We start from the raw sequence: 57,671 nt of genomic DNA, 5'->3' as shown, positions 1-57,671 counted from the left end.
TATCGTCTTGGTTAACACGCAAGCCACCTACAACACGTAAGTCTTCACTAATTTGATAACGTAACTGCCCATACGCTGCGATAGATTTAGCCGTATGTGGGTCGTAATCTGGATTCCCCCACGAAGGCACAACAACAGAGTCTGAAACACCGTCTCCTGTTGTATCTGCATGCGATAACCAGCTCCAATCTGCTTCTTGGTCAAAGTAATAAAGTCCACCAATCCACGAAAAATCAGAATCATCATTATTTGACGCAAACTGTAACTCAGACGATAGAGTTTTTTGATCGTCCACTCGCCCAAAACCACCTACAAAATCAATACCGCCATCGCTATAGTCGTTGTCGTAGTATTGCTTGCCGTTAAGGGTTGAATAGTTAGTCGTCCACTTAATATCAGCAAAATCGGTATACCACTCAAGTGCTACCGTGGTCGAAAAGCTTTCTTGTTTATCAAGCGAAAAACTATTGCGATAAACATCATATGGGCCAAGATCTTCATGCTGTGCATCACTTGGCTGATAAATATGCCCAGCTGTAATTGTAGGGTTAGGATCAAATATACCGGAGCCTGGTGACGTTTCGCTTATTTGGTAACCCGCAATTTGCTGATAACCCCAAATAGCTTCTGAGTTTGAGTTTTTACGCGAGTAGTCAAAACGTACCGTTGCGTTAAACTTATCGTTTGGTTGCCACTTAGTGACATTACGCATATAAAACTGATTTTTTTCGCGTAAATCATCCGAAGGTCCTGGAATCACTAAATTATTGATATAGCCATCATGGCGATCAGAGGCCACTACAAAACGAGTCGCGATTGTATCGCTTACAGGAATATTTATAATACCCTCGTAAGCACTGCGGTTATAACTCCCTGTTTCAACTTTTATACTCCCCAGTAAATCGTCAAAAACAGGTTGATTAGTAATTATATTAATACTGCCAGCAAAGGTGTTACGCCCGTATAGAGTACCTTGTGGGCCACGCAGCACTTCTATGCGCTGCACATCCACCAATGCTCCTAAACCAGATGAGGTAGTAGGTACGTAAATGCCATCTTGGAATATGCCTACAATTTGCTCGGCAATACCGGTACCTGCTACACCCACTTCATTAGTACGTGCGCCGCGCATGGCAGGACGAACCTCACCACCAGATGACCCCATACGTAAACCCGGTACAACCTGCTCAAGACCCGTAACATCAATAATACCGGCACGGGCAATATCAGCCTCCCCGAGTGCAGTGATTGATGATGATACTTCCTGTAGATCTTGTGAGCGACGGTTTGCAGTAACGGCTATGCGCTCAATGGCTGGTTCTTTAATTTGCTGCTGAGTTTGTGTTGATGTTGCTTCTTCGGCGCTGTGAGCATTCATTGTGGTTGCTGCAATAGCAGTTGTTACAGCAAAATGAACGAGAGTCCGTGTAAATTTAGCTTTCATTATAATTATTCTCCCGAGTTTAAAACGTGTCTACTTCTCCCCAACTCTACATTTTCAATTATTACAGTAAACAAATTGTATCAATTGAAAATGCATTGATACAAAATAGACTTCGAAGTCAAAAAGATCAACAACTTTCTGCCCAATAATTAACCTTAATCATTAAAAACCAGAAATAACAATAACTTAAAATTTAAATATGTATGATTTCGAAATCTAAAAAACAAAAAGGCCAGCAATACAATATTACTGGCCTTTTAAATAATATCCAATTTTATTAATAACTTAACTTCAGGGCGTGTTGATCTTTGTGGATTGAAATTTGTTCAATCTAGGGGCGATTAAATCGCGGCGCGAGGTTTGTAACCTAGTGGGCTAAGTAAAAACCGAACAACAAAGAGTTAATCGTCCCTAGAAAGAATCCAAAGGGCAGCGCATGTTTGGTCTTTATGCTGCGTTATCGCCTATTCATGGGGAATAACCACACTACATAGGCTCCGCCTTGCCTAAAAACCAAACATACTGCTGCAAATTCACCCACCAAAGTTCAATACGCCCTAGCTGAGTATAAAGCAGTTAAAAACGATAACAGGCTTAAAAGTTGTAACCTATTCTTACACCATAAGTGCGAGGATTAGCATAGTCAGCAGCCGCTACGTTACCGCCAAAGCGAACCGTTCTAAGCAAAATAAGCTCATCACCTGCATTTTGAACATATGCGCGTATGGCCCACTCATTATCGGCCGAATACCATGCAATGCTGGCATCGTATTTTTGATAGCTATCTTGCGTACCAAACGAAAAAGGGAGATCGTTGGTCGTATACGAATCCGATAACTGAATACTGGTAGCAGGCACAATGCGGCCTTTATCACCTAAATCAAACTCGTAACTCGCCAATAGAGTAATGTTATATTTTGGGCTTAACTGCACTTCGTTACCGTCAAGTTGCAGTAAGTTATCTACGCCATTAATGGTCTCTCCGCCTTCTTCAAACACATTTGGCGTAACAAAGTCGCCATAAGTCGAGTCTGTAAACGCGGCACGTGCCCCTAGGCGCAATGCATCACTTGCCTGCCAATCAATTTCAAGCTCAAGACCAGCTGCATCAATTTCGCCCGCATTACCAAAAAACGATACCGCCGTACCGCCTACGTTTTGAAAACGAGTAGAAAGTAAGTCCTCGTATTGGTTGTAATATAAAGAAGCGTTAAATCTTAATGAATTATCAAGCAGCATGCTTTTAAAGCCAACCTCGTAAGCCGTTACTGTTTGCTCGTCGTAGCTATTTTCGCCATTAAAAGCGCCCTGTGCATTACCCGCTAAAAAGCCTGTAGAAACCGTAGCATAAAGCAATTGAGAATTTGTTAAGTCATGCTCTACGCCTAACTTCCACGTTATTTTACTCCAATCGCCATCTGCGTCTTTAACTTCTAATTCTGAAAAATCTAGCGTGCTTAAATCATTAGTATTTTGACCGTAAATATCCCACTCACGGCTATCATTTGTATACCTTATGCCGGCTATACCGCGTGTATCATCACTAAATGCGTAGTTACCTTGAAAGTAAGCCGCCGCTGATCGCGTTTCTAACTGAATTTGGTTTAACCAAGGTGCATATTGAAGCGCTTGAGGCTGCGTTGTATCGGGTGCATTATCAACCACGGCTCCATAGCTCGCATTTAAAAAAGCGTTATCTAGGTCCTCTGAAAATAAGTAAATACCAGCCACCCACTCAAAATCACTTTCGTATGTAGAGCTTACTTGTACTTCTAACGAGTTAGTCTTAGATTCAATTGCATTACCATCTACAGTGGCTGCATAAGTCGAAAAATCACCATCGGTAAGGCGCGTTTCTTCGTAATCCATTGAGGCTGCAATTATTTTTAAATCAACCGACTCAAGCGACCAGTTTAACTCGGCGCTAATACTTACATCGCTTACATCGCGTGATGGCTGATAATCAAACTGCTGAGTAAATGGGTCTGACGACACACCTTGTGCAGTATCAAGCCCTGGTGTTGCTGCATTATCTAAGCCTGCACCAAAGCGACCACAATTACTGCCACACACATCATCGCGGCCAATTCGCTCAGTTAATGGTGCCGACAAGCTTGTTTTACCTGTCGCTGGGTTTATAGGTACACCTAAAATATGATAGCCAAATGCACCGCCGCCATTTGATTCGTCCTGCCACGTTTCTACTTTTACATTTAAATTTACATCATCGTTAAACTCAGTAAATATTTGGCCACGTAAAAAATACATATCAGCATCTTTTAAGCCTGCTGATTCATTAAACGAATTCTCTACATATGGGTCGCGTATTTCTCGCACCCCAGTAAAGCGTACTGCGGTATCATCGGTTAAGGCGGCATTAAAAAAGCCTTCACCGCGTAAATGACCATAATTACCAAATGTTGTAGCCATACCGCCTTCAGTAATATCAAGCTCTGGCTTTTTAGCTATTACATCAATTGCACCACCAAATGAATTACGACCAAACAGCGTACCTTGAGGCCCGCGAAGTACTTCTACCCGCTCTAAATCTACAAAACCAGCAAGTGCTTGCCCATGACGAGGGCGGTAAACGCCATTAGAATAAAACGCAATGGCAACATCGTTAGCTTCTACTTGCTCTGTTCTGGCACCGCGCATGGCGGGGCGAGCATCACTGCCCGACACACCCGACTTTAAACCTGGCGCTAGGCTATCAAGGCTTAAAATATCGGTTATGCCATTTTCTAGTAAATCTTTAGCCGACACCGCTGTAACTGCCAAAGGCACCGACTGAATACTTTTAACCCGCTTAGTAGAGGTAACAGAAATAACCTCCAACTCTTTGTTAGGGTTTAACTTTGCTTCTTGTGACAATACAGATGCTGAGCCTAATAACGCCGTATTTACAGCAGCAAAAATAAGTGTTTTACGTAAAATATTCGTCGTCATGAGATAAATTCTCCACCTGTTGAAATGAATTTTATTAAGCATCTGTGGGCGCTATGCCCCACCATCACATTCTTATTATTTATAATTATTAAAAACGCGATATTTAAATGACTATTTTTTCGACTCATAAAAACTACCGCTTTTTGCATTCGAATGCAACAGCGATTAATGCAACTTTTACATGTAACTAACACGCGTTATAAAAACAAGAACATAAAACTCATTTAAGTAACTAATAATAAACAAAATTTAATTTTTACAGCTGATTTAAAGTTACTGGTTTGATCAGTTTAATATAGGGGATTTAAACAACGAAAGGAGGGAGAAATACAAACAAAGCGCACCATTTAGACTTCGAAGTCTAAGCGGTGTTAAAGACCTACTTTAAGTGTCAGCACATAATTAATTTTCAATTAAGTGCTGACTATTCATAGCATAACTAGCTAGTGGCTTTAGTTAATCTGAGGATCTATTCACTACTTTGGGATTGCTGAATAAGTAATAACAGCTCTGCAGTGGCGGTTGCATCGGCAAGTGCTCGGTGATGGCTGGTTAAATTTAAATTAAAGTGCGATGAAAGATTGCCCAGCGAATACGACTTTAAGCCTTTAAACGCTTTGCGCGACTCAACCACTGTGCACATTTTTGGCATTTTAAAAAAGTGCCCTGCCATCTCGCATTCTTTTTTAATAAAGCCGTAGTCAAAATTAACGTTATGGGCTACAAAAATACTGCCTGCAAGTTTATCTAACAATGGCTGTGCTATTTCGGCAAATACAGGGGCATTGCGCACCATGCTGTCGCTAATACCGGTTAATGACGTTATAAATCCGGGTATGTGCCGCTGTGGATTTACAAGTGTCGTCCAGGTGTCTATTACTTTGCCGTGCTGTACTTTTACAAGGCCAATTTCGGTAATGCGATTACCGCCTTTTAAGCCGCCTGTGGTTTCTATATCGACCACACTGTAAATACGGTTTGGATCTACAAACCATTTAACGGCGGCAATATGTACCTCAAAACCCACATTTTTTAAGTTATCAATGGTGGTTAATTGGTTGCGCCTAAGTTTGTCGCCCGGTGCTTTTACTTCTTCAAAATGTACTTTGCCATTATTGATAACCATTAAGTCGGGGTAGCCGTCTTTTAGTTGTAAATAATGCTTACTCATATTGGTTAAATGGGTAATTAATGCATCAAGTGGGCTATTTAAAATGAGTGCTTCTAACGGTTGTAGTAGCTCTTTATGCCATCTAAATAAACCATTAGGTTGCTCAAAGTATTGCGCTGCATTTTTACACACTAAATTAAGTAATACTTGAGGCGTTTGGCACTGCGCTAAGCGCTCATTTATTTGTGCTTGTTGCACTTCATAAAAATTACCAAGCCTTAATACTTGCGGATAAATATCAAACTCATTACATGGCGGGTAAGGCGACTCTACAAATAACTCGTGCCAAAATACTAAACCAAACAAACTTTGCCAAAGCGTGTTTTCGGTATTAAATACAGCCATACCTTGGCGAGTATAATAATCGTTTACGCCCTGCTCTACTTCACCTCGATACAGTTCATCTATTTCTAGCACGCACTGGGTATCGCTAAGCATGGCACTTAAACGCGACCGTGTTTTTTTATTAAACTTACGCATTAAAAAATCGTCAGCAAAATAAAGTAAATCATCAGTAAGCGGATTTTCAATAATCGCTTCTAATCGTGCTTTTACCCACTCTTTATTACCAAGCCTGTATTGCTCTCTTATTTGAATTTCTTGTGCTTCGCTATCATCCACGCACCCTTCAAGTAAGCTAAAAGCAAGTTCGCTATCAACTGCCTTTAGTTGCCTATAAAGCCTTACTAATAATTTGTTTTTTAACGCAACAGCAATGGCACCGTGCGCAGCTTGCATTAAAACCTGCGGCGCTAAAGCAATATAATCGCTCTCATCTGTTATATTTTTAAATGCTAACCGATAACGGTTTAATAAATAGTTCGATTGCGCTTCATCAAGTGTTTCAAAGCGCGACAAACTCTCGCTGTGCTCTTCGCGCGTAGCGGTTAAACCTAAATCTCGCATTACAAAACGATTTTGATGATTCACATCACCACTGCTTAATTTGCCTGCAAATAAAAACTCAAAATACTCGTAGTAATCACTGCGGTTATTAATTACATACTGGCTATAAAGTGGCGCAAGCTCGTGTGGGCATGTTTTAAAAAACTCACGGGCAATATCCACCAGCGCGCCTTTAGCGGCACTTTTTTTAAAGCTTATTTGCTCACTGTAATTACTTAGTAACTCCAGCAAAGCAGGTTTGGTTAAGTGAGCCAAAAGCTGTGAGTAATGCTGCTCGTTTGGCTCAAATAAAATACCGGCTTTTTTTAGCGTATAAATAGCCTGATGCGGCGAGGTTATTTCTTCATAATTAAGTGACTGCGCTTGCACCAAATAAGGCTTTCGCGAATACACACGCGCCAACATGCACTGGCTTTGCTCATCTAGCTGATTAATTTTACTAATAAATTCACTGTGTTTAGGCTCAAGTAAATGCATACATTTACTTGTTACAAACTCAATAAGCTCTCTAAAATGCGCTAAATAGTATTTTGCTGGTAATTCTTTTTTCATAATATCGCCACAACTGTATATAAAAACAGTATCTAGTATTTGCGCTTATTATTCAATCTTAAACTTGTAATCAATAATGGTTATATTAGGCATATATAAATAGTAGGCATTGCATTGGCTACCTTACGCAGAGGTAAAAATGAATGGATATACTGACGATATTCGTGCACTTACTTTTTAAAGTAAATATTTGTGGGATAGGTAGGGTTACCTTTGCGTTATTCATTTTGGGAAGAAGCGTATTATCGGCAGCAAGAAGCCAAAGGAAAATCCCATAACACCATTGGATAAGAATACTATTTAGGTGCTGGAAAACACATACGCCCTACGATGAATCAACTTACTTAACCGCATTGTAAAAGTAAGGGATCACCGCTTTTAAAATTTGCGGTGGAAAGTGAGCTTTAGTGCTTGCTGTCCACCTCAGGGCGTGTTGTTAAATTTCAATAACTACCAATCAGATCCATTTTCTTCAATATCGACTTCAATTCCAGAACTAGCCGCGGGGATATACAGTGAGTTCTGCTCAATATTATTCAATTCACCAGATACAAACTCATAATAAAGTTCTAACTCTACAGTAAATAATAACTCAACATTCTCCGTTCTTGTTGAATGTCCAAAGGTATATACATGCCCCTCTTCTCTGTCATACGTGCCATTATTAAAGTCAGGTCCTGTTACTGTAACCTCGATCTTCAAAGGTATTTCAAAAGTTAATGAACACTCTTCATCGTTAATTGATATTACAGAAGGATCTATTTCGCCAACTTCAAGTACACTGATACCATCTACTTCGGCATCTTCCCATGATGAGGAGTTATAAAAATCGCAGTCATCCATATATTCTGATATTTGCGTTTTCAATGCTTCAGACTGTTCAGCAATATACTCTTTAATCTTCACTGTTCTTACACTTGTATGCTCATTATATAAATCTAATAATTTTTCTAAGTTATCAATAGCAATGAGCCTATTATTACCTTCACAATAGGACTTCAAATCAACATCATCTGAAATAACATATAATTTATCATCTGGTTCGAGACAAGACTCAAGCGATAGTAATGATATTGCATCAGGAAACTCTGCCTTTTTCTTTCCTTCCCCAAACGGTGGCTTCATCTCAAAATAAAGCTCTAATAATTTCTCACTATCTATAGAGTCTGCTTCAACATATTCATAATTACAGGCTTGGTTATATGCATGAAACACATTACTAGCTTTTTCATACACTTCATCTTCAGCAACATCTGCAAATAGAGAGGAAAGTTGTTGATCTTCAATTGTTGAAAGTATGTTTGCTTTTCTCTTGAACTGCTTCAAGGAATTAAGAGAGTCCTTTATTGATAGTTTAATACGGTTATCTACTTCTCTCTCAACTACGCTCGTCAAATAATATTGAATTTCATTAGATTTACATAGCTTTTGTAATGACTTAAAAGATTGAGAGTGGAAATTAAAGTTTGATTTAACAAAATACTGAGTATCAATAAATATTTTTCGAGTTTCGAGCATACTGTGCCTTTTGAAATTTAATAAATTAGTCTACGACATTTGTCGCTTTATAAACCGACAAATGTACCTATATTCAATGTATTTACCTTAACCACCAAATAACCACATGTAAACAATTACTTAACTTCAGAACAGGTTATGTAATTGCAAAAAACACCAAGATGAGTGAGATCAGTAATGTTGGTAAACAGGCTCTGACCATAAAGTGCATATTATTTATTGAATATTCAGTCTGTGTTATTTAAAAGGCGGTTACTTAAATTAAAACCTTTAGAAAGGCTCAATTTATACCCGCTAAATCGTTATACCTGCACAAATGTATTCAGCCATAGCGCTTTACGATATTATGCTCCTTTATATTTAATTTAACTTTCAGGGCATATAATGACAACGCACACATCGCCTACTCACTCAGCCAACACAGCTGAAAACACCTCTCTTTTTTACGTAATATTTATATCGGCCGTGGCTGCTATTGGTGGCTTTTTATTTGGTTTTGACTCGGGCGTTATTAATGGCACGGTGTCGGCACTCGGTAATGCATTTAATTCAAGCAGTGTGGCAACAGGGTTTAACGTAGCGTCTGTGTTACTTGGCTGTGCCTTAGGTGCTCTTGCTGCGGGGCCGCTGGCTGATAAGTTTGGTCGCCGTGCAATTATGATCATCACTGCGATTATTTTTGCCATTAGTGCGTTTGGCTCAGGCATTAGCGAAAGCTCTGCAGAGTTTATTTTTTATCGTTTATTTGGTGGTTTAGGTATTGGTGCTGCATCGGTATTAGCGCCGGCGTACATTGCAGAAGTTGCGCCACCCGCACTACGTGGTCGTTTGGCGACATTACAACAACTCGCTATTGTACTGGGTTTGTTTGCGGCATTTTTAAGTAACTATTTAATTGCTGATGCAGCTGGCAGCGCGCAAAATATTTTAATGCTTGATATAGCCGCTTGGCGCTGGATGTTTTGGGCTGAGCTTGTGCCTGCTGTGTTGTTTTTAGTGGGTGTTTTATTTATACCGGAGTCACCTCGTTATTTAGTGGCGCAAGGTAAAGTAAACGATGCCAAAGCGGTATTTAGTAAAATATCAAACGACAATGCAGATAAGCAAATAAGCGATGTTAAACGCTCCTTGCATAGCGATACAAAACCAAGTATTCGCGATTTATTTATTGATGGCAGTAAAAAAGTACACCCAATTGTTTGGGTAGGTGTGGCGCTGAGTGTATTTCAGCAATTTGTAGGTATTAACGTAGTGTTTTATTACGGCTCTGAGCTTTGGCAAGCCGCTGGGTTTGATGAGTCGCAATCGTTATTTATAAATGTATTAGCGGGCACTACTAATATTGTATCGACCTTTATTGCCATTGCGTTAGTTGACAAAGTTGGCCGTAAACCACTGCTGCTTGTAGGCAGTATTGGTATGTTTATTAGCTTAAGCGCGCTTACTTATATATTTGGCAGCGCAGGCCTTGATGAAGCAGGCAAACTTGCCCTTAGCGATAACATGGGTACGTTTGCACTTATTATGGCTAACTTATTTGTGGTATTTTTTGGCTTAAGTTGGGGCCCAATTGTATGGGTGTTATTAGGCGAAATGTTTAATAACCGTATTCGTGGTGCAGCGCTTGCCGTTGCTGCCAGTGCCCAGTGGATTGCTAACTTTGCAATCACCATGACCTTCCCTATTATGCTTGCCAATATAGGCCTTGCCGGTGCTTATGGCTTTTATGCGTTATCAGCACTTATAAGCATCTTTTTTGTTGTTAAATACATTAAAGAAACACGCGGTAAAACGCTCGAATCTATGTGATTTTTTAAAAGCGGTGATATTAGTCGCCGCTTTGCCTTTTTATAAAGCAGCGTTATCTAGGGTCTTATATGGACTCCCTGTATAAATAACCTAAAAGTTAAATAGCAATCTTTGCTCATTTATTTTAACTTTATAGCCATTGCTCTATTACCTTTTATTATAACTAATCTATTTAAATTCCTTTTTAGAATATCAATAATTAGCTATTGTCCGCCCATTCCAACTTTATGTGTCTACTAAAATGAAAAAACAGTTAATATCAGGCTTAGCTTTAACGTGTGCGTTAGGTTCGTTCAGTGCATTTGCTACTAATGGGTATTTTACACACGGCTACGGCATGACCCACAAAGGCATGGCTGGCGCAGGTGTAGCGCTGTCAGAAGAGTTAATGTCTGGCGCTAATAATCCTGCTACTTTTTTGCCAAACGGAACACAGCTATCTCTGGGCTTAGAGCTTTTTTCACCTGAGCGAAAATACACTGCATCGAAAGTAGATACTTTTTACCCTGACGCTTTTTATCTTGAAGCAAAAACACAAAAAAGCGATAACTCCGTATTCGCAATTCCAGAATTTGCTATTGGCCACCAATTAAATGAAAAAGTAAATATTGGCTTATTAGTGTATGGCAATGGCGGTATGAATTCTGAGTACGGCGCAGAGTCAGCTCCTGAAGGAACCTTTTATGGTGGTACGGCAGGCGTTGATTTAAAGCAGCTCTTTATTAGCCCAACAGTAAGCTATAAGTTGAATGAACAAACACGCCTTGGTGTATCCCCTATTTACGTGGTGCAGCAGTTTGAAGCACAAGGGCTTGAAAACTTTGCTCCTTTTTCGCAATCACCAGAAGCGCTTACAAATAATGGCACCGATACAAGCACAGGCCTAGGCATTCAACTAGGTATTAGCCAAGATATAAATTCGTCATTAAGCTGGGGGGCAAGTTACCGCTCATCAGTGTCTATGCAAGAGTTTGATAGCTATAAAGGTTTGTTTGCAGAGCAAGGCGGATTTGATCTGCCAAGTTCGTTTCAAATTGGTGCAGCTTATAAACTTACACCTAGTAATCAGGTGGTATTTGATTGGCAAAAAATAAATTACAGCGAAGTAAAAAGTATTTCAAACCCAGTCGATAACTTGATGTCAGCGCCTTTAGGAGCTAACGCCGGCGCTGGATTTGGCTGGAACGATATGACTATTTATAAGCTTGGCTATCAGTGGCAGCGTACATCGCAACAAAAAATTCGTTTTGGGGTGTCTTACACCGAGCAACCTATTCCTTCGTCGCAAGTTATATTAAATATTTTAGCGCCGGGCGTTCAAGAGTGGCATTTTACAACGGGCTTTAGCCATTCTTTTACCAACAAGGTACAATTAAACGCTATGGCTTTTTATTCGCCAGCTAAAAAAGTAACGGGCGCTAACTACTTAGCGCCAAATCAACAACTATCAATCGAAATGAAACAAACCGGTTTAGGTGTTTCTATTGTTTGGGAAATTTAAAAAATGGTAACAGAATTCACCCCCGTATCGGCTGCAATAGGCGGTGCATTAATTGGTATAGCGTGTACGTTATTACTGGTTTTATACGGAAAAATTGCAGGCATATCGGGCATTGTTAAGTCTGTATTTGCTAAAGCAAATTCGGGCTCGCGTTGGCAGTTATACTTTATTTTAGGATTGTTGTTGGCAGGTGTAGCTGTAAGAGTATTTGCTCCTTCTTTATTAGAAGGCGAATTACAGTTGCCGCCTTGGCTTATTATTGTTGCGGGGCTTTTAGTTGGCGCTGGTACAACTTTAGCTAATGGGTGCACAAGTGGCCATGGTGTGTGCGGCATGTCGCGCTTTTCTACTCGCTCTTGGGTTGCAACATGCACATTTATGCTTGTCGCCTTCATTACAGCAAACCTTGTAGGATAAATAATGAAAGCAATTATGATGGTTGTTATAGGCTTTATATTTGGCTTAGGACTTATTATTAGCGGGATGACAAACCCCGCTAAAGTGATTAACTTTCTTACCTACGGGAACCAATGGGACGCAAGCTTAATTATAGTGATGGCTGTTGCCATGCTAATAATGATGCTTACATGGTTATGGGTTGCAAAAAAAGAGAAGCCACTTATTTCAGGCACATTTAATTTAAGTGATTTAAAAAAAGTTGATTCGCGCTTAATTATTGGCTCAGTACTTTTTGGTTTAGGATGGGGTTTAAGTGGCATATGCCCAGGCCCGGGCTTGGTTCAATTGGTATCTCTTAAAATGGAGTTTTTATTGTTTTTTGCAGCCGTGCTAGGCGGTATGTGGTTAGCCAAAAAAGTATAATATTTGCTGCCGACTAAACTCGGCAGCTACTTTACCCAAACAAAGGTACATAACTTGCTGCAATATATATAAAACTATATTGAACAGGTTTAAGTTATGCTAAATAAAGCGCTGGAATTTTCTAACAGCACACCTTGGTTAAGCGCAGCGTCCTCCCTTTTACTTATAGCTATACTACTGTTTTTAATTCGTTTTTTTGTAATGTACTGGCTAAAAAAATGGACTTCAAAAACCAAATTTATATTCGATACTTTACTAATAGAGTCAATATCTAAGCCGCTAACACTGTGCACAATTATTGTGCTACTCACCATTTTAGAGCACGACACCTTCATTATTAGTACTTCTATTTCTCAACAGATCCCTTTTAATAGCATTAATATTGTATTAGCGCTGCTTGCACTTATTATGTTTTTAGACCGCTTTATTATTGGCACTATTAATTACTATGGCGAACAATCTGCCGTGGTTTTTAATTCCAAAAGCATAATTAAAGGCGTGATACGCGTTACATTATCGTCAGTAGGATTACTGGTGTTAATGGGCACGTTAGGTATTTCTATTACGCCTATTATTGCCTCGTTAGGAATTACATCACTGGCTGTTGCCCTTGCTTTGCAACCTACCCTCGAAAACTTTTTTTCTGGCGTGCAGCTAGTAATAGATAAACCTATAAGGGTGGGTGATTTTATTGAGCTTGAATCTAAGGAGCAAGGCTTTGTTGATCATATAGGCTGGCGATCTACATGGGTTAAAATGCTACCCAACAATATGATTATTATACCTAATAGCCAATTATCTAAGTCGCGTATTATTAATTACTTTTACCCTGAAAAAGAGCTAAGCGTGCCTGTTGATATAAGCGTGCATTACGATTCAGATTTAGAATTTGTTGAGCAAGTAACACTTGAAGTGGCTCGTGAAATACTTATTTCACACGAATGGGGTGTTGATGATTACAATACCTTTGTGGTTTTTCATACCTTTGACAGATCAAGTATTAACTTTACGGTTATGCTGCGCGCAAAAGAATACTTTAATCGCTTTTGGGTTAAATCTGCTTTTATAAAAGCCCTGCATAAACGCTATAAAAAAGAAGGTATTGTAATCCCCTTCCCTATTACGGCTATTAACACGACTCAAGAAGCAGCTAAATTTAATAGTGATAAAAAGGTGCAAGGCAACACTTAAAAAAAGCGCGAGTAACTCTCGCGCTAATAAGTATTAAAACTTGTAAGTTATTTGCCCAATAATTTCACGAGGGCTGCCAGGAAAGTGGCCGTTCCGCTCACTAAACCCACTTACAGCATATTCTTTATCAAACAGATTATTAATATTTATACTCAATAACACGTTATCAAAGCGACTCGTCCAGCTCATATCAAATACGGTAAATGGTTTTACTTTTTGACCACTTGTACTAAGTTGCTCACTTACGTAATTTGCACCAAAGGCAATTGATGAATCAATCGAATCCAGTGCGTAGCGAGTCCATAAACCTGCCTGGTGGCGTGGTGCATTAGCAAAGCGCGAACCATCTCCAAATGTATTTGAAAGCGTATCACCCGTTACGCCGTCTACCACTTGCGTATCGTTGTACGCGTAGTTAGCCGTTACGGTCCAGTGCTGCGACAAATCGCCAACTAAAGTTGTTTCAAATCCTCGGCTTTCTACTTCACCTATATTTAAAAGTGCAGCAATGCCATCCCCCGCGCCAGTATCGTCAGGGTTGCTCATTACCACGTTTTCTTTATTAATTTGGTAAATTGCAAAGGTGCTCATTATTTTGCCGTCAAGCCATTGGTTTTTCATACCCAGTTCGGTTTGCTTGCCGGTTTCTGGTTCTAAATTACCTTCGCCCTCTACATCTTCTTGGTCGGCTGACGATGTAGGGTTAAAGCTCTCTGAGTAGTTAATATATACCGATGTGTTTTCTACTGGCTGATAAGTAACAGCAACGCGCGGCGTTATGTCGTTATCTGAGTAACTAAAACCAGTTTCTTGATTAAACTCTTTAAAATGGTCATAGCGCAAACCTGCAATAATTGTCCACTGCTCGCCTACGCTAATTACGTCTTGTGCATACACACCAAATCGGTCGGTATCAACGCCATCGCGGTTCATGTCGGTAAGGTTATAAGTGCTTGGGTCGGTTTCACCGTAGTTTAAATTAAAAATATTTAAATTAGCGACGCCATCGGCCTCATATCGGGCACGTAAGTAGTCATATTCGGTATCAACGGTGTGGTAATCACCACCAAATAAAAACTGATGGGTTAATTGTCCTTGTCCAAAGTTATAAACAAAGTCGGTGGTTAAGCTTGCTTCTTTATTGGCACGAAATTGCTTACGGTATTCTCGTTTGATGGTTTCGTCATCAATGTTTGCTTCGCCATCACCATTTACATCTACCCAGCTTTGCGACTCATGGTAGGCTTGGTCTCGCTCGTTATCCATGTAGCGAAACGTAGTACTTAAAGAAAAATCATCATTAAAATAATGGCTAAGTTCTGCTTGAAGCACCAAAGCTTCCATATTTTGATAATCAACCGCTTCATTAGCGTTATAACTTGGGTCAACTAAAAAGTTGCCGTTGTCATCTACCGGTACGCCCCGTAAGCGGTTACCGCCCAGGTCTTGTTTTATGTAGTCAACACTTGTGGTTAAGGTTGTTGAATCACTTAAATCAAATAACAATCCGCCTGTTAGCTCGGTATTAGCTGAGTCTGCATTGTTACGAAAGCTGTCTTGCTCTTCATAATAACCACCCAATCTATAAGCCATTGTATCGTTTAAACCACCCGTCATATCGAGTGATGCACCACGGGTGTTGTAATTACCCAAAGTAAGCTTTAATTCGCGTTTTTGTGTGTAGCTTGGCTTTTTAGTTACGTAATTAATCATCCCACCAGGTTCGCCACCGCCATACAAAGCAGAGGCAGGCCCTTTTAATACTTCAACACGTTCTACATTAAATAACTGCGGTACACCAAAGCCCGAATATGGGTCGCCACGCACACCATCGTAAAATACATTTGCGTCATCTCTAAAACCACGAAAAGTTACGCCTGAGTAGCTATATTCGCTCACTCCCGCAATAGATCGGTACAAATCGGTAATGTCACGCGCTGCTTGGTCAATAATAAGTTGCTCGGTTAATACCTGCGCAGATTGCGGAAGCTTAATAAGATCTAAATTAGTTTTAGTCCCAATTTTACTTTCGGTTTCTAGGTAAAATTGCTGGGCACGGCCAGTTACTTCAATAGTTTCAATGTCGTCGTTTTGTTGTGAAAAAGCTATATTAGAAAAAACAGATAAAGACGCAGCAATACTTAATGCCAAATAATTAGGGTTAAACATGATAATTCCTGGGAGAAGTGTAGATAGCTAACAACCTAAATGATAACTTTTATCATTTTCATAATCAACACAAGGGCGGGTTTAATACATCTAAATATTAGAACTAATATTACTTAAAACAGAGCGCTAGCCCTTTTATTGCAGTTAAAATAAAACCCCTACTGCACTAAATGCGGTAGGGGTTATTAAGTAGTTCTTAAATTAGTTTTAGCGTGTAATTTACCCAGCAATATTGCTAATTTGAATTACTGGAGACACGTTAGTAAAGTTAACTAAATCAGCGGCTATTGCCTCTTGATGAGGTGCAAAGGCTTGCTGAAAAGATTCTACCGATTCAAACACTAAATGCCCCATAGCAATATAAGTTGGCGCTTCGCCCGGTGCGCCACCTGCTAAACCTGCATCTGCACTACTTGATATAAGCGCTTTACCAACTAACTCTGCAACTAGGGGTAAATGTGTTTTACAGTAGTAGTCCATATCGAAAGTAGCACTTTCATTATTTGGGTATAATACGCTTACTTTAATCATTACATTCTCTCTTTTATTTACTAAAAAATTTAAAGCTGTGCTAATAAACAGCTTTACAAACTAGTGTTCAAAGCGTCTTTAAAATAGTATGAATCATACTTAAGTAAAAAGCGCATAAGTGAGCAGTCGCTCAATTATGTAGCATTCATGCTCATAGCGCCAGTAATTTGATTGCAGTGCTTATTTTAATTAAGGTGATACTTCGCTAATTTACTTAAGTGCGGGTCGTTTTTTAAAAGGTTTGGGCGGCAAAGACTCTACAAAGTTAACGCACGTATTTACCCAATATGCTAAATCAGAATCAGACTCAAAACCTTCAGGCAAAATATAAACCAAGCCCTTAACTGGTTTTACTGTAAGGTCGCTCTTCTAATCCTCTGTCAAACGCCATTTAGTGCCTATATTTTTAATAAGCACATTACACACTTAATAACGGTAATAGCACTTAAACCTAAGTGAATAAAATAATAAAAGGTGGTTGGGAAAGGTATACAAAGAGTAGGTATAAAATTATTTTGGACTTACAGTTTATATCAAACCGCACTAATCAAAGCTGATTGAGCTGACACTAGTGCGGTTCAAAAGTAAGTATAAAACTAACTAATTCAATTTTAATAAACCAAAATGCTTATGCAGACAGTTGCACTTGAGCATCTGCTGCAGATACTTTTTTCATGCTGCCTTGTTGTTCAAGACGAATATGCCAGCTAAACGCTTCTTCAAGTAAATGAGGGGTGTGCCCACCACGCTCACAAGCGCGATTGTAGTAATCTAACATATCGTCACGGTAATCTGGGTGCACGCAGTGCTTAATGACTTGTATTGCTCGCTCACGCGGCGCTAAACCGCGTAAATCAGCTAAGCCTTGCTCGGTTACTAAAATATCAACATCGTGTTCGTTATGATCAACATGACTGGCCATAGGCACTACGCTTGAAATAGCGCCATTTTTAGCAATCGATTTAGTCACAAATATTGCTAAATGAGCATTACGAGCAAAATCACCAGAGCCACCAATACCATTCATCATTCGTGTGCCACAAACATGTGTTGAATTTACGTTGCCATACATATCAAACTCAAGCGCGGTGTTTATTGCAATAATTCCCAAACGGCGCACTATTTCAGGATGGTTAGAAATTTCTTGAGGGCGTAACACTAGCTTGTCTTTGTATTGTTCTAAATTATTAAATACTTGCGCATTACAACGCTCCGATAAAACAATTGAGCTGCCCGATGCAAAACTAAGCTTACCTGCATCAATTAGGTCAAACGTCGAATCTTGTAGTACTTCAGAGTACATTGTTAGGTCTTTAAAGTCAGAATCGAGTAGTCCCATCATCACAGCATTTGCAATGTTACCAATGCCTGCTTGTAGCGGTCCTAAATTAGCTGGCAATTTATTTTGAGCCACTTCTTCTTTAAAAAAGTTAACTAAATGGCGCGCAATAGCGGCGGTGTCTTCATCAGGGTCGGTAACGGTAGAAAACGAGTCGCTTTGGTTAGTAAAAACAATACCAACAATTTTTGCAGGATCGATAGGAATTGCAGTGCTGCCAATTCTATCATCTACTTTAACTAACGGCATTGGTTGACGAGTAGGACGATACGAAGGAATATATATGTCATGCAAACCTTCAAGATTCGGGTTATGCAGCATATTAATTTCAATGATGACTTCTTTGGCAAAAATAGCAAAACTCGCTGAATTACCAACCGATGTAGTCGGCACAATATGCCCTTTTTCGGTAATGGCAACGGCTTCAATAACAGCCACATCAGGCATGGTTAATTGATGGTTACGTAAATGCTCAACTGTTTCAGATAAATGCTGATCAATAAACATTACTTCACCGTTATTAATCGCTTTACGTAAAGTGCTGTCTACTTGAAAAGGCATACGACGCGCTAAAATACCCGCTTCTGTTAATAGCTTGTCGAGATCATTACCGAGTGATGCGCCTGTCATTAAATTTATTTTGATTGGATTTTTTTTGACTTGCTCAATTAATGCTCTGGGTACTGCTTTAGCTTCTCCGGCGCGAGTGAAACCACTCATCCCTACAGTCATTCCATCTTTAATAAATTGGCTTGCTTGTTCTGCCGGCATCACCTTGTCGTGCAGGTTACTATTGCGAATACGTTCCAAGTGCATACTGAGCTCCTCTCTAAATTTGACATTATTCTAATCCTAACTTCGTACTACACAATCTAGACTTAAGTCGTATTTACGAACCGAGGATGAGCAACATGTTTAAAAGGGAGGCTAATTTACTTTTAATTAATACTATTATGTAGTTATTAGTAATATTTTTAACAAAAATGACATAACAATCTATAAAGTAATTTATAAAGTAATCTATAAAGTAATCTATAAATAAATAGTATTATTTAATTTGAGGAATTATTTTTGAGGAATCAAGTTTATTAGTTCAAACACCCAAATGAGGAATTTGGGTGGCAGTCTTACCAGCCACATCTCGGCACACACGTCACAAACTGTGGCTGCTCCCTTCCGGGCCTGACCAGGTTCGCCTGCTAGTGTTGCGAGAGGACCAATAAGACTACCATTGAGGGCCTTGGTTGGCGCGGGAGGGATTATCTCTACTTTTGCTCTGTTATTCAAGGGATAATCTAAAAAGAAAGTGCGATTGCATACTTCATATACAATCGCGGCGTATTTAGCTATTTTAGTGCGTATTAATTGTTCTCTAACTGCGCTTTTATATTACGTAATGCTGCTTTTACTTTTTTCATGTTTTCTGGACCCATACGTAAAAGCTGCTTTTGTGCATCTGGTAATTGCTCCCACTCCGAAAACGCATACTGGTAAGTTACTGAATCACGAAGTAACGGCAAGTCACCTTCAGGCTCTGGCGTATCAAGTAATAAATCGATTGCATCGGTTAGCGTTTGATTAAATTCGTCATCGCCGTAACCAATCTCACTGTATGCATTATTAATAAGTGGCTTGTACTCTTCGTACATGCGAACGGCTTGCGCTGCACTCATACTGGTAAATATTTTCACATACGGTGTATAACGCTCGTAGCTGTTAGGGTTAATAGTTAAGATATCACCTTCATTCACGCTAAATTTTTCTTCTGGCTGTACAACAGGCATGTGTTTTTTAGCTATTTTTCCTTTTGCTAAGTTATCTACATATACCACACCACGACGAATAACATCGTCGGTCACCATTAAGCTCATTACTGAGTCGCTTAGGTACTCGTCCATTTTAGCAACAACAACTGCATCACTTTCGTTAAGCGTTGGTAGTGGCTCTACTTCTGGCACAGGCTCACTTGGACTTTGTGCTGGTACTTCAAGCTCTGCTGGCTTTTCTGGATTTACAGACTGCGCATCTACCACGGGGTCGTTCTCGGGTTTAAGCTCCATCATAGGTTGTTCTTTAACTGTGGGCTCTACCTCAGTGCGTGTTGCTTGCTCGTCACTGGGTGTTAGCAATACGAAGGCGGCCGCACATGCTACGACTATTAAAATAATAACGGCGAAAAGAATATTGTTATTAGGTGGACGTTTTTGAACATCTGATGCTTCTGGTTTATCTGACATACGAACTCCATAAAAATTAAAATGCGATATCACTTAGAGTACGCTAAGTGGATTAAATTCATTCTTACACAAATACTATTACATTTTATAATACGGCAATTATAGCAAAGTAAGTTAAGTACTAAATTGGGTGATTAAACAATGTAATAAGTATTAGGGCAGTTATCCTTTGATTCTTCTAGCTTAAAGACTTACAGTTAATAAATAAAGTAAAGACGTAGAACAGTTTAACCACCAATATGAAAATCAAGCAAGTTGATCCACAAAAACCTAAAATTGCCTTATTACTCACAGGTGGTGGCGCACGTGCTGCTTATCAAGTGGGTGTCCTTAAAGCGCTAGCTCATAGTATGCCTCGTACTGCTCCATTGCCATTTAGAGTAATAAATGGCACCTCTGCTGGGGCTATTAACTCAGCTGCGTTAGCATGTTACGCCTCCTGTGCGCATTTGGCTGTACGAAAGCTTGAATCAGTTTGGAAAAACTTTTCAACCTCTATGGTCTATAAAAGTGATTTTTTAAGCGTATTTGGTCATATTGCGCGTAATATTTTAACGAGCTTTCAGTCAGAACATATTAACCATCCACCAGCGAGCTTGCTAAACAACCGCCCTCTGCGTGGTTTATTAAACGAAATTTTAGATTTACACCGCATTGAGCGCAATTTACATCGTAATTATTTAGATGCGCTGTCTATTACGGCCTCAAGTTATACAACGGGCGACTCTGTTGCATTTTTTCAATCAAATACACAAACACCATGGCAACGCGCTAAACGCGAAGGCCAAGCTACGCGCATTAATGTTGAACACTTAATGGCATCGAGTGCCATCCCTATGGTGTTTCCAAGTGTAAATATTTATAACCATTACTTTGGGGATGGCTCTATACATCAACTTTCTCCGCTGAGTCCGTCGATTCATTTAGGCGCTGAAAAAATATTTATTATTGGGGTCGACCAGCCTAAAGAGCTTCACCCACCGGGTTACTCCCCTCATTATCCTGGCTTATCGGCTGTTGCGGGACATTTACTCGATAGCGTATTTACCGACACAATGCAGTCGGATTTGGAGCGTTTGGAACGTGTAAATCGCACTTTAGGACTATTACCTGCACGCGATAAACACCAAGAGCTAAAACAAATAGATACCTTTGTTATTAACCCTTCGCAAAACTTTAATGCTATTGCTGCGCAGTATTACGACGATATGCCGTGGGCGATTAAAGTATTGCTGCGTACAATCGGTGTTAAAAAACATTCGCAATCGAGTTTAACCAGTTACCTATTGTTTGAAAAACGCTACACCCAGCATCTAATGCAAATTGGCTATGAAGATGGCATGGCGCAGTTACCTAAAATGCGTGAGTTTTTAGAGTTAGATTAAGCCCAAACAGGCACGTTATTCTATTCCGTCGAGCAGGTAGTGCTCTACCCGCTCTACTCGCCTTGGTTTACCTTGTAGTACTAAAACGTCGTTAGCTAACAAGGTTGTTTGCGCTGATGGCGTATCTATTTCGGCTCCTTCTCTGCGCAGTGCTTTTACGAGTACTCGACGTTTTTCTAAATTTAGATCTTCAATTGTTTTATTAACCGCATAAGCTTTGCTTGGCAGCGCAACTACATGTAAGTATTCTAATCGTTCACTTGAGGCATCTTCGCTATCTTTAAAATACCCTGCATAAAAGCTTTGCATTAATGGATAACGATTACGACGTTCTTTACTTACTCTACGCACAATACGCGTCATCGGTACGCCCGACATAGACAACACATGCGACACGAGCATTAAGCTCGCCTCTAACGACTCTGGCACTACTTCGGTTACGCCTAGCCCTTTTAAATAATCGAGCTGGCTATCGTCACGAGTTCTAATAAGTATTTTAACGTTAGGCGCTATTTGTTTTATAGCATCAATAACAACTTGTGCGTGATCAAGCTCTGTAAAAGTAATAATAACCAAGCGAGCTCGCTCTACTCCTGCGCACTTTAAAATATCTTTTTGTTTAACATAGCCAAATATAACAGGCTCACCTGCAGCTTTGCCTTCTTGAACAAGTATTGGATTGCTTTCAATGGCAACGTAGTCTATTGCTTCGGGCTTTAAAAAACGCGCTATAGTTTGCCCAACTCGCGAAAAACCACAAATAACAACATGGTCGCTATAAAGTGTACTACTTTGTGGCTCACTCTCCAGCGCTAAACTAGGGAGATCGAGTATACCCAAACGCTTTAAAATAAATGGCGTTTTATCAATCAAAAATGGTGTAAATGCCATTGATAACACACCAAGGGCAATTAAAAATGAAACTTGCTCTGAGTTTAATAACTGATGCTGGCCAGCAAGTGCGATAAGTACAAAACCAAACTCCCCCATTTGCCACAGCATAATGCCACAGGCGAGCGAGTCTTGGTTTCGCTCATGCATTAGCCGCGCACTAAGTGCGACTACTGTAATTTTTAATACGAGTAACCCAAGCAATGCGCCAATAATTATTACTATATGCGCCAGTACAAATAAAATATCCAACTGCATACCCACAGTTACAAAAAACAGCCCCATTAAAATATCGCGAAATGGACGTATATCGGCCTCTAACTGATGCCTGTAATTGCTCTCACCTAACATCATTCCCGCTAAAAAAGCGCCCAATGCCATAGACAAGCCAAACATATACGTTAAAAAGCCCGCAAATAAGGCGACTAATATAGTGGTAAGCACAAACAACTCATCGGTTCGTACTTGCGCTATTTCTTTAAACACAATGGGCAATACCCATTTACCAATTGCCCAAAGAAGCACGCATACAAATGCGCCCTTACTTAGGGCAAACGCTAAAGCCCAGCCAATACTTTGAGAGTCGCTTGATGCAAATAAAGGAAGTATTATTAATAGAGGAACAACAGCAATATCTTGAAAAAGCAGTACACCAACGGCCAATTGCCCACGGCGCTGATTAAGCTCACCCGTTTCTTTTAATAGCTTAACCACTACAGCCGTAGAAGAAAGCGCCATAATTGTACCAATGGTAAAACTGGTGAGCAGGGAAAAGTCTAAACAATATAAAATAATAATGAAGAGTAAGCTGGTTATACCTACTTGTAACGAGCCCAGCCCAAATACTAGGCTTCGCATTGCCATTAGCCGCGAAATAGAAAATTCTAACCCCAAACTAAATAACAAAAACACAATCCCAAGCTCTGCTACAAACTCTATTTCATGAGATTGCGCTAGCCAACCAATACCATGACTACCGGCTAAAACCCCCGTTGCTAGGTACGCCAAAATAGGCGGCAAGCCAATGCGTTTAAAAAACCACACAAAAAGAACTGCTGCCACTAGCAAGCCAAAAATTTGAACGTTAATACTCTGCAAATTCGGCCTCACGCGTCAATTAAACCAAGGGACTTACTTTAAATATAGCAACCTTCTGTTTTTCAGCCAGTTTTAAAATATGGCACAAAAATCGCTTAGTAATTGCAAAGTAACACCCTCGGGGGAGAATTTAATGGAAAACGTCCATATTTTGACGCAGCGTGTGTCTGGTCGCGGTGATTTTTTGCCGTTTTCGGCTGAACATTCGCCAACAAATGAAATAACAGAAACACATAAACTCGTTACAGAGCTACAAACTAGCTTAGTGATTGAGGATGTTTTAGCTATATACGCAAAATTTACAAAACAATTGTTAAATTTCTCTGGTTTACAGTTTCAGTCAACACTGGGAACTACACAAACATCACAGAGTGATACAAATAGTACACCCTATATTTTTGATTTGGCGATTGGTAAAGAACACTTAGGGCAACTAATTTATTTTAGTAAATTCCCGCTTGGTCAAGCCATTGAGAAAAAGCTACATACTTTGCATACTGCGCTGGTTTATCCACTTCGTAATGCGATGATGTATAGCCGAGTATTAAAGCTTGCCACAAAGGATGCATTAACCGGCTTAAATAACCGTAGTCAGTTTAATGACTTTTTACTGCAAAAACTTGAAAACTGCCGTCGTTACCAGCGTCCATTTAGTTTAATGCTGCTTGATTTAGATAACTTTAAACAAGTTAACGACAACTTTGGCCATAAAATTGGTGACGATACACTTAAAGAGTTTTCAAAAGTACTGTGTAGCAGCATACGCGGCACTGATTCGGTATTTAGATTTGGTGGTGATGAGTTTGCTTTACTTATTGAAGACCCTGAGTTTACAACGAATAAAGTGATTGCTGAGCGGATAATGTGCTTAGTAAGAAAATCGCCCCTAATGTCTAAGTATAAAGTAACAACCAGTATTGGTTTTACTTTAGCTAACAGCCAAGACAGCGAAACTGAAATATTTGCTCGCGCCGATAAAGGTTTATACAAAGCAAAAGCATCTGGCAGAAACTGCGCAAAAGCATATTAGTCTTTACTTAACTGCATTAAATAAAAAGCCTAGCTTCCCCCGCTAGGCTTTGCACTTACCAAATTATAAATAAACAACGCGGCACAAAAACCAAAAAAGAATCCGCTAATTAAATTAAGTAATGCAGTAATAGTAGCAAGCGGTGTAAATAATACTAAAAGCAGTGGCAGGCTCACGCCTAAAATAAAAAACAATCCACCTTTACCTAACCAATAAGCTAATAAAAGCACTGCAGATACAATTCCACCCGCAACTGCATAACCTAGCGTAACTATATTTAGCTCAAGTAAAATATTAGCAATAATAGCTATAACGGCCGTTATTAGCATACCCACTGGCGCTTTAGTAACTAACGACAAACCAACATGCGGCTGTTTACTCATTTATTTACACTCCCAAAAAATACCATTTTCATCAATATGCTTAGCACTTATAAAATAACCAACCACTTGAACTAATTCATCATTATAAAAAATAAGCGGCACACTGGCGCGAAGCCAGGGTGCTATTTTTGCATCTTTAAACCAATGTTTTACGGTATTGCTACCCGGCTTTTTAAGTGGTTTTATACGTGCGCTATTACAATTAAAGCGCACTGTTACTTGTTCATTAGCTTTTGGAGGTCTTACTCCGCAACCGGTGTTTTTAATTAATAAGCGCCCGTCTGCAAGTTTTAGCTGTGAATGATTCAGCTCAATATAATTAAGCTCAGCATCTGTTAATTCTGCACTTGGTGTTACAAAGTACAAATAACCTTGATGACGACGTATTTGTCCATCTGTTAAATCAATTAGCATTTGTGCGTCATTTTTTGCATTAACTGCTTGATTAATAATTTGTTCAAGTTGCTTTTGCGATGGCATCACTTGCGTAAATAATGCAAGCCACGCACGTACTATATTTGCAATTCGCGCTGCACTGTATTCGCTTACTTGATTAACGCACAGTGCTCGATACTCGTTAATACACTTATTTAAATCGAGCTGTGTATATTCATCAAGTAGTGTTTGCTGTTGCTGTAGCAACTCAATACTTCGTGCAGTGCATTGCTCAAACCCATTAAAGCGCTCAGCTAACACCGGTACTATTTTTGAGCGTAAAAAATTACGGTCAAAGCTTTCATCTGTATTAGAGTCATCGGTTATGTGGTTAATATTAAACTGCGCTGCAAACGCTTCTATATCGCTGCGCGTTACACTTAACAATGGCCTAAAACATATACGCCCACTTTGCAGCAAGCGCTCTTTATACATAGAACCAAGCCCTTTTAAACCCGAACCTCGCTTTAAGCGCAGTAAAAATGTTTCTACTTGGTCGTTTAAATGTTGGCCCAGTAAAATAATACTGCCTTTTGGACTTAGTTCATCAAGTGCTTTATAACGGGCGTCGCGTGCTTGGGCTTCAAGACTTGTGCGCGACTGCTGCTCAATAACTACTTTCGCGGCTTCAAAGGACACATTAAGCTCTCTGCACAAATTTTGGCAAAAATGCTGCCAGTCATCAGCATACTGGCTCAAACCATGGTGAACATAAATAGCCGATATATTAATTGCAGGGTTATCTTCTTTTAAAGTGCGCATTAAATGCAACAACACCACAGAATCAACGCCACCAGAAAGCGCCACTGTAAAAGCGGTGTTACCTTGCTCAATATAGCTATTTAATGATTTTTTTAATTGCTGATAAATTGCTGATGTATGCATATGGGCGCACTTTTATATAAAAACTCTGAACATTTTAAAGCAAAAAAGCCGCATAAGCGGCTTTTTTTAACATTTAATGTGTTTAGCAATAACCAAACGACATTAAACGTTTATAACGTTGATCAAGCATTTCCTCAAGCGTAAGCGCTTGTAGGTCTGCTAAGTCGCGTTTAAGGCGAACTTTTAAGTTACGTGCCATAGCATCGTAATTGCGGTGCGCGCCACCTAGAGGTTCATCAATTAAGTTACTGATTAAATCTAGTTCTTTAACTCGCTCTGCGGTTACACCCATTGCTTCTGCTGCAAGTGGTGCTTTGTCGGCGCTTTTCCAAAGAATAGACGCACAACCTTCAGGCGAAATTACAGAGTAAGTACTGTATTGCAACATGTTAACTCTGTCGCCAACACCAATCGCTAATGCACCACCTGAACCGCCTTCACCAATAACCGTACATATTGTCGGCACTTTAAGTGTCGCCATTACTTTTAAGTTACGCGCGATTGCTTCAGATTGACCACGTTCTTCAGCGCCAACACCTGGGTATGCACCCGGCGTGTCGATAAAGGTCATGATTGGCATTTTAAAACGCTCAGCCATTTCCATTAAGCGTAATGCTTTACGGTAACCTTCTGGCTTTGGCATACCAAAGTTGCGTTTAATTTTTTCAGCAGTGTCACGGCCTTTTTGTTGGCCAATAACCATTACTGGTTCGCCATCTAAACGCGCAACGCCTCCTAAAATAGCCGGATCGTTAGCAAAAGTACGATCGCCAGCAAACTCGTCAAATTCCGTGAAAATGCGCTCGATATAATCTCGAGTGTAAGGACGCAACGGATGACGTGCTAACTGTGATACTTGCCAAGCGCCTAAATTAGAAAAAATCTCCTGTTTTTGTTTGGCACTTTTTTCTTTTAATTTGCTGACTTCCTCTTCTAACTCAAGGTCTAATTCGCCAGCGCGGCTTATATTTTGTAATTCTTCAATTTTTGCTTCTAATTCTGCAATTGGAAGCTCAAAATCAAGATAATTGAGGCTCATGCTCTAAACTACCTAATTAGTTAAATTCTAGTTCTACATCTTGCGCAGCCATTAGTGATAACTTATGAATTAAGTCGTCGCTCGGCGTAACACACCATTCGATCCCAAGAGTTAATTGCGCCAACGCATCTGGACGTTGGTAATAAACCTTGATCGGACACGTTCCCATTTTATAGGGTTCGAGTACTTTTTGTAATTTATCGAAGAAACCTGCCTCGACTTGCACCATATTCAGCGTCATTTTAATCGCTTTAATGCGTTTTTCACGCGCTTGAGCAATGGTGTTTATTTCTCTGGCGGTCATTGTAATACCACCGGAGAAGTTATCAAAGCTGACCTGTCCAGATATTACCAAGATATTGTTAACTTGGAGCATATCTTGGTACTTTTCAAACTCGTCTGAATACAAGCGTACATCAATCCGTGCACTCTTGTCATCTAAAGTTACTAAGGCCCAACGATTTCCTTTTTTATTAATTAATACCCTAGAGGCAATCACTAAACCAGCAGCGGTTGCAAATACATCACGGTTAGTTGGCTGTAAATCAACTATTTTTCCGCTGGTATAATGCTTAAGTTCACGGCGGTACTGATTTATCGGATGCCCAGTTAAATAAAGGCCTAGCGTTTCTTTTTCGCCTTCTAACCACTCGTTATCGGTGAGTCCTGTGGCTTTAATAAAGGCTTGTTCAACCTCATCAGGCTCGGTGGCTAATAAACCAAACAAATCACTTTGCCCTAACAGCTCCGCTTTATTGTGTTGGTCAGCCGCACGCATTGCATCCTTTAAGCTAGCTAATAATGTAGCACGCCCTGGTTGTGTTTTTTCTGGCCCTAACTTATCAAGTGCACCTGAATAAATTAATTTTTCGGTTACGCGTTTATTTAAGCGCTTTAAGTCAACTCGGGCACAAAAATCGAATAAATCTTTAAACGGACCACCTTTAGCACGCGCTTCTAGTATTGCATCAACCGGTGCTTCACCCACGCCTTTAATTGCGCCAATGCCGTAAACAATTTCGCCTTGCAGGTTTACTGTAAACTTAAACTCGCCTGCATTTACGTCTGGCGGCAATAAGGTGAGCTTCATGTTTTCACATTCATCCACCAAAATAACTATTTTGTCGGTGTTATCCATATCGGCCGACATTACTGCAGCCATAAACTCTGCAGGATGATGCGTTTTCATCCACAGCGTCTGATACGATACTAATGCATATGCCGCTGAGTGAGATTTATTAAAACCATAACCTGCGAACTTTTCTACCAGATCGAAGATTTTTATTGCGAGTTCGCCGTCAATGCCGTTATTTCTTGCGCCATCTTCAAATGTTGAACGCTGCTTTGCCATTTCTTCGGGTTTTTTCTTACCCATTGCACGACGCAGCATGTCGGCGCCACCTAGCGTGTAACCTGCTAGTACTTGCGCAATTTGCATTACTTGTTCTTGGTACAAGATAATGCCGTACGTTGGATCAAGTATTGGTTTTAAGCTTTCGTGCTGATACTGCGCATCTGGGTATGAGATTTCTTCTCGGCCCAATTTTCGGTCGATAAAGTTATCTACCATGCCTGATTGCAGCGGACCCGGGCGAAACAAGGCCACCAATGCAATCATATCTTCAAAACAATCGGGTTTTAAACGGCGTACTAAGTCTTTCATACCGCGCGATTCTAGCTGGAATACAGCGGTTGTTTCGGCGCGAAGTAGTAACTCAATACTTTTTTTATCATTCAGTGGGATGGTGTTTATATCAACGAGGTCTTTACCTTGGCGCTCCATGCGCACGTTGGTCATTTCGACCGCCCACTGCAATATTGTCAGTGTACGTAAACCCAAGAAATCGAACTTAACTAAGCCTGCAGTTTCTACGTCGTTTTTATCAAACTGTGTGACCGGAAACTTACCTTCGTCATCGCAATAAAGCGCGGCAAAGTCGGTAATAGTGGTTGGCGATATTACTACGCCACCCGCATGTTTACCGGCGTTACGTGTACACCCTTCTAGAATGCGACACATATCGATTAAATCTTTTACTTCATTGTCGCCATCGTAGGCTTCTTGCAAGCGCGGTTCTATATCAAACGCTTTAGCAAGTGTCATCCCAGGATCGCCCGGGATCATTTTAGAAATACGATCGACAAACCCGTAAGGATGCCCAAGCACTCGCCCTACATCGCGTATTACCGCTTTTGCAGCCATGGTGCCAAAGGTAATAATTTGCGATACCGCATTACGCCCATACAAAGCCGACACGTGATCAATTACTTCGTCTCGTCTGTCCATACAAAAATCGACGTCGAAATCGGGCATTGATACACGTTCAGGATTCAAAAATCGCTCGAAAAGTAAATCGAATTCTAGCGGATCCAAGTCTGTAATTTTAAGTGCGTAAGCAACCAATGAACCAGCACCTGAACCACGACCAGGTCCAACAGGAATATTGTTATCTTTACTCCACTGAATAAACTCCATTACGATTAAGAAGTAACCCGGGAATCCCATTTGGTTAATTACGCCAAGCTCTATATCGAGTCGCTCATCGTATTCAACACGTTTTACTTTTCGCTCTTCTTCGTCGGGGAATAAAAACTGCAGTCGCTCTTCAAGACCATCTTCTGACACTTTAACTAAAAACTCATCAATCTTGAGTGAGCCAGTTGGGTAATCAGGTAAAAAGTAAGTCCCTAGCTGAACCGTTACATTACAACGTTTAGCTATTTCTACTGTGTTTTGTAGGGCTTCTGGAATGTCGCTAAACAGCTCAGCCATTTGCTCTGATGTTTTTAGGTATTGTTCTTCAGAGAATCGTTTAGGCCTGCGTTTATCGTCAAGCGTGTAACCATCAAAAATAGCAACGCGAATTTCGTGCGCTTCAAAGTTTTCAGGCTTTAAAAACACTACTTCGTTGGTCGCTACAACAGGTAACTGCTCTTTTGTAGCAAGCTCTACCGCCATGTGTAAGTAGTCTTCTTCAAGCGGTCGGTTAGTGCGAACAAGCTCAAGGTAATAGTTATCGCTGAAATGCTGCTTATAAAAGCTAACTACCGACTCAATAACACTTGGATTATTTTTTAGTAACGCCTTACCTAAGTCACCATCTTTAGCGCCAGAGAGAATAATTAAGCCCGTTTTATGCTCCACCAGCCATTCTCGGTCAATCACTGGGCGATGAAACACATGCCCACGTTGATACGCTTTAGATATTAATAAGGTAATGTTTTTATAGCCGTCGTTGTCTTTGGCTAATATAGTTAAGCGGCTTGGCTCGTCAGGAAATTCTGGGCTACGAACCCAAAAGTCAGCACCCACAATAGGCTTAATACCGGCGTTATGTGTTGCGCCATAAAAACGCACTAAGCCACAAAAGTTCATTTGATCGGTAATCGCAATAGCGGGCATTTGCAGCTCTTGCGCTTTAGCAACTATTGGCTTTGTTTTAGCAAGGCCGTCAACCATCGAAAAATCTGAATGAACTCTTAAATGAACAAAATCAGGAGCAGCCATGCTTAACCCTCACCATTGGCTTGCGCCAATACACGCTGCACAGGTTTAAAGCTTTTACGATGCTCATCAATCGCGCCGTACTGCTCAAGCGCTGCAAAATGTGCTTTTGTTGGATACCCTTTGTGCCCTGCAAAGCCATATTCAGGGTGGCGTTTATCAAGCTCAATCATTTCGTCATCGCGTGCTACTTTAGCTAAAATAGACGCTGCTGAAATTTCAGCTACTAAGCTATCGCCTTTAACAACGGCTTGCGCGGGCATTGTTAGTTTAGGTAAGCGGTTACCATCTATAAATACAAATTCTGGTTGTGTGCTTAACGCTTCTACTGCGCGGGTCATGGCAAGCATAGTAGCGTGCAGAATATTTAGTTCATCAATCTCTGTTGGATTGCAGCGACCATACGCGTAACACAATGCTTTTTCTTTTATTTCAATCGCAAGCGCTTGGCGTTTTTTATCTGTTAATTTTTTAGAATCCGCTAAGCCAGCAATTGGTTTAGTGGGATCTAAAATGACGGCGGCAGTAACTACATCACCAACAAGCGGGCCGCGCCCTACTTCATCTACACCGGCAATTAAGGATACATTAGGTCTATCAATTTGCATTTATTAACTCCGCCACAGCATTAGCTGCTTGTTCGCTGGCATTTAATCTAATTTTTTCGTGAATAGCTAAAAAGCGTGCTTTTAGCTCAATGTTATCGGTATTAAGCATTGGGGTAAGCGCATTGATTAAATTAGCCACATTACACTCACTTTGTAAAAACTCAGGCACTAGCTCTTCGTCTGCTAATAAGTTAGGCAACGAAAAATACTTAATATTAAACGTAAATAAAGTTTTAAATATCCAATAGCTCAAAGGCTTTATTTTATAGCCCACTACCATTGGCTTTTTATAAAGCATGCCTTCGAGTGTTGCAGTGCCCGACGCTAATAAAATAGCATCAGCAGCTTGCATCGCTAATTTTGATTGTCCATCAAGCAGGTTAACATTAAGGTTTGGCGCGGTAGCGTTTAATATATCAGTAAACTGCGCTTTGCGTTTTTCGTTAACCAGTGGCACCACAACTTTAAGATTGGGGTTTTTAGCTTGCAGCTCTGCAGCTGTTTTAATGTAAGTTTCGCTTAGTAAACCAACTTCTGAGCCTCGGCTACCAGGAAGTAACGCCAGTACTTTGTCATCAAGGCTTAAGCCGAGTTCTGCACGTGCTTTAGTATCGTCGTGCTCAAGCGCTATATCGTCAGCCAAGGTATGTCCTACAAATGTACATGGCACTTGGTGTTTATCGTAAAACTCTTTTTCAAATGGCAGTAACGCAAGCACTAAGTTAGTGGCTGCACTTATTGTATGTATACGCTTTTCGCGCCACGCCCAAACAGATGGACTTACATACTGTACTGTTTTAATGCCCGCATCTTTAAGTGGCTTTTCAACGCGTAAGTTAAAATCGGGTGCATCTATACCAATAAATACATCAGGTGGGTTATCTACAAAATGCTGCACGAGTTGTTTACGTATTTTAAGCAACCGCGGTAAACGCCCAAGTACCTCAACAAGCCCCATTACTGAAAGCTCATCCATGTCGTAAAGTGTTTTACAGCCTTGCGCTTGCATTTTAGGCCCTGCTATCCCTTCAAAAATAGCATCCGGGAAGTGCTTTTTAAGGGCTTTAATTAAGCCTTCGCCTAAAATATCGCCCGACAGCTCACCTGCCACAATACCAATTCGTAGTTGTTTTTTATCTTTATTCATTTGATTTTATTTCACAAGTAAACCAGGCGTTCATGCTTGTTAGTTTACCGTGTTTTACTGTTTGGTTAAATGCTTTAAATAACTGGTTTTTTATCACTAAATTTAATTTATTGTATTGTTTGTTTTTAATACTGATGTAGCATATAAAATATATATTAAGTTTTACTAATATACATATTGACAAAAATTGCACAAACGTAAATAATATTACAAACTTTCAGTAATTACTGAAAGTTCATTAAAACTTAACTTTGCCAATTAAATGTTGCCCTGTTAATCCGTCACTCTCAAGGAGCCAATAATGATAGATGAAACCTTTGTGGATCTATCGCGATTACAGTTTGCTGTTACCGCTCTCTTTCATTTCTTATTCGTACCGTTAACGATAGGTATGACCTGGATTTTAGTTATTATGGAATCGGTTTATGTAATGACCGGTCGCGAAATTTATCGTGATATGACTAAGTTTTGGGGAAAATTGTTTGGTATTAACTTTGCAATTGGTGTGGCCACAGGCCTTACCATGGAGTTTGAGTTTGGTACTAACTGGTCTTATTATTCCCATTACGTAGGTGATGTTTTTGGGGCTCCCCTGGCAATTGAAGGTTTAATGGCATTCTTTTTAGAATCGACCTTTGTTGGTATGTTCTTTTTAGGTTGGGACAGACTCTCTAAACGCCAACATTTAGGTGCAACCTTTTTAATGGCGATCGGTACTAACATGTCGGCGCTTTGGATTTTAATAGCCAATGGCTGGATGCAAAACCCGGTAGGTGCTGAGTTTAATTATCAAACCATGCGCATGGAAATGACTAGCTTTGCAGAGCTTGTGTTTAACCCTGTAGCACAAGTTAAGTTTATTCATACGGTATCGGCAGGTTATGTAGCTGCATCAATGTTTGTATTGGGTATAAGTAGTTGGTACATATTAAAAGGCCGCGACCTTGCATTTGCTAAGCGTTCGTTTTCAGTCGCTTCTGGTTTTGGTTTAGCGTCAATTTTATGTGTAATTTTACTTGGTGACGAATCAGGCTACGAAGTAGGCGAAGTTCAAAAAGTAAAACTGGCAACAATTGAAGCCGAATGGCACACAGAAGAAGCTCCGGCTGCGTTTACCGCATTTGGTTTCCCTGATTCAGAAGAGCAAGTAACACATGCTGCGGTTAAAATACCTTACGCACTTGGATTAATTGCAACTCGCTCGCTCGATGAGCAAGTTACCGGTATTAACGACCTAGAAAAACAACACGAAGTACGAATCCGTAACGGTATGATAGCTTATAAATACCTTATGATGCTCAGAAATGGTGAAGACACGCCTGAAAATATAGCAACATTTAATACCCTGAAAGATGATTTAGGTTATGGCTTGCTGCTTAAGCGCTACACACCTGATGTTGTAGATGCTACCGAGGAGCAAATTCAAAAAGCTGTTAAAGACTCTTTCCCTAAAGTGGGCCCTATGTTCTGGTCATTTAGGATTATGGTTGCCTGTGGTGTGGCGATGCTTGGTGTATTTATATTAGCATTTTACTACAACGCACACCGTGTTATTGAGCAAAAGCGCTGGTTGTTATGGGCTGCTGTATTGAGCATTCCACTACCTTGGATAGCTATTGAATTTGGCTGGATAGTTGCTGAATATGGTCGCCAACCTTGGGCTATATCTGAAATACTACCGACCTTTTTAGCCACGTCGTCACTAACAATAAACGACATTCTAATTAGCTTAACTGGATTTATTGTTTTCTACACTGGTTTAGCCATTGTTGAAGGCTGGCTGATGATCCGTTTTGTTAAGCAAGGGCCAAGCTCGCTGCATACCGGTAAATACCATTTTGAGTTACCAAACAAAGCTGAGCAAACTAAAGGAGAGCAATCATGATTTTTGATTATGAAACATTAAAAATGCTTTGGTGGTTGATCATTGGTGTGCTGCTTATTGGCTTTGCTATTACCGATGGTATGGATATGGGCGTGGCTATGTTGCTTCGCCTAGTAGGTAAAACAGATTCAGAGCGCCGTACAGTAATAAACACGATTGGTCCGCATTGGGACGGTAACCAAGTATGGTTTATAACTGCAGGCGGCGCATTGTTTGCAGCATGGCCTATGGTTTATGCCGCTGCATTTTCGGGCTTTTACTTTGCCATGATGCTAGTACTCTTTGCCTTGTTTTTTAGACCACTTGGGTTTGATTACCGCAGTAAAGTAGATTCAAAACGCTGGCGCAACAATTGGGATTGGGGCTTGCTTGCAGGCAGCGCAATTCCGGCATTAGTTTTTGGTGTTGCATTTGGTAACTTATTTTTAGGCGTACCGTTTAATATTGATAACCTAATGCGTGTTAGCTACCAAGGCTCATTTTTTGGCTTGCTTAACCCATTTGGATTACTTGCTGGTTTGATTAGTATTACCATGTTAGTTGCTCATGCTGGTATGTGGTTACAACTTCGTACAGCAAGTGCAGTAGCAGAGCGTTCGGGTCAATATGGTCGCTACTCTCTAATTGCATTTATTGTATTATTTGCAGCTGCTGGTTTTTGGGTTGCTAATTTAACGGGTTACCAAATTGTATCTATGCCCGATACGCAAAGCCACGCAGATCCTTTAGCTAAAGTAGTAACAACAGCGCAAGGTGCTTGGTTAAGTAATTACAGCGATCGCCCGTGGACAATGACCTTCCCTATATTAGCGTTTGCAATGGCATTAAGTGCTCTTATATTTTCTAAATTGAATAAGCCAGCACTTGGGCTTATTTCAACAAGCTTAATGTTAGTAGGCGTAATTATGACGGCAGGTGTTTCACTGTTCCCATTTATTATGCCATCAAGCAATAATCCTAATATTAGCTTAACAATTTGGGATGCGGTATCGAGCCATAGAACGCTAAATGTAATGTTTGTTGCAGTATCTATTTTTGTACCACTTATTTTAACCTACACCACCTGGTGTTACGTAAAAATGTGGCGCAGAGTGACAGTTGAAGAAATTGAAAATAACACTCACGGTAGCTATTAAGGAGACTAAACTATGTGGTATTTCGCTTGGATTTTAGGTGTACTTTTGGCCTGTACCTTAGGTGTGATAAATGTAATGTGGTACGAGTTTCATCAAAATAAAAACAGCATTGCTGATGATGAACAACCTATGCATGATTTATTAAACGAGGCTAACTCGACTAAAGATGACGACTAACCCTCGACCAGATCGCGCGCAGCAGCAGTCACTGCGCGCTTTTTTAAAGCGTCAAAGTAAACCCGCTGCAGTGTGGTTAAAGTTAAGCATTGCACTGGGTACTTTTAACGCATTACTGATGATTGCAGGTGCTTATTTACTGGCTCAAGCTATTCATAATGTAATGTTTGAAGGCAGCAGCTTAAGCGGCGTTACACACTTACTGTGGCCCTTAGCAGGTATTACTTTACTGCGTGCAATATTTTTAGCATTAAGCGAACGCTTGAGTGCATATGCTGCACTTAAAATAAAATCGGCAATGCGCCAAACACTTCTAAATAAGCTCAGCTTACTTGGGCCAAGCTATATAGAACAACACGGCCAAGGCGCTACATTAAATACCCTACATAATGGCGTAGAAGCACTCCACGACTATTATGCTAAATACCTACCTGGTGCTGCTTACAGCGCGCTTATTCCGCTGGCAATATTGGTTGTTATTTTTCCGACAGATTATAAAGCTGGGTTGATATTTTTATTAACCGCCCCGCTCATTCCTTTTTTCATGATTTTAGTAGGCTCAAAAGCCGAAGCTTTAAACCAAAAACGCTGGAAGCAACTTGCTGTACTGGGCAATTACTTTTTTGACCGCGTACAAGGTTTAACTCAACTCAAGCTATTTAATGCAACACGTACCGAGCTTAAACAAATAGCTAAAATTTCAGATGATTTTAGACACGCTACACTCGATGTTTTAAAAATCGCGTTTTTATCATCATTTGCACTTGAGTTTTTAGCCACCATTAGCGTGGCATTAGTCGCAGTCATTATTGGTTTTAGACTGTTTTTTGGCACTCTTGATTTTGCTACTGGCTTTGTGGTGCTACTTTTAGCGCCTGAATTTTATTTACCACTGCGCCAGCTAGGTAGCCATTACCATGCACGCTTACAAGGCATTAGTGCCGCTGCCGATATGGTTGCGATTTTAAATGCACCACTGCCAAGTGACGAAAATGCGTCAGTGACTACAAGCACGCCTGAAAACAATTTAACTTTAAATACAATTAACTCAATAAGTATTACCGACCTTAATTTTATATACCCAGATAGTAACGAAGGGATTAAAAATATAAATTTAACACTGCTAAATAAAGGCTTAATTGCAGTTGTGGGCAGTAGTGGCTCAGGTAAAAGTACGTTGTTTGATTGCTTATTAGGGTTTCACCCTGAGGTGATAAACCACCTATCTATTAATGATCAGAGTTTAAGCACAACCGATATTACTTACCTGCAAAATAACATTGCATGGATACCACAAAAAGCGACGCTGTTTTACGACACCATTGCTGCCAACATTAAATTGGCCAAACCAACTGCCACACAGCAAGAGCTTGAACATGCAGCAAAGCAAGCTGGTGTGCTTGAATTTATAAATACCCTACCCGATGGTTTTAACACACTGATAGGTGAGCAAGGCGAAGGGCTTTCTGGCGGACAAAAGCAACGCATCGCACTCGCACGTGCATTCATAAAACAAGCACCAGTTTTAGTGCTTGATGAGCCTACAGCGCACCTTGATAGCCAAACAGAGCAGCTTATTCAAGATGCTATTAATGAATATGCTAAAAATAACTTAGTGTTAGTCATTGCTCATCGATTAAATACCGTTAAACATGCCAGTAATATCATTGTTATGCACGATGGGAAAATAGCTGAGCAAGGTCACTTTGAAACACTTGCAGCGCAAAATGGTGCATTTTCAAATTTACTCAAAACAGCTGAGCAAGGAGTAATGCATGACTAACTTTATTCGCTTATTAAAGCTTTGCGCTCCTCATTACAAAGCAATGCTACTAGGCACATTTTTAGCGACGATTACGGTATTAGCTAATGTGGGTTTATTGGCTATATCTGGCTGGTTTTTAGCATCAATGGCCGCTGCAGGTATTGCCGGCGTGCAAATGAACTACTTTACTCCAGCAGGAACGATTCGATTTTTAGCAATTGTACGAACCGCGTCGCGCTATGGCGAGCGTTTGGTTACTCATAACGCCACGTTTTTATTACTAAGTGAAATACGCACGAATGTATTTGCAACGTTAAGTAAGCTTAACAATGTTGATTTAGCAATGAGCCGCAGCGCTGATTTAGTTAACCGATTACAAAACGATGTAGACGCACTCGACAAGTTTTATTTAAACGTTTTACTGCCTATGCTGGTTGCTCTTTTAAGTGTGCCAATCATCATGCTGTTTATGTCGGCCTATAATGGCAACGTCGCCCTTATTTGCTTTACAGGCATTGTACTTATTGGTGTTGTAATACCTGCTTTACTAAGTGCTAAGCTCACTAAAAACAGCCATAAAGAAACACAGCTTAGTGCGCAACTTCGCTCTGAGCTTTCAGATACACTTACAGGCCTTAGAGAGCTTAGTATTTATCAAGCCCGTTCGCAGCAGCTTAATAAGTGCGACGAATTAAGCGAGCAGTACAATAAGCAATTATTTATTCGCCACAAAGCACTAGCAAACTCAGATGGGTTAAGCTTGTTGGTTGTTCAATTAGCCATGCTTGCTAGCATAGTCACCATAGTCCCGTTGGTTTACGCCAATACTATGGTAAATGTAGAACTTGCTATGTTAAGCCTGTTTGTACTGGCAAGTTTTGAGAGTGTATTACTACTTCCTAATGCGTTTATTGAGCTACCTAACGTATTAAAAGCAGCAGAGCGGTTGTTTACACTTGAAGATAAAGCAGCTAGCTCACAAGATAAAAATACAATTATAGAAGCAGATGAAAGCTTTAGTGCGCAAAATAACACATTGGCACTTAACAATATTAGCTATCAATATGGTGAACAAACAGCACTAACTGATGTTAGCTTTGAGCTAATGCCTCAGCAAAAAGTAGCGATTGTTGGTAGAAGCGGCAGCGGTAAAACGACGCTTGTAAATTTACTGACTGGTTTATGGCCTTTACAACAAGGCAGCATAACGCTAAATAATCAAAATAGCGTTGTTGACTTACATTCGTTAAATAATGATATACGCGCAAGTGTGATAAATATACTCGCTCAGCAGCACCATATTTTTGATGGCACACTGAGTGAAAATTTACGTTATGCCGCGCCAAATGCAACTAAAGAGCAAATGATTGAAGCGCTCTCATTAGCGCAATTAAGCCCATGGTTTAATGAGCTAAAAGAAGGTTTAAAAACACGACTAGGCACTGGCGGGCGTAACGTATCGCAAGGTCAGTCTAGACGTATAGCTATTGCACAAGCTTTGCTTAAAAGTCCGGCTATTTTGGTTCTTGATGAACCAACAGAAGGTCTTGATAATCAGTCTAAGCAAGGGGTAATGCAAGCAATAATGCATGTTATGAATAACGCGAGCGTGCTGACAATTACGCACGATCCCGCTCTACTTGCTCAAATGGATAATGTTGTATGGTTGGAAGACGGTCAAATAGTCGCACAAGGCTCTCATAAAGAGCTCAGTGTGGCTTATCCTGGTTATGTTTCGCTAACTACCCGGTTTTAAAACCTTTACTGATACATCAATAACGCCGACCTTAGGGTCGGCTATTTTTTTAAACATACTTTTTGATAAATCAATAATACGACCTCGCACATACGGGCCTCTATCGTTGATTCTTACCGTGACTGATTTGTTATTAGCGAGGTTGGTAACAACCACCGTAGTACCAAAATCAAATTCTAAATGGGCTGCCGTGGCGGCTTGTTGGCTAAAGCGCTCTCCGTTGGCGGTTGTTCTTCCGTGGTATTTATCAGCATAAAAAGATGCTTTCCCAACTTGAGTGATTTCTCCAGCAGATGATTTAACAATAGGCTGGCTACTACAAGCGGCTAAAACTGAAGTAATAAAAAGAGTGACTACTAACTTAGGTAAACGCATAGGACGGCTTTTATTATATAAATTACCCGCATACTAACTCAATTACCCTGAGTATTAACTGAATTAGCTTAAAGCAGGGCAATAAAAAACCACCTTCGATTTATCATCTAGGGTGGTTTTTTTAATGCTTAAAGCAAACCCGCGAATTATCTTACGATGCCGCGCTCTGAGTTTTTAACAAAGTCGACCATCAATTTCACAGCAGGATACTTTGCGGCATCTTCACTAAGCGACTCAATAGCTTCTTCAGCACCTAAGCTTTTACGATAAAATGCTTTGTATGCACGGCGTACAGCCATAATTTCATCACTTTCGAAACCACGACGTTTCATGCCTTCTTTATTGATAGCTGCAGGGCCTGCTGGCATACCAATGGTAGTAACAAATGGTGGTACATCTTTGTTAACACCTGAATACATACCAATAAAGGCATGTGCACCAATTTTACAAAACTGATGAACACCCGAATTACCACCAAGGATAACCCAGTCACCAACATGTACATGGCCGGCCACACTTGCGTTGTTAGCAAAAATTACGTTATCGCCAATTACCGCGTCATGTGCAACGTGTGTATAAGCCATAAACAAATTATTACTACCAATTTTAGTAACACCTTGGTCTTGAATCGTACCACGGTGAATAGTGGCACATTCACGGATAACGTTGTTATCACCCATGATTAAAGTGGTTGGCTCGTTGTTGTATTTTTTGTCTTGGCAGGCTTCGCCCACAGACGCGAACTGAAAAATATGATTGCCAGAGCCAATAGTTGACGGCCCTTTAACAACAACGTGAGACTCAATAATACAGTTATCACCGATAACAACATCATTGCCAATATAACTATACGGACCAACTGAGACATTGTTGCCTAGTTTAGCGCCAGGTTCGATTATTGCTGTAGAATGGATCACTATTAAAACTCTCTTCTCGCACACATAATTTCGGCACTACACACTATTTTGCCGTCGACTCTAGCTTCTGCAGCAAACTTCCAAATGTTGCGACGTTCTTTTAAAAACTCAACATGAAGATGCATTGTATCACCAGGAATTACAGGTTGTTTAAAACGTGCGTTATCAACAGCAGCAAACAAATACAATTCGTTTTCGCTACGGTTTTCTACTGTTTTAAAACCTAATAAACCCGTTGCTTGCGCCATTGATTCTAATATTAGCACACCAGGAAAAATTGGCTGATTTGGAAAGTGCCCAGTAAAAATTGGTTCATTTATAGAAACATTTTTAATAGCATGTAAAGACTTGCCAGGTGTAAAATCAATAACACGATCAATTAATAGCATCGGGTAACGGTGCGGTAATAAACTTAAAATTTCTTGAATATCAAGGCTATTTAATTCGTTTGCCAAAATAGCATCCTTATTAGTGTTCAACGTTATGACTTAGCCAATGCTTCAAGCGCTTTAAGACGAGATTTCATGTCTGAAAGGTTACGCAAGTGAGCTATTGATTTACGCCATTCTTTGTTTGTTGTATGGGGCATACCAGATGAGTAAATACCTGGTTCGGTGATTGATTTTGTCACCATACTCATGCCGGTAATTATAACACCATCACATACAGACATGTGACCATTAATTGCAACCATGCCACCAATTTGACAGTTCTTGCCAATGCTAACGCTTCCTGCAAGTACAGTGCAGCCCGCTATTGCGGTGCCTGAATTAACTTCAACGTTGTGCGCTATTTGACACTGATTATCGATAATAACATTGCTATGAATGATGGTATTGTCCAGTGCACCACGATCAATTGTCGTACTTGCACCAATTTCAACTTTGTTGCCTATGATCACTGAACCAAGTTGAGGTATTTTAACCCACTGCCCGCGCTCATTTGCATAACCAAACCCATCACTACCTACAACACTATTTGCTTGAAACAAACAATCTGAACCAATTTCAACATCGTGATAAATAGTCACACTAGGCCAAAGCTTAGTGCCAGAACCTATTTTAACACGTTCCCCGATAAAACTGTTCGGACCAATTTGCGCGTTGTCACCTATCACTGCATGAGCTTCAATGACTGCGTTAGCACCAATAGCGGCGCTATCACTAACAATCGCTGTTGAATGAACAGTTGCACTTGGATGAATACCCGTCGAGGCTGAGCGTGGTGTTGTATCCATAAATTGCGCTAATTTTGCGTAACTTACATACGGATTAGCAACAATAATTTTGCTACCACTAAAGTACTCTGCATCGGCTTGGCTTACTATTACAGCACTAGCTTGAGTAGTCTCAAGTTGCGATCGATATTTTGAGTTCGCTAAAAATGCAATATGCCCAGAATGGGCATTTGCAAGTGTCGCTATTTTTTTTATTTCTAAAGCGCCATCACCCTGAAGTTCGGCGCCTAGAAGTTCCGCAATTTGCGAAAGCGTATAATTTTGCATAGAGTGATTATTTCTTACTAACAGCGGCTACAACTTTAGATGAAAGATCAGTCACTTCTTTAGGGTTAAAGTAAATAGTAGTGTCTTTTACTTTAACTTCGTCGAAGTCGCCGTCTTTAGCAATCTCTTCAATTGTTTTGATGATTACACCTTGAACTTTAGCAAGCTCTTGGTTTTGACGCGCTTTAATTTCTTGCTCTAAAGGGCGACCTTGTTCAGCAAGATTTTTTTGCATGCCTTGAATTTTTTCACGCAGAGTATCTTTTTGAGCTTGGCTCATCGTTGTACTTTCACGTTTAAATTTTTCAGCTTCAAAACGAATATCGCCTTGTAACTTTTCAAGCTCTTGACGACGTTCAGCAAACTCAGTTTGTAAAGACTGTTCAATTTTAGCCATTTGAGGAATTTGCTTGTAGATTTCCTGCATATCAACAATACCTACTTTGTGTGCAAATGCATTCACAGAAGTACCCATCATTAACGTTGCTAAAACTGCTACAGCTGTTGATTTAAATAATTTTTTCACAAAAAACTCCTTTAGAAAGTGTTACTAATGTTAAAGCTGATGGTTTTCGTATCGTCATCTTCTTCTTTTTGCAATGGATACGCAAAACTGATCAGCATTGGACCCATTGGAGAGATCCATTGTAATGAAAGACCGGTTGAAACCCTAAAACGCATTGGGTCTGAATAGTCATCTAATTTAGCACGTTCATCAACGCCTAAGTTTTGATAGCGGTCTACGTTAAACTCAGTATCCCATACGTTTGCAGCATCAACAAAGAAGCTAGTACGTACAGAGCTGGTATTTTCTTCATCTAAGAATGGTGTAGGAACAATTAGCTCCATACCTGCCACTGCTTTGGCATTACCACCAATACGACCTTGTGGCACTAGAATATCAAATTCTGATGCACCACCAATGCTACCGGTTGTAGTACCGTCTGCACCTGGCGTACCCGGAATAGACTGCGGTATACGCGACACAGCACGTGGTAATATTGTATTACGGTCAAAGCCACGTAGTTCCATTTCCGTTATACGGAAGTACTCTTGGAATGGAAGTGTTTGCTCATACCCGTTTGTAGAACCATAACCATTACCATAACCAAGTGCTGCACGCGTTGAGAATACCCAACGGTGGTCATTTGATATAGGCCAGTAAAAACGCGAATCGTAGTTCAGTTTAAAGTACTGAAGATCTGAGTTAGGCGTTGTTGCTGTTAAGTTTAGAGTTTGACGCGAACCCGCTGTTGGGAATAAACCACGGTTAACGGTGATACGCGACCAGCCAACACTCAGCTCATACTTAGTAAAGTCAAAGCCTGCATCTGGGTTATCTGGATCTAAGAATGTTTCACGAAGTACACGCGTTTGCTCGTACTCTGCAATATCCGAAAGCTCTTCTTTAATCCAACGGGCGCCAAAGTTAACACGATTTACAGCATCAATTGGAAAACCAATATTTGTGCCTAAACCATAACTTTTCGATTTATATTCAACAAGACTGAATTTACTTGCATCGTAGTTTCTGTAAAAGATGCTACTGCCTTGCGATACACCATCTGGCGTAAAGTATGGGTCTGTGTACGATAAGCTTAAGCTTTCAGAACCTGTAGACGTATTAAGGTTTAAACCAATTTGGTTACCTGTGCCTAAAAAGTTAGATTCTGTTACACCAATATTAAACTGCAGACCTAAGTAAGAACCATAAGCAAGACCAGCATTAAAGCTACCTGCAGATTGCTCTTTTACAGTAAAGTCTACATCTACTTGGTCATCCACACCGGGTACAGGCACTACGTTAAAATCAACAGTTTCCATGTAAGGTAGACGTTGAATTTGCAGTTTTGAACGCTCAAGGTTTTGATTAGATAACCATGCGCCTTCAAGTTGTGTCATTTCACGACGAAGTACTTCATCTGCCGTATTTTGGTTACCACCAACAATAATACGACGAACGTATACACGCTTACCTGGATTAACCGATAGTGTTAATTGTACTTCTTGCTTTTCGTCGTCAATTTCTGGAATTGTACGCACTTCAGCATTAGCGTAACCAAAACGTGCTAAGTAGCTTTTAATAAACTCTTCAGATGAAGTAACTACAGAACCGTTATAAAGCTCACCCGCTCTAAGTGGGATAACACTTTTAATTAAGTCTTCACGGCCAAGCAAGTCACCAATAAAGTCAAAACCTTTAACTTTATATTTTACGCCTTCAGTTAAGTTAGCTGTAACGTAAACCGATTCACGTTCAGGGCTCACTGAAACTTGCGTTGAGTCGATATTAAAACGCAGGTAACCACGGTCTAAATAATAACTACGAATTTTTTCTAAATCACCTTCAATGGTTTGCTTTTGGTAACGGTCGCTACCCATAAACTGCCACCAAGGTAAATCTTGCTGCGATTCAGCAAGTTTAAGAAGCTCTTCATTAGAAAAAAGTTCATTACCCACTAAGTTAATTTGGCGGATAGAAGCAGCATCACCTTCATCAAACTCTAACTTAAGTTTAACGCGGTTACGTGGCAGCTTAGTAATACTGATATCTACTTTAGCGTTGTATTTACCAATACTGTGGAAAAACTCAACTAAGCCTTTTTCGATACTATCGATAACGGTTTTATCAAGTGGTTCACCTTGGCGAATATCTTGCTGATCAAGAGACTCATTAAGCTGCTCGTCTTTAATGTCTTTATTGCCTTCAAACTCAATAAAGCTGATGGTAGGACGTTCCGTTACTTTAAAAATAACGTTGTTGCCATCACGAAGTGCTTTTATGTTATCAAAGTGCCCAGAACGATAAAGTGACTTTATTGTTTTTGAAATCGTATAGTCATCAACATTATCGCCTACGTTAATAGGAATATGTGTTAGCGCTGCACCAAGTGCTACGCGCTGCAAACCTTCAACTTTCAGGTCTTCAACAATAAAGGAGTTTTGGCCTAGGGCTGCAAAACTTGCACCCAATAAACTTGTTATTGCCAAATGTTTTTTTATAGCCATTTTATTATCTTTATCCTTTACAACTGTATTACCGCATAACACCTTACTAGTGGTGCTTTACAATCGTGTTCTAATTAGTAATTTGCCACGCTGTAACTACAAACGCGATACATCATTGAACAAAGCGAAACATGTTAGAAAAATGAGCAACAAGGCACCCACTTTAAAACCAAACTCTTGTGTCTTTTCAGAGACCGGCTTTTTACGAAAAAGTTCAATTATGTAATACATTAAGTGTCCGCCATCAAGCACTGGTAAGGGTAATAAATTAAATACACCCAAGTTAACGCTTATTAAGGCTAAAAAGCTTAAAAAGGCCACTAACCCATAGCTTACGCTAGTTCCAGCGCCTACTGCAATGCCCACAGGACCACTTAAATTTTTAACCGAAACCTGGCCTGTAATTAAATTACCAATCATGTCAAAACTGAGTGTAATTAAGCGCCAAGTTTCTTTTGTGCCTCGCACAATACTATCGAGCGGGCCGTAATGCCTTGTCTCTACATAGCCATCAGGCCATTGCTGTACAACAGGAGCAACACCTAAAAAGCCTTGCTCAATACCGTTATTATCAATGCGCCCTTTAGGGGTAACTGTAATGGCTTGTATAGTATCTTGTCTTTTTACACTAAATTGTAAAGATTTGTTAGCTGATTGCGTAATAAGATTAACTAATTGCTGCCAATTGCTTATTGTTTCACCGTTTACAGCCAAAATTGTGTCGTTAACTTGTAAATTAGCGTGTTCTGCGGCTGAGTCTTTAGTTACGGCGGCAATTGTTAAAGTTGCTTGAGGTCTAAATGGCACAATACCTAACGAACTCAGTGGTGGTACGTCTCGCTGGTCAAGCTTCCAACCCTCTAAATTAAGCGTTTTAACGCGTGGTTGAAGGTTTTTATCACGAACAATAACTTCAACGCTTTCTTCGCCTAAGTTAGACATAAGCGCAAATGTGGCATCTTGCCATGTCGTTATGTCATCATCACCAATTTTTATAATATGTTGAGAAGGCATAATGCCCGCCTGCTCTGCGCGACTGCCTTCGGTTATGCTGCCAACAACTGGCTTAACCGATTGCACACCTACCATATACATCACCGCAAGAGCAAAAATGGCAAACAAAAAGTTAGCCATTGGTCCCGCAGCAACAATAGCAATACGCGCTTGTACAGATTTAGAGTTAAACGACAAGTGGCGTTGATTTGCTGGTACGTCATCAACTCGCTCATCAAGCATTTTTACATAACCACCTAATGGAATAGCGGCAATCACGTATTCGGTATTATATTTGTCATGCCATTTTAACAGTGGCTTACCAAAACCAATTGAAAAACGCAGCACTTTAACGCCCATTTTTCGTGCAACCCAAAAATGGCCATATTCATGTATGGCCACTAAAATACCAAGCGCTAAAATAAATGAGCCAAGATTCCAAAAAAAATCAAACATATTAATGCGCCACTTTTGTTATAAATTCTGAAGCGCTAATACGCGCTAATTTATCACACTCTAAAATTTCATCTAGGCTTTGCACATTGGTGTAAGTTGCAGCTTCTAGCGTCTGTGCATTTATTTTGTATATATCGGTAAAACCAATTTTACCGTTTAAGAATGCGCCCACAGCTATTTCATTTGCTGCATTAACCGTTGTTGTCGCGCCCTGCCCTGCACTACACGCATCAATCGCTAATTGTAAATTTGGATAACGAGAAAAATCAGGTTTAGTAAACGAAAAATCACAAATTTCAGAGAAGTTTAACGGTTTAACACCCGCATTAATTCGCTCAGGATACGCAAGTGCATGGGCAATTGGCGTGCGCATATCGGGGTTACCCATTTGCGCTAAAATAGAACCATCGTGGTACTGCACCATTGAATGAATGATACTTTGTGGATGAATAACCACATCAATATCACTCGCATCACAATTGAATAACCACTTAGCTTCAATAAACTCTAAACCTTTGTTCATCATAGTTGCGGAATCTACTGATATTTTTTGACCCATCGACCAGTTAGGGTGTGCAACGGCTTCACTTACGGTTACATCTTTTAACGTATTTATATCACGCGTTAAAAATGGGCCACCAGAGCCGGTAAGCAAAATTTTACTTACGCCATGTTGCTGTAGTTTTTGATCGCCTTTGGCATTTTGTAACGAAGACGGTAGGCATTGAAAAATTGCATTATGTTCGCTATCTATTGGCAGCAAAGTGGCTTTATGTTGTTTAACTTTATCAATAAACAACTGACCTGACATAACTAAAGATTCTTTATTAGCTAGTAGTACTTTTTTACCCGCTTCAACAGCACTTAATGTGGGTAGTAAACCAGCTGCACCTACAATTGCCGACATTACAATGTCAACATCAGGATGAGCACATAAGTCACTCATTGCTTGCTCACCGTGCATAACAAGAGTTTGGCACTGAGTATTAGCTAAATACGCAGATAATTGCTCTGCGGCCTGCTGGTTAGCCATAATCGCATAAAGCGGTTCATGTTCAATACACAACTCCGCCATTTTCTTTGCATTTTGTCCTGCAGCCAAAACAAAAACATCAAATAACTCTTTATTGCGCGACACAACATCAAGTGTACTTAAACCAATTGAGCCCGTTGCGCCTAAAATAACCAGCAATTGCTTTTGGCTCATAAACTAAGAGTCCACGCATAGCACATAACAAACATTGGAGCAGCAGCCGTTAAGCTGTCAATTCTATCTAAAATACCGCCGTGTCCTGGTAAACATCGACCGCTATCTTTTAAACCAGCTTCACGTTTAAACATGCTTTCCAGTAAATCACCTACCGCAGAAAACAACGCAATAAATGCTGTCATTATCGCGTACACAGGCCATACAACTAAATCAACATCGGTAAAGTGACAAAATGCTAATACAAAAATAATAGAAGCGACTACACCGCCTGCTAACCCTTCAATTGTTTTATTAGGGCTTACTTTAGGCATTAACTTATGTTTACCAAAACTTTTACCCGTAAAGTAAGCACCCACATCTGCGCTCCATACAATACCGAGTACCACTAAAATTAGCACCGAACCAAAATGAGTTGATTCAGCATATTGCGCGCTACGTAGTGTATTTAGAGCAAGCCATAGCGGTACAAGCGTGAGTAGCCCTGCAATGCCGCGCATAACTAGGCCTTCATTCCACGCTTTAGCCATTTCTGGGTAGCGCCAAATTAAATAGCTAGCAACAATCCACCAAGCAAACGAAAGCGTAAATACGTAGTTTGCATCACCGACTAGCTTGCCATTTTCCCATAATGATTCAATAGGCCAATGTAAATTAAGCAAGGCAAGTAAAGCGCCAATAAACACAACAAAGGCAGCACGTTTAAGCTTGTCGCAAAGGCCCATAAATGCAGACCATTCCCATGCGCCTAATAATACAATTGCACCAGCAAAGTAACTAAATAACGTAAGCGGTGTATAAAAAACCAAAGCCAATGCTAATGGAGCTAGCACTAGAGAGGTTAAAATTCGTTGTTTTAACAAAATGTGACCCTTATTCTATTTAGGTTTGAGCGAGTAATTGTTTTATTTGTTCGCCCGTACAACCAAAACGTCGCTCTCTGGCAACGTAACACGCAATGGCCTCAGCAAATGCTGCTTCATTAAAATCTGGCCAAAGTGTCTCGGTAAAGTAAAGTTCTGCATAAGCAACTTGCCATAGTAAAAAATTACTAATACGAACATCGCCACCAGTGCGAATAAGTAAATCAGGTTCTGCCTGATCTGCCATGCTCATATGCTGTGCTAAGCGCTCTTCTGTAATATCTTCTGCGTTTAGTGTGCCCTGCGCAACTTGCAAAGCAAGTTGTTTTGCCGCATTGGCAACATCCCAACGACCACCGTAATTAGCTGCAACATTTAAACGCAACCCGGTGTTATTTTCAGTCAGCTTATGCGCAGCGTCTACCTTGCTACGTAATCCTTCAGAAAATCGTGATAAGTCTCCAATAATGGTCAGTTTTACATTGTTTTTATGAAGCTTTTTAACTTCCTTTGTTAAAACAAATAAGAAAAGCTCCATTAAAGTGTTTACTTCGTCTTCAGGGCGGCGCCAGTTTTCACTACTAAAAGCAAATAAGGTTAACGATTGTATCCCTAATTTAGTACAAAACTGAACAGATTGACGAACTGCGTCTACGCCTTTTTTATGCCCATACACACGAGGTCTATTTCTAGCTTGCGCCCAACGTCCGTTCCCATCCATGATGATAGCAACATGTTTGGGTAAACATTGCTGTGAAATTGTGTCAGCATCTAGAACCATAAATATCGAGTATTCCATAAAAAAACGCCGCCTAGTATACCCTAGACGGCGTTTCAAAACTAATAAAATTAGCTGTTTAGATTTCCATCAATTCTGTTTCTTTAGCAGCTAATAAAGTATCCATTTCTTTAATAAACTTATCAGTAAGCTTTTGAATCGCATCATCCGATTGACGCGCTTCATCTTCAGATATGTCTTTATCTTTTAATAAACCCTTTACATCGCCATTAGCATCACGACGAATGTTACGAATAGCAACACGACCGCCTTCAACTTCGCCACGTACAATTTTGATTAGGTCTTTACGACGCTCTTCTGTAAGTGGAGGAAGTGGTACGCGAATAACAGTACCTGCCGACATAGGGTTTAAACCTAAGTCAGATGCCATAATTGCTTTTTCAACAGCTTGCGCTAAAGACTTATCAAATACACCAATAGCAAGTGTACGAGAATCTTCAATTGTTACGTTAGCAACTTGGTTTAAAGGCGTTGGTGCACCGTAGTACGACACCATAATGCCATCTAGGATTGCAGGATGTGCACGGCCAGTACGAATTTTAGATAATTGGCTACCTAGTGCAGTTACACTTTTTTGCATGCGCGCTTGCGCGTCTTTTTGAATATCGTTAATCACGGTTTAATCCTAATTATTTGATTATTTCATCTGAGGCTTGTGAAGAAATAAGTGTACCTTCTTCTTCACCCATAATTACGCGTTTTAGCGCGCCTGATTTATTCATGTTAAATACGCTCAATGGCATATTGTGATCGCGGGCTAGAGTAAATGCCGCTAAATCCATAACTTTTAATTCTTTTTCAATGATTTCATTGTAGCTTAAGTGGGTATAAAGCGTCGCATCTGGGTTTTTAACAGGGTCATCACTGTATACGCCATCAACCTTAGTCGCTTTAATTACTGTATCCGCTTCAATTTCGATACCGCGTAAACATGCTGCAGAATCGGTAGTAAAAAATGGGTTACCAGTACCCGCTGCAAAAATGACTACGCGACCAGTTTTCAATAAACTAATTGCTTCAGCCCAGTTATAAGCGTCACATACACCATTAAGCGGAATAGCCGACATAAGACGACAATTTACAAATGCACGGTGTAGCGCATCACGCATTGCAAGGCCGTTCATAACAGTTGCAAGCATACCCATGTGATCGCCTACTACGCGATTCATACCTGCTTCTGCAAGTGATCCACCGCGTAAAAAGTTACCTCCACCAATAACTAAACCCACTTCTACGTCGAGCTCTACTAGCTCTTTAATTTCTTGTGCCATACGGTCTAAAACTTTAGGATCGATGCCGAAGCCTTCGTCTCCCATTAAAGCTTCACCACTTAATTTGAGAAGAACACGTCTAAAAATAGGTTTGCGATTGATAGTCATAGTATTGGGGCCAACTTTTATTGAATTATGGATAAAAAATAACCGCGCTTATGTTAAACATAAAAGCGCGGTTATTTTAAAGAATTTCTAGCTGCGAAGCAAAACCAAATAGTACTTTAATTGCATCTAATTTCATTATCCTTCACAAATAGTAATCTTACTTAGCTTTAGCAGCAGCAATTTGAGCAGCAACTTCAGCAGCAAAATCTTCTTCTTTCTTCTCGATACCTTCACCAACTTCTACACGTACGAAGCTAGTAACTGTTGCGTTTTTCTCTTTAAGAATATCGCCAACAGTTTTCTTAGGCTCCATGATGAAAGCTTGACCAGTAAGAGAAACCTCACCAGTGAATTTTTTCATGCGGCCAACAACCATCTTCTCAGCGATTTCAGCAGGCTTGCCTTCATTCATCGCGATTTCGATTTGTACTTGCTTTTCTTTAGCAACAACGTCAGCTGGTACATCTGAAGGTGTTAAGTATTCAGGGCTAGATGCAGCAACGTGCATTGCAACGTGCTTAAGTGTTTCTTCATCAGCAACACCCGCAACAACAACACCGATACGATCGCCATGACGGTACTCAACTAGGTTTTCACCCGTTACGTACTGTAAACGACGTACATTGATGTTTTCGCCAATTTTAGTAACTAGCTCAACACGGTCTTCTTCAAACTTAGCTTGTAAGTCTTCGATAGAGATAGTGTCAGCAATTGCAGCGTCAGCAACTTTGTTAGCAAATGCTAAGAAGCTTACGTCTTTTGCAACGAAATCTGTTTGACAGTTAACTTCTACTAGTACTGCAACACCCGCGTTTTGCTTGATGATGATAGTACCTTCAGCAGCAATGTTACCTGCTTTTTTAGCAGCTTTAGCAGCGCCACTTTTACGCATGTTTTCAATCGCTAACTCGATGTCGCCATCAGTCTCAGTTAACGCTTTTTTACAATCCATCATGCCAGCGCCTGTGCGCTCGCGTAATTCTTTAACTAGGGCAGTAGTTACAGCCATTAGTAAATCCTCAAATCTGAAATCAGGTTAGATAAGCGGGTTACCCGCTCGACAAGAATAGCAAGTCTTCACCTTAAAAAGATGAAGACTTGATGACAGCTAATTACTCAGCTTCAACGAAATCGTCTTTCTCAGCTTGAGCAACGATGTTATTCTCGCGACCTTCAGTAATAGCAGCTGCAACAGCGCTAGTGTAAAGGCTTACAGCACGGATAGCATCATCGTTACCAGGTACGATGTAATCAACACCGTCTGGGTTAGAGTTAGTATCTACGATTGCAACAACTGGAATACCTAGGTTGTTTGCTTCACGGATAGCAATGTGCTCGTGGTCAGCATCGATAACGAAAAGCGCGTCTGGAAGACCGCCCATGTTTTTGATACCACCAAGGCTCTTTTCAAGCTTTTCCATTTCGCGGTTAAGCGTTAACGTTTCTTTCTTAGTTAATTTCTCGAAAGTTCCGTCTTGGCTTTGTGCTTCAAGGTCTTTAAGACGCTTGATTGATTGACGTACAGTTTTCCAGTTAGTCAACATACCACCTAACCAACGGTGATTTACGAAGAACTGGTCGCTTTCTAAAGCAGCTGATTTAACTGCGTCGCTTGCTGCGCGCTTAGTACCAACGAAAAGAACTTTACCTTTGTTTGCTGCAGCACTTGATAAAAACTTAAGTGCGTCGTTGAACATTGGTACAGTTTGCTCAAGGTTGATGATATGTACACGGTTACGTGTGCCGAAGATGAAAGGCTTCATCTTAGGGTTCCAGTAACGTGCTTGGTGACCAAAGTGAACACCAGCTTGAAGCATATCGCGCATTGAAACGTTTGCCATTTTATAGATCCTCTATAGTTGTTTAGGGTTAGGCCTCCACATATCCCATAGCACCAACACCGAAGTAATTAAACTTCAAATGCACCCAAGTGTATGTGACGATACGTGTGTGTGTTAAAATAAAATTGTGTTTGCCTTAAATACAAAAAATCATTTAAGAATTTATTTGTAAAAAGACGGCGCGCTTTATACCATATTAAAATTAAATACTCAACGTCGCGTGCAAAATTTGTTCGGCGATAAATGTTAAAAACTCAACTTTGGAGCCTCAATGAGCGCTATTATCAAGACCCCTGAAGAAATAGAGAAAATGCGCGTAGCTGGGCGCTTAGCGGCCGATGTACTTGAAATGATCGGCCCTCATGTAGTGCCAGGTGTTACCACCGATGAGCTAAATACACTTTGTCATGATTATATTGTTAATGTGCAACAAGCAATCCCTGCTCCGTTAAATTATCATGGCTTTCCAAAATCAGTTTGTACGTCAGTTAATCATGTTATTTGTCACGGAATTCCAAATGACAAAGCATTAAAAGAAGGCGACAGTGTAAATATCGACGTAACTGTCATTAAAGATGGTTACCACGGCGACACATCTAAAATGTTCCACGTTGGTACACCAAACATTCAAGCTAAGCGTCTTGCAGAAGTAACACAAGAAAGCTTATACCTTGCTATTAAAATGGTAAAACCAGGTGTGCGCTTGGGTGATATTGGCTCAGCAATTCAAAAATATGCAGAGAGCTTTAACTACTCAATTGTACGTGAATATTGCGGCCACGGTATCGGCGCAGGATTTCATGAAGAACCACAAATAATGCATTACGGTAAAGCCGGTACTGGCGAAGCCTTAAAAGCAGGTATGTGTTTAACTATTGAACCTATGGTTAATGCGGGTAAACGCCAATGTAAGCTTCTTAAAGATGATTGGACAGTAGTAACACGCGACCGTAGTTTGTCTGCACAGTGGGAACATACTTTATTAGTGACTGAAAATGGTGTTGAAATTTTAACGCTACGATCAGATGATACTATCGACAGGATTATCGAACACTAATAAAAACCGAACCATTTGATAAAAATACTTATCAAAATAAAGGTTCAACAAGGAGCCAGCCCACGTGGCATTACCCAACAAAGTAAAAAAGTTGCTTAGCGATGCTGAGCAACTTAATGATTATCGCGATTGTTCTAGCTATTTTTATAAATGGCTACATAACGAGTTTTCTAAACAACCGGTTGGGAATTTAATTAATGCCCGGGCTGAGTTTATTGACCGCCTACTCATAAAGCTGTTTCATGTTTACGACTTAGCGCATGAGCCTGATTTAGCGCTAATTGCTGTAGGCGGATACGGACGTGGCGAGCTACATCCCTACTCCGATATCGACTTTTTATTGCTTGTAACTAAACCGCCAAGTGAAGAAATATGCGAAAAAATAGGCCAGTTTGTCACCATGCTATGGGATCTCAACTTAGAGATTGGCCACAGCGTGCGCACCATAGAACAAGCCATTGAGCAAAAACGTGAAGACGTTACTTTTGCCACCAGCTTGCTCGAAAGCCGCCTTATTTTTGGTAACCACATTGAGTTTGAAAAACTCAAGATGCATATTCTTGAAACACCCGTATGGCGCTCTGGTGAATTTTTTACTGCTAAAGTTCAAGAGCAAAACTTACGCCACAGAAAGTGCCACGGCACCGCGTATAACCTTGAGCCAAACATTAAAGAAAACCCCGGTGGTCTGCGCGATTTACAAACCATTATTTGGGTTGCAAAAAAGCACTTTAGAACAGAAACCCTGCAAGAATTAATAAGCCACGGATATTTAACTCACGAAGAGTTTCAAGAGCTTTCAGAGTGCCTAGAAAACCTATGGAATATTCGCTTTGCGCTGCATTTAGCAGCAGGTCGAGCCGAAAACCGTTTATTGTTTGATCATCAACCGCAAGCCGCCGAAATTTTAGGTTTTGGTAGCGACGGTAAAGCGTCTGTTGAGCGTATGATGAAACGCTTATTTAGAATAATGAGCCGCGTGCGCGAGCTTAACCAAATGCTACTTTCATACTTTGAACAAAGTATAATGCCCGAAAGTAGTGAAAAAACGGTGATAGAACTCGACAGAAACTTTGAACAAGTGGGCCATCAAATACGCGTAAAAGATCCGTCGGTATTTTTTAGGCGCGACCAACTCTTTGTATTGTTTGAGCACATAGCCGATAACCCAGCAATAACCCATATTTACCCAAGTACTATTCGTACTATTCGCCAGGTGCGCCGTCGTTTATTGGGCGATTTGCAAGATTACGCAGCCTGTCGCGAAGCCTTTTTACGCTTAGTTAAACACCCTAATGGCATGGGACGCGCATTTACGCTTATGCACAAGCACGGCATGCTTGCCGCCTACTTACCACAGTGGCGTAATATATTTGGGCAAATGCAGTTTGATTTATTTCATGCCTATACCGTAGATGAGCACACCCATAAGTTAATCAAAAATATTTACGAATACTTTGATAAAACAGGTATTAGCGAGTTTCCTATTTGTAGTGAAATAGTCACTCGAATGGATAAACCAGAGCTACTTTATTTAGCGGGTATATTTCATGATATTGCTAAAGGCCGAGGTGGCGACCATTCAGAACTTGGCGCTGTTGATGCCATAGCTTTTGCTAAATTGCATGGTTTTTCATCGGCTGATGCTAAACTAGTAGCATGGCTTGTAAGTAATCATTTACTTATGTCGGTTACCGCACAGCGTAAAGATATTAACGACCCAGCTGTAATAAAAGACTTTGCAACACGTATTAAAACAGAGCGCCAACTCGACTATTTATATTGTTTAACGGTTGCCGACATACGTGCAACCAACGACAACTTATGGAACGATTGGAAAAACACCCTACTGCGTGAGCTTTATTTACACACGCAACGCGCACTGCGCTTAGGGCTCGAAAACCCAATGGATCAACGCGACCAAATTCGCGACAAAAAGCATCAAGCTAAACAGCGTCTTCTTAATTTAGGTTATCAAGAGGAACAAATTGATTTAATTTGGAGCCGCTTTAAAGCCAACTATTATACCGCTTTTAGCGAACAGCAAATATCATGGCAAACCGAGCATTTATTAAATAGCCCCGATTTAAGCCAACCCAGTGTTATTGTGTCTAACAAAGCGATGCATGGCGGTACGCAAGTATTTGTGTACAGCCCTTACTCTGGCGCACTATTTGCCCGATTAGTGAGTGTGATTGGCTCTAAAAAAGCACAAATACAACACGCCCAAGTACTAACCACAAAAGACGGTTATATACTGTTTAGCTTTGTAATACTTGAAGTGAGCGGCGACCCTATAGCCAGTGGTAGAGCGCAATCAATTAAACGTGGGCTTGAGCAAGCACTAAGCGATCCGCGTAAAAAAATTCGCTTTAAAAAGAGCCGAACTCAACGCTTTAAAGATTTTAATATTAAACCTAAAATTGTACTGCGCCCACATGCACGCAAAGACCGTAGCTTAATAGAAATTCAAGCCGTCGATATACAAGGTTTACTAACCAAAATAGCCGAAGTTTTCCAAGCGCATTTACTACACATTCACGCAGCCCGTATTACAACGGTAGGTGAACGTGCCGAGGATTTCTTTGTTGTATCTAATAACGAATACCAAGCGCTGACTGATGAAGAGCAAGCAAAAATTCATCAGGCATTACGTAAAAAATTCAACGCCGAAACAGAATAGAGGACACACATGTCAGATTTAAAAACGATGATCGAAAACGCATGGGACAACCGCGATAGCATTAGCCCAAGCACAGTATCAAGCGACGTAAAACAAGCCATTATTGACGCACTTGATTTACTTGATAGCGGCGCTGCACGCGTTGCTGAAAAAATATCAGGTGAATGGGTTGTACACCAGTGGCTTAAAAAAGCAGTGTTACTGTCGTTTCGTATTCGCGACAACCAACCAATGAACGATGGCGTAAACCAGTTTTACGACAAAGTACCGCTTAAATTTAGCGACTACACCCCAGAGCAGTTTCAGCAAGGCGGTATGCGCGTAGTACCAAACGCTGTAGCACGTAAAGGCAGTTTTGTAGGTAAAAACGTCGTACTTATGCCATCGTACGTAAACATTGGCGCATACGTTGACGACGGCACCATGGTTGATACATGGGCGACTGTAGGCTCGTGTGCACAAATTGGTAAGAACGTACATTTATCAGGTGGCGTTGGCATAGGCGGCGTTTTAGAGCCTCTACAAGCTAACCCAACTATCATTGAAGACAACTGCTTTATTGGCGCACGCTCTGAAATTGTGGAAGGCGTAATCGTTGAAGAAGGCGCTGTAATTTCAATGGGCGTTTACATCAGCCAAAGCACTCGTATTTATGACCGCGAAACTGGCGAAATTCACTACGGCCGCGTACCAGCCGGTGCAGTAGTTGTACCAGGCGCACTACCGTCAAAAGATGGCACCCACAGCCTTTACGCTGCAATCATCGTGAAAAAAGTAGACAAGCAAACACGCGAAAAAGTAGGCATAAACGCCCTACTCCGCTCAATTGATGAGTAATCGTAGGTTGGGTTGAGTGAAACGAAACCCAACGATACTTTAAAGTTAAGTGTTTTAGCTAAACTTTAATTGTATATAGAAAAGCTCTAAGCCTTTGGTTTAGAGCTTTTTTAAATTCTTCTAAATGAAGTTCGAGTGCTGGACACTTCTACATCAAAATTTAATGAACTCAAAAGGGACTTTAAGCCCTTAACAGCCAACTCATTATTTTCTGATGGTCCTATTATAATTTCTTCAATTGAATTTTGAGGAAAAGGTACCGTTCTATATGGGGCTATAATGCCAGATTTAAGAATGCGATAGCATAAAGGGAAGAACTCTTTCACTCCATTTTCAAGTTCTATAAAATCAATATTAGAGGAGTCTATAAAATCAAAATAACCCTTTTCAGTATTTTCATTTAATGAGACTGTAGTGGTCAATAAAATTTGGCCACAGTTTTAGAATCTTGATATCTAACCTCAGATTCATTTGGCGCTAAACCGGC

General features: G+C 40.4%; 45 protein-coding genes and 1 other RNA gene (1 of these 46 running past the window's edge). 15 read left to right on the top strand and 31 right to left on the bottom strand.

The window, feature by feature from the left end; genetic code table 11:
• From I6F50_RS14885 to I6F50_RS14870, 4 genes are all read right to left on the bottom strand, one after another.
• Nucleotides 1–1,444, bottom strand: partial view of a TonB-dependent receptor gene (locus I6F50_RS14885; protein ID WP_197176597.1) — the 5' portion only. 962 nt of this gene lie to the left of the window's left edge; only the first 1,444 of its 2,406 coding nucleotides appear in the window; it begins with the start codon at nucleotides 1,442–1,444; its stop codon lies off the left edge, out of view.
• A gap of 594 nt (nucleotides 1,445–2,038) precedes the next feature.
• Nucleotides 2,039–4,393 (bottom strand): TonB-dependent receptor, encoded by a 2,355-nt coding sequence (locus tag I6F50_RS14880; protein WP_197176595.1) that lies wholly within the window; start codon nucleotides 4,391–4,393, stop codon nucleotides 2,039–2,041.
• A gap of 469 nt (nucleotides 4,394–4,862) precedes the next feature.
• Complete coding sequence (locus tag I6F50_RS14875; RefSeq protein WP_231613027.1) at nucleotides 4,863–7,022, bottom strand: exonuclease domain-containing protein; 2,160 nt, start codon at nucleotides 7,020–7,022, stop codon at nucleotides 4,863–4,865.
• A gap of 450 nt (nucleotides 7,023–7,472) precedes the next feature.
• The gene (locus I6F50_RS14870) at nucleotides 7,473–8,540 is read right to left on the bottom strand and encodes a PIN domain-containing protein (protein WP_197176593.1); all 1,068 of its coding nucleotides are present in this window, start codon (nucleotides 8,538–8,540) and stop codon (nucleotides 7,473–7,475) included.
• 384 nt (nucleotides 8,541–8,924) lie between these two features.
• On the opposite strand from I6F50_RS14870, the gene I6F50_RS14865 reads away from it, so the two are divergent.
• The 5 genes from I6F50_RS14865 (at nucleotide 8,925) to I6F50_RS14845 (ending at nucleotide 13,863) form a co-directional block, all read left to right on the top strand.
• Nucleotides 8,925–10,349: a sugar porter family MFS transporter gene (locus I6F50_RS14865; RefSeq protein ID WP_197176591.1), complete on the top strand. Its 1,425-nt coding sequence runs from the start codon at nucleotides 8,925–8,927 to the stop codon at nucleotides 10,347–10,349.
• A gap of 241 nt (nucleotides 10,350–10,590) precedes the next feature.
• Nucleotides 10,591–11,850: an OmpP1/FadL family transporter gene (locus I6F50_RS14860; RefSeq protein ID WP_197142396.1), complete on the top strand. Its 1,260-nt coding sequence runs from the start codon at nucleotides 10,591–10,593 to the stop codon at nucleotides 11,848–11,850.
• A 3-nt stretch (nucleotides 11,851–11,853) separates the two neighbouring features.
• Nucleotides 11,854–12,267: a YeeE/YedE family protein gene (locus tag I6F50_RS14855; RefSeq protein ID WP_165740903.1), complete on the top strand. Its 414-nt coding sequence runs from the start codon at nucleotides 11,854–11,856 to the stop codon at nucleotides 12,265–12,267.
• Nucleotides 12,268–12,270: 3 nt separating this feature from the next.
• Complete coding sequence (locus tag I6F50_RS14850) at nucleotides 12,271–12,672, top strand: DUF6691 family protein (protein WP_165740904.1); 402 nt, start codon at nucleotides 12,271–12,273, stop codon at nucleotides 12,670–12,672.
• 96 nt (nucleotides 12,673–12,768) lie between these two features.
• On the top strand, nucleotides 12,769–13,863 hold the full coding sequence (locus I6F50_RS14845) for a mechanosensitive ion channel family protein (protein ID WP_197119497.1): 1,095 nt from the start codon (nucleotides 12,769–12,771) through the stop codon (nucleotides 13,861–13,863).
• Nucleotides 13,864–13,896: 33 nt separating this feature from the next.
• Here I6F50_RS14845 and I6F50_RS14840 read toward each other — a convergent pair whose 3' ends face one another.
• The 5 genes from I6F50_RS14840 to I6F50_RS14820 all read right to left on the bottom strand — a co-directional run bounded on the left by I6F50_RS14840 (nucleotide 13,897) and on the right by I6F50_RS14820 (nucleotide 20,139).
• Nucleotides 13,897–16,032, bottom strand: coding sequence for a TonB-dependent siderophore receptor (locus tag I6F50_RS14840; RefSeq protein ID WP_197176589.1), 2,136 nt, complete (start codon nucleotides 16,030–16,032; stop codon nucleotides 13,897–13,899).
• Between the two features lie 219 nt (nucleotides 16,033–16,251).
• Entirely contained in the window at nucleotides 16,252–16,563 is a 312-nt protein-coding gene (locus I6F50_RS14835; protein ID WP_007584064.1) for an EthD family reductase, read from the bottom strand.
• Nucleotides 16,564–17,191: 628 nt separating this feature from the next.
• The gene (locus I6F50_RS14830; RefSeq protein WP_197176587.1) at nucleotides 17,192–18,718 is read right to left on the bottom strand and encodes an acetyl-CoA hydrolase/transferase family protein; all 1,527 of its coding nucleotides are present in this window, start codon (nucleotides 18,716–18,718) and stop codon (nucleotides 17,192–17,194) included.
• A 309-nt stretch (nucleotides 18,719–19,027) separates the two neighbouring features.
• Nucleotides 19,028–19,124: signal recognition particle sRNA small type (gene ffs, locus I6F50_RS14825), an RNA gene on the bottom strand.
• A 139-nt stretch (nucleotides 19,125–19,263) separates the two neighbouring features.
• Entirely contained in the window at nucleotides 19,264–20,139 is an 876-nt protein-coding gene (locus I6F50_RS14820; protein WP_197176586.1) for a DUF3014 domain-containing protein, read from the bottom strand.
• A gap of 239 nt (nucleotides 20,140–20,378) precedes the next feature.
• On the opposite strand from I6F50_RS14820, the gene I6F50_RS14815 reads away from it, so the two are divergent.
• Nucleotides 20,379–21,524, top strand: a complete 1,146-nt coding sequence (locus tag I6F50_RS14815; RefSeq protein ID WP_165728544.1) for a patatin-like phospholipase family protein — start codon at nucleotides 20,379–20,381, stop codon at nucleotides 21,522–21,524.
• A 15-nt stretch (nucleotides 21,525–21,539) separates the two neighbouring features.
• Here I6F50_RS14815 and I6F50_RS14810 read toward each other — a convergent pair whose 3' ends face one another.
• Nucleotides 21,540–23,513, bottom strand: coding sequence for a monovalent cation:proton antiporter-2 (CPA2) family protein (locus I6F50_RS14810; RefSeq protein ID WP_197176585.1), 1,974 nt, complete (start codon nucleotides 23,511–23,513; stop codon nucleotides 21,540–21,542).
• Nucleotides 23,514–23,646: 133 nt separating this feature from the next.
• Between I6F50_RS14810 and I6F50_RS14805 the strand changes: the two genes are divergently transcribed.
• Nucleotides 23,647–24,543, top strand: coding sequence for a GGDEF domain-containing protein (locus I6F50_RS14805; RefSeq protein WP_024590733.1), 897 nt, complete (start codon nucleotides 23,647–23,649; stop codon nucleotides 24,541–24,543).
• A 29-nt stretch (nucleotides 24,544–24,572) separates the two neighbouring features.
• Here the strand turns inward: I6F50_RS14805 and I6F50_RS14800 are convergent, their stop codons facing one another.
• The 6 genes from I6F50_RS14800 to lpxB form a co-directional block, all read right to left on the bottom strand.
• Entirely contained in the window at nucleotides 24,573–24,926 is a 354-nt protein-coding gene (locus I6F50_RS14800) for a hypothetical protein (protein WP_165728542.1), read from the bottom strand.
• Entirely contained in the window at nucleotides 24,927–26,246 is a 1,320-nt protein-coding gene (gene tilS / locus I6F50_RS14795; protein WP_197176583.1) for a tRNA lysidine(34) synthetase TilS, read from the bottom strand.
• Nucleotides 26,247–26,328: 82 nt separating this feature from the next.
• Nucleotides 26,329–27,285, bottom strand: coding sequence for an acetyl-CoA carboxylase carboxyl transferase subunit alpha (gene accA / locus I6F50_RS14790; RefSeq protein ID WP_007581016.1), 957 nt, complete (start codon nucleotides 27,283–27,285; stop codon nucleotides 26,329–26,331).
• Between the two features lie 16 nt (nucleotides 27,286–27,301).
• The gene (dnaE, locus tag I6F50_RS14785; RefSeq protein ID WP_197176578.1) at nucleotides 27,302–30,793 is read right to left on the bottom strand and encodes a DNA polymerase III subunit alpha; all 3,492 of its coding nucleotides are present in this window, start codon (nucleotides 30,791–30,793) and stop codon (nucleotides 27,302–27,304) included.
• A 2-nt stretch (nucleotides 30,794–30,795) separates the two neighbouring features.
• Nucleotides 30,796–31,398, bottom strand: coding sequence for a ribonuclease HII (gene rnhB / locus I6F50_RS14780; RefSeq protein ID WP_197119489.1), 603 nt, complete (start codon nucleotides 31,396–31,398; stop codon nucleotides 30,796–30,798).
• Nucleotides 31,388–32,545, bottom strand: coding sequence for a lipid-A-disaccharide synthase (gene lpxB, locus I6F50_RS14775; protein ID WP_197119488.1), 1,158 nt, complete (start codon nucleotides 32,543–32,545; stop codon nucleotides 31,388–31,390). Before lpxB ends, rnhB begins: the two co-directional genes overlap by 11 nt.
• 301 nt (nucleotides 32,546–32,846) lie before the next feature.
• On the opposite strand from lpxB, the gene I6F50_RS14770 reads away from it, so the two are divergent.
• Genes I6F50_RS14770 through cydC form a run of 5 tightly spaced genes read left to right on the top strand, consistent with a single transcriptional unit; the run spans nucleotide 32,847 to nucleotide 39,264 of the window.
• The gene (locus I6F50_RS14770) at nucleotides 32,847–34,430 is read left to right on the top strand and encodes a cytochrome ubiquinol oxidase subunit I (RefSeq protein ID WP_197119487.1); all 1,584 of its coding nucleotides are present in this window, start codon (nucleotides 32,847–32,849) and stop codon (nucleotides 34,428–34,430) included.
• On the top strand, nucleotides 34,427–35,566 hold the full coding sequence (gene cydB / locus I6F50_RS14765; RefSeq protein ID WP_165739355.1) for a cytochrome d ubiquinol oxidase subunit II: 1,140 nt from the start codon (nucleotides 34,427–34,429) through the stop codon (nucleotides 35,564–35,566). Before I6F50_RS14770 ends, cydB begins: the two co-directional genes overlap by 4 nt.
• A 12-nt stretch (nucleotides 35,567–35,578) precedes the next feature.
• Complete coding sequence (gene cydX / locus I6F50_RS14760; RefSeq protein ID WP_008133888.1) at nucleotides 35,579–35,743, top strand: cytochrome bd-I oxidase subunit CydX; 165 nt, start codon at nucleotides 35,579–35,581, stop codon at nucleotides 35,741–35,743.
• The gene (gene cydD / locus I6F50_RS14755) at nucleotides 35,733–37,526 is read left to right on the top strand and encodes a thiol reductant ABC exporter subunit CydD (protein ID WP_197176576.1); all 1,794 of its coding nucleotides are present in this window, start codon (nucleotides 35,733–35,735) and stop codon (nucleotides 37,524–37,526) included. The genes cydX and cydD overlap by 11 nt, the downstream gene beginning before the upstream one ends.
• The gene (gene cydC, locus I6F50_RS14750) at nucleotides 37,519–39,264 is read left to right on the top strand and encodes a thiol reductant ABC exporter subunit CydC (protein WP_197176568.1); all 1,746 of its coding nucleotides are present in this window, start codon (nucleotides 37,519–37,521) and stop codon (nucleotides 39,262–39,264) included. Before cydD ends, cydC begins: the two co-directional genes overlap by 8 nt.
• On the opposite strand, the gene I6F50_RS14745 is transcribed toward cydC, so the two are convergent.
• The 14 genes from I6F50_RS14745 to rpsB form a co-directional block, all read right to left on the bottom strand.
• Complete coding sequence (locus I6F50_RS14745; RefSeq protein ID WP_010553743.1) at nucleotides 39,247–39,639, bottom strand: septal ring lytic transglycosylase RlpA family protein; 393 nt, start codon at nucleotides 39,637–39,639, stop codon at nucleotides 39,247–39,249. The genes cydC and I6F50_RS14745 overlap by 18 nt on opposite strands.
• A 146-nt stretch (nucleotides 39,640–39,785) precedes the next feature.
• Nucleotides 39,786–40,556, bottom strand: coding sequence for an acyl-ACP--UDP-N-acetylglucosamine O-acyltransferase (lpxA, locus tag I6F50_RS14740; protein WP_007580998.1), 771 nt, complete (start codon nucleotides 40,554–40,556; stop codon nucleotides 39,786–39,788).
• A 2-nt stretch (nucleotides 40,557–40,558) separates the two neighbouring features.
• Nucleotides 40,559–41,011 carry a 3-hydroxyacyl-ACP dehydratase FabZ gene (gene fabZ / locus I6F50_RS14735; protein ID WP_007580997.1) on the bottom strand — a complete coding sequence of 151 codons (453 nt, stop codon included), beginning with the start codon at nucleotides 41,009–41,011 and terminating at the stop codon, nucleotides 40,559–40,561.
• A 26-nt stretch (nucleotides 41,012–41,037) separates the two neighbouring features.
• Nucleotides 41,038–42,060 carry a UDP-3-O-(3-hydroxymyristoyl)glucosamine N-acyltransferase gene (lpxD, locus tag I6F50_RS14730; RefSeq protein WP_165728534.1) on the bottom strand — a complete coding sequence of 341 codons (1,023 nt, stop codon included), beginning with the start codon at nucleotides 42,058–42,060 and terminating at the stop codon, nucleotides 41,038–41,040.
• Nucleotides 42,061–42,067: 7 nt separating this feature from the next.
• Complete coding sequence (locus I6F50_RS14725) at nucleotides 42,068–42,586, bottom strand: OmpH family outer membrane protein (RefSeq protein WP_007580993.1); 519 nt, start codon at nucleotides 42,584–42,586, stop codon at nucleotides 42,068–42,070.
• 11 nt (nucleotides 42,587–42,597) lie between these two features.
• Nucleotides 42,598–45,069: an outer membrane protein assembly factor BamA gene (gene bamA / locus I6F50_RS14720; protein WP_007580991.1), complete on the bottom strand. Its 2,472-nt coding sequence runs from the start codon at nucleotides 45,067–45,069 to the stop codon at nucleotides 42,598–42,600.
• A 96-nt stretch (nucleotides 45,070–45,165) separates the two neighbouring features.
• Entirely contained in the window at nucleotides 45,166–46,518 is a 1,353-nt protein-coding gene (gene rseP / locus I6F50_RS14715; RefSeq protein WP_010553745.1) for a sigma E protease regulator RseP, read from the bottom strand.
• A gap of 1 nt (nucleotide 46,519) precedes the next feature.
• On the bottom strand, nucleotides 46,520–47,725 hold the full coding sequence (gene ispC / locus I6F50_RS14710) for a 1-deoxy-D-xylulose-5-phosphate reductoisomerase (RefSeq protein ID WP_165739361.1): 1,206 nt from the start codon (nucleotides 47,723–47,725) through the stop codon (nucleotides 46,520–46,522).
• Nucleotides 47,722–48,588, bottom strand: coding sequence for a phosphatidate cytidylyltransferase (locus tag I6F50_RS14705; RefSeq protein ID WP_007580986.1), 867 nt, complete (start codon nucleotides 48,586–48,588; stop codon nucleotides 47,722–47,724). The genes ispC and I6F50_RS14705 overlap by 4 nt, the downstream gene beginning before the upstream one ends.
• A 19-nt stretch (nucleotides 48,589–48,607) precedes the next feature.
• On the bottom strand, nucleotides 48,608–49,387 hold the full coding sequence (locus I6F50_RS14700) for an isoprenyl transferase (RefSeq protein WP_007580985.1): 780 nt from the start codon (nucleotides 49,385–49,387) through the stop codon (nucleotides 48,608–48,610).
• Nucleotides 49,388–49,445: 58 nt separating this feature from the next.
• On the bottom strand, nucleotides 49,446–50,003 hold the full coding sequence (frr, locus tag I6F50_RS14695) for a ribosome recycling factor (RefSeq protein ID WP_007580984.1): 558 nt from the start codon (nucleotides 50,001–50,003) through the stop codon (nucleotides 49,446–49,448).
• 13 nt (nucleotides 50,004–50,016) lie between these two features.
• Nucleotides 50,017–50,766: a UMP kinase gene (gene pyrH / locus I6F50_RS14690; RefSeq protein WP_007580982.1), complete on the bottom strand. Its 750-nt coding sequence runs from the start codon at nucleotides 50,764–50,766 to the stop codon at nucleotides 50,017–50,019.
• A gap of 157 nt (nucleotides 50,767–50,923) precedes the next feature.
• The gene (gene tsf / locus I6F50_RS14685; RefSeq protein WP_007580981.1) at nucleotides 50,924–51,775 is read right to left on the bottom strand and encodes a translation elongation factor Ts; all 852 of its coding nucleotides are present in this window, start codon (nucleotides 51,773–51,775) and stop codon (nucleotides 50,924–50,926) included.
• A 103-nt stretch (nucleotides 51,776–51,878) separates the two neighbouring features.
• Nucleotides 51,879–52,607, bottom strand: coding sequence for a 30S ribosomal protein S2 (gene rpsB, locus I6F50_RS14680; RefSeq protein WP_007580978.1), 729 nt, complete (start codon nucleotides 52,605–52,607; stop codon nucleotides 51,879–51,881).
• Nucleotides 52,608–52,878: 271 nt separating this feature from the next.
• Here rpsB and map point away from each other — a divergent pair, with 271 nt between their 5' ends.
• From map to dapD, 3 genes are all read left to right on the top strand, one after another.
• Nucleotides 52,879–53,664: a type I methionyl aminopeptidase gene (map, locus tag I6F50_RS14675; RefSeq protein WP_007376820.1), complete on the top strand. Its 786-nt coding sequence runs from the start codon at nucleotides 52,879–52,881 to the stop codon at nucleotides 53,662–53,664.
• Nucleotides 53,665–53,728: 64 nt separating this feature from the next.
• Nucleotides 53,729–56,347: a [protein-PII] uridylyltransferase gene (gene glnD, locus I6F50_RS14670; RefSeq protein WP_197176566.1), complete on the top strand. Its 2,619-nt coding sequence runs from the start codon at nucleotides 53,729–53,731 to the stop codon at nucleotides 56,345–56,347.
• 9 nt (nucleotides 56,348–56,356) lie between these two features.
• Nucleotides 56,357–57,184: a 2,3,4,5-tetrahydropyridine-2,6-dicarboxylate N-succinyltransferase gene (dapD, locus tag I6F50_RS14665; RefSeq protein ID WP_002958324.1), complete on the top strand. Its 828-nt coding sequence runs from the start codon at nucleotides 56,357–56,359 to the stop codon at nucleotides 57,182–57,184.
• A 110-nt stretch (nucleotides 57,185–57,294) separates the two neighbouring features.
• Here dapD and I6F50_RS14660 read toward each other — a convergent pair whose 3' ends face one another.
• Nucleotides 57,295–57,606, bottom strand: a complete 312-nt coding sequence (locus tag I6F50_RS14660; protein ID WP_231613026.1) for a hypothetical protein — start codon at nucleotides 57,604–57,606, stop codon at nucleotides 57,295–57,297.
• Between the last annotated feature and the right edge of the window lie 65 nt (nucleotides 57,607–57,671).

Origin of the sequence: Pseudoalteromonas sp. NZS127_1 (genome assembly GCF_015864295.1) — a bacterium.
GTDB classification, from domain to species: domain Bacteria; phylum Pseudomonadota; class Gammaproteobacteria; order Enterobacterales; family Alteromonadaceae; genus Pseudoalteromonas; species Pseudoalteromonas arctica.
Note: the sequence above shows the minus strand (reverse complement) of the source record. Positions and strands in the feature narration are given on the sequence as shown.

Excerpts from the sequence above, each read along its gene's own strand:
- I6F50_RS14880 (WP_197176595.1), bottom strand. The coding sequence starts at position 4,393 with ATGACGACGAATATTTTACGTAAAACACTTATTTTTGCTGCTGTAAAT.
- I6F50_RS14875 (WP_231613027.1), bottom strand. The coding sequence starts at position 7,022 with ATGAAAAAAGAATTACCAGCAAAATACTATTTAGCGCATTTTAGAGAG.
- I6F50_RS14870 (WP_197176593.1), bottom strand. The coding sequence starts at position 8,540 with ATGCTCGAAACTCGAAAAATATTTATTGATACTCAGTATTTTGTTAAA.
- I6F50_RS14865 (WP_197176591.1), top strand. The coding sequence starts at position 8,925 with ATGACAACGCACACATCGCCTACTCACTCAGCCAACACAGCTGAAAAC.
- I6F50_RS14860 (WP_197142396.1), top strand. The coding sequence starts at position 10,591 with ATGAAAAAACAGTTAATATCAGGCTTAGCTTTAACGTGTGCGTTAGGT.
- I6F50_RS14855 (WP_165740903.1), top strand. The coding sequence starts at position 11,854 with ATGGTAACAGAATTCACCCCCGTATCGGCTGCAATAGGCGGTGCATTA.
- I6F50_RS14850 (WP_165740904.1), top strand. The coding sequence starts at position 12,271 with ATGAAAGCAATTATGATGGTTGTTATAGGCTTTATATTTGGCTTAGGA.
- I6F50_RS14845 (WP_197119497.1), top strand. The coding sequence starts at position 12,769 with ATGCTAAATAAAGCGCTGGAATTTTCTAACAGCACACCTTGGTTAAGC.
- I6F50_RS14840 (WP_197176589.1), bottom strand. The coding sequence starts at position 16,032 with ATGTTTAACCCTAATTATTTGGCATTAAGTATTGCTGCGTCTTTATCT.
- I6F50_RS14835 (WP_007584064.1), bottom strand. The coding sequence starts at position 16,563 with ATGATTAAAGTAAGCGTATTATACCCAAATAATGAAAGTGCTACTTTC.
- I6F50_RS14830 (WP_197176587.1), bottom strand. The coding sequence starts at position 18,718 with ATGCACTTGGAACGTATTCGCAATAGTAACCTGCACGACAAGGTGATG.
- I6F50_RS14820 (WP_197176586.1), bottom strand. The coding sequence starts at position 20,139 with ATGTCAGATAAACCAGAAGCATCAGATGTTCAAAAACGTCCACCTAAT.
- I6F50_RS14815 (WP_165728544.1), top strand. The coding sequence starts at position 20,379 with ATGAAAATCAAGCAAGTTGATCCACAAAAACCTAAAATTGCCTTATTA.
- I6F50_RS14805 (WP_024590733.1), top strand. The coding sequence starts at position 23,647 with ATGGAAAACGTCCATATTTTGACGCAGCGTGTGTCTGGTCGCGGTGAT.
- I6F50_RS14800 (WP_165728542.1), bottom strand. The coding sequence starts at position 24,926 with ATGAGTAAACAGCCGCATGTTGGTTTGTCGTTAGTTACTAAAGCGCCA.
- tilS (WP_197176583.1), bottom strand. The coding sequence starts at position 26,246 with ATGCATACATCAGCAATTTATCAGCAATTAAAAAAATCATTAAATAGC.
- accA (WP_007581016.1), bottom strand. The coding sequence starts at position 27,285 with ATGAGCCTCAATTATCTTGATTTTGAGCTTCCAATTGCAGAATTAGAA.
- dnaE (WP_197176578.1), bottom strand. The coding sequence starts at position 30,793 with ATGGCTGCTCCTGATTTTGTTCATTTAAGAGTTCATTCAGATTTTTCG.
- rnhB (WP_197119489.1), bottom strand. The coding sequence starts at position 31,398 with ATGCAAATTGATAGACCTAATGTATCCTTAATTGCCGGTGTAGATGAA.
- lpxB (WP_197119488.1), bottom strand. The coding sequence starts at position 32,545 with ATGAATAAAGATAAAAAACAACTACGAATTGGTATTGTGGCAGGTGAG.
- I6F50_RS14770 (WP_197119487.1), top strand. The coding sequence starts at position 32,847 with ATGATAGATGAAACCTTTGTGGATCTATCGCGATTACAGTTTGCTGTT.
- cydB (WP_165739355.1), top strand. The coding sequence starts at position 34,427 with ATGATTTTTGATTATGAAACATTAAAAATGCTTTGGTGGTTGATCATT.
- cydX (WP_008133888.1), top strand. The coding sequence starts at position 35,579 with ATGTGGTATTTCGCTTGGATTTTAGGTGTACTTTTGGCCTGTACCTTA.
- cydD (WP_197176576.1), top strand. The coding sequence starts at position 35,733 with ATGACGACTAACCCTCGACCAGATCGCGCGCAGCAGCAGTCACTGCGC.
- cydC (WP_197176568.1), top strand. The coding sequence starts at position 37,519 with ATGACTAACTTTATTCGCTTATTAAAGCTTTGCGCTCCTCATTACAAA.
- I6F50_RS14745 (WP_010553743.1), bottom strand. The coding sequence starts at position 39,639 with ATGCGTTTACCTAAGTTAGTAGTCACTCTTTTTATTACTTCAGTTTTA.
- lpxD (WP_165728534.1), bottom strand. The coding sequence starts at position 42,060 with ATGCAAAATTATACGCTTTCGCAAATTGCGGAACTTCTAGGCGCCGAA.
- bamA (WP_007580991.1), bottom strand. The coding sequence starts at position 45,069 with ATGGCTATAAAAAAACATTTGGCAATAACAAGTTTATTGGGTGCAAGT.
- rseP (WP_010553745.1), bottom strand. The coding sequence starts at position 46,518 with ATGTTTGATTTTTTTTGGAATCTTGGCTCATTTATTTTAGCGCTTGGT.
- ispC (WP_165739361.1), bottom strand. The coding sequence starts at position 47,725 with ATGAGCCAAAAGCAATTGCTGGTTATTTTAGGCGCAACGGGCTCAATT.
- I6F50_RS14700 (WP_007580985.1), bottom strand. The coding sequence starts at position 49,387 with ATGGAATACTCGATATTTATGGTTCTAGATGCTGACACAATTTCACAG.
- pyrH (WP_007580982.1), bottom strand. The coding sequence starts at position 50,766 with ATGACTATCAATCGCAAACCTATTTTTAGACGTGTTCTTCTCAAATTA.
- tsf (WP_007580981.1), bottom strand. The coding sequence starts at position 51,775 with ATGGCTGTAACTACTGCCCTAGTTAAAGAATTACGCGAGCGCACAGGC.
- rpsB (WP_007580978.1), bottom strand. The coding sequence starts at position 52,607 with ATGGCAAACGTTTCAATGCGCGATATGCTTCAAGCTGGTGTTCACTTT.
- map (WP_007376820.1), top strand. The coding sequence starts at position 52,879 with ATGAGCGCTATTATCAAGACCCCTGAAGAAATAGAGAAAATGCGCGTA.
- dapD (WP_002958324.1), top strand. The coding sequence starts at position 56,357 with ATGTCAGATTTAAAAACGATGATCGAAAACGCATGGGACAACCGCGAT.